The organism is Microbacterium sp. Au-Mic1 (genome assembly GCF_021341785.1).
In the GTDB taxonomy this organism is placed as follows: domain Bacteria; phylum Actinomycetota; class Actinomycetes; order Actinomycetales; family Microbacteriaceae; genus Microbacterium.
The window spans coordinates 115,344-172,834 of record NZ_JAJTTF010000007.1 but is presented as its reverse complement, the minus strand read 5'-3'; the positions used below and the strand labels follow the sequence as shown (position 1 = coordinate 172,834).

The 57,491-nt window shown below is 71.3% G+C and carries 46 protein-coding genes (1 of these 46 only partly in view); 12 read left to right on the top strand and 34 right to left on the bottom strand.

Annotated elements, in window-relative coordinates; all coding sequences use genetic code 11:
* The first annotated feature begins 55 nt into the window (after positions 1-55).
* A complete protein-coding gene (locus LXM50_RS11370; RefSeq protein ID WP_233311435.1) occupies positions 56-511 on the top strand; it encodes a hypothetical protein in 456 nt (151 codons plus the stop codon).
* On the opposite strand, the gene LXM50_RS11365 is transcribed toward LXM50_RS11370, so the two are convergent.
* From LXM50_RS11365 to LXM50_RS11330, 8 genes are all read right to left on the bottom strand, one after another.
* Positions 396-2,924: an HAD-IC family P-type ATPase gene (locus LXM50_RS11365; RefSeq protein WP_233311434.1), complete on the bottom strand. Its 2,529-nt coding sequence runs from the start codon at positions 2,922-2,924 to the stop codon at positions 396-398. The genes LXM50_RS11370 and LXM50_RS11365 overlap by 116 nt on opposite strands.
* A gap of 112 nt (positions 2,925-3,036) precedes the next feature.
* The gene (locus tag LXM50_RS11360; protein ID WP_233311433.1) at positions 3,037-4,677 is read right to left on the bottom strand and encodes an MFS transporter; all 1,641 of its coding nucleotides are present in this window, start codon (positions 4,675-4,677) and stop codon (positions 3,037-3,039) included.
* Complete coding sequence (gene glsA, locus LXM50_RS11355; protein WP_233311432.1) at positions 4,674-5,720, bottom strand: glutaminase A; 1,047 nt, start codon at positions 5,718-5,720, stop codon at positions 4,674-4,676. The genes LXM50_RS11360 and glsA overlap by 4 nt, the downstream gene beginning before the upstream one ends.
* Before the next feature lie 117 nt (positions 5,721-5,837).
* Positions 5,838-6,359 carry an FHA domain-containing protein gene (locus LXM50_RS11350; RefSeq protein WP_233311431.1) on the bottom strand — a complete coding sequence of 174 codons (522 nt, stop codon included), beginning with the start codon at positions 6,357-6,359 and terminating at the stop codon, positions 5,838-5,840.
* Positions 6,360-6,728: 369 nt separating this feature from the next.
* Positions 6,729-8,753, bottom strand: coding sequence for a primary-amine oxidase (locus LXM50_RS11345; RefSeq protein WP_233311430.1), 2,025 nt, complete (start codon positions 8,751-8,753; stop codon positions 6,729-6,731).
* A 115-nt stretch (positions 8,754-8,868) separates the two neighbouring features.
* Entirely contained in the window at positions 8,869-9,756 is an 888-nt protein-coding gene (locus tag LXM50_RS11340) for a metallophosphoesterase (RefSeq protein ID WP_233311429.1), read from the bottom strand.
* Between the two features lie 59 nt (positions 9,757-9,815).
* On the bottom strand, positions 9,816-10,640 hold the full coding sequence (locus LXM50_RS11335; protein WP_233311428.1) for a tyrosine-protein phosphatase: 825 nt from the start codon (positions 10,638-10,640) through the stop codon (positions 9,816-9,818).
* Positions 10,637-12,052 (bottom strand): MFS transporter, encoded by a 1,416-nt coding sequence (locus LXM50_RS11330; protein ID WP_233311427.1) that lies wholly within the window; start codon positions 12,050-12,052, stop codon positions 10,637-10,639. Before LXM50_RS11330 ends, LXM50_RS11335 begins: the two co-directional genes overlap by 4 nt.
* Before the next feature lie 199 nt (positions 12,053-12,251).
* Between LXM50_RS11330 and LXM50_RS11325 the strand changes: the two genes are divergently transcribed.
* Positions 12,252-12,908, top strand: a complete 657-nt coding sequence (locus tag LXM50_RS11325; RefSeq protein ID WP_233311426.1) for a TetR/AcrR family transcriptional regulator — start codon at positions 12,252-12,254, stop codon at positions 12,906-12,908.
* 29 nt (positions 12,909-12,937) lie between these two features.
* Here LXM50_RS11325 and LXM50_RS11320 read toward each other — a convergent pair whose 3' ends face one another.
* On the bottom strand, positions 12,938-15,469 hold the full coding sequence (locus LXM50_RS11320) for a glycosyltransferase (protein WP_233311425.1): 2,532 nt from the start codon (positions 15,467-15,469) through the stop codon (positions 12,938-12,940).
* A gap of 127 nt (positions 15,470-15,596) precedes the next feature.
* On the opposite strand from LXM50_RS11320, the gene LXM50_RS11315 reads away from it, so the two are divergent.
* Complete coding sequence (locus LXM50_RS11315) at positions 15,597-17,228, top strand: glycosyltransferase family 39 protein (protein ID WP_233311424.1); 1,632 nt, start codon at positions 15,597-15,599, stop codon at positions 17,226-17,228.
* A gap of 200 nt (positions 17,229-17,428) precedes the next feature.
* Here the strand turns inward: LXM50_RS11315 and LXM50_RS11310 are convergent, their stop codons facing one another.
* Entirely contained in the window at positions 17,429-19,081 is a 1,653-nt protein-coding gene (locus LXM50_RS11310; RefSeq protein ID WP_233311423.1) for an amidohydrolase, read from the bottom strand.
* Positions 19,082-19,110: 29 nt separating this feature from the next.
* The gene (locus tag LXM50_RS11305; protein ID WP_233311422.1) at positions 19,111-20,559 is read right to left on the bottom strand and encodes a cytosine permease; all 1,449 of its coding nucleotides are present in this window, start codon (positions 20,557-20,559) and stop codon (positions 19,111-19,113) included.
* Positions 20,560-20,671: 112 nt separating this feature from the next.
* On the opposite strand from LXM50_RS11305, the gene LXM50_RS11300 reads away from it, so the two are divergent.
* Positions 20,672-21,682 carry a LacI family DNA-binding transcriptional regulator gene (locus LXM50_RS11300; protein WP_233311421.1) on the top strand — a complete coding sequence of 337 codons (1,011 nt, stop codon included), beginning with the start codon at positions 20,672-20,674 and terminating at the stop codon, positions 21,680-21,682.
* A 64-nt stretch (positions 21,683-21,746) separates the two neighbouring features.
* Here the strand turns inward: LXM50_RS11300 and LXM50_RS11295 are convergent, their stop codons facing one another.
* Positions 21,747-23,525, bottom strand: coding sequence for a 2-isopropylmalate synthase (locus tag LXM50_RS11295; RefSeq protein WP_233311420.1), 1,779 nt, complete (start codon positions 23,523-23,525; stop codon positions 21,747-21,749).
* 197 nt (positions 23,526-23,722) lie between these two features.
* Here LXM50_RS11295 and LXM50_RS11290 point away from each other — a divergent pair, with 197 nt between their 5' ends.
* Entirely contained in the window at positions 23,723-24,367 is a 645-nt protein-coding gene (locus tag LXM50_RS11290) for a FadR/GntR family transcriptional regulator (protein ID WP_233311419.1), read from the top strand.
* On the top strand, positions 24,364-25,173 hold the full coding sequence (locus LXM50_RS11285) for an ABC transporter ATP-binding protein (RefSeq protein WP_233311418.1): 810 nt from the start codon (positions 24,364-24,366) through the stop codon (positions 25,171-25,173). The genes LXM50_RS11290 and LXM50_RS11285 overlap by 4 nt, the downstream gene beginning before the upstream one ends.
* 9 nt (positions 25,174-25,182) lie before the next feature.
* Here LXM50_RS11285 and ilvD read toward each other — a convergent pair whose 3' ends face one another.
* Positions 25,183-27,039, bottom strand: a complete 1,857-nt coding sequence (gene ilvD / locus LXM50_RS11280) for a dihydroxy-acid dehydratase (protein ID WP_233311417.1) — start codon at positions 27,037-27,039, stop codon at positions 25,183-25,185.
* Positions 27,040-27,192: 153 nt separating this feature from the next.
* On the opposite strand from ilvD, the gene LXM50_RS11275 reads away from it, so the two are divergent.
* Entirely contained in the window at positions 27,193-27,978 is a 786-nt protein-coding gene (locus tag LXM50_RS11275; protein WP_233311416.1) for a helix-turn-helix transcriptional regulator, read from the top strand.
* Between the two features lie 79 nt (positions 27,979-28,057).
* Here LXM50_RS11275 and LXM50_RS11270 read toward each other — a convergent pair whose 3' ends face one another.
* From LXM50_RS11270 to LXM50_RS11215, 12 genes are all read right to left on the bottom strand, one after another.
* The gene (locus LXM50_RS11270) at positions 28,058-29,527 is read right to left on the bottom strand and encodes a glycosyltransferase family 39 protein (protein WP_233311415.1); all 1,470 of its coding nucleotides are present in this window, start codon (positions 29,525-29,527) and stop codon (positions 28,058-28,060) included.
* A gap of 57 nt (positions 29,528-29,584) precedes the next feature.
* Complete coding sequence (locus tag LXM50_RS11265) at positions 29,585-30,562, bottom strand: sensor histidine kinase KdpD (protein ID WP_233311414.1); 978 nt, start codon at positions 30,560-30,562, stop codon at positions 29,585-29,587.
* A complete protein-coding gene (locus LXM50_RS11260) occupies positions 30,559-31,278 on the bottom strand; it encodes a response regulator transcription factor (RefSeq protein WP_233311413.1) in 720 nt (239 codons plus the stop codon). The genes LXM50_RS11265 and LXM50_RS11260 overlap by 4 nt, the downstream gene beginning before the upstream one ends.
* A 1-nt stretch (position 31,279) precedes the next feature.
* Positions 31,280-31,795 (bottom strand): DUF3060 domain-containing protein, encoded by a 516-nt coding sequence (locus LXM50_RS11255; RefSeq protein WP_233311412.1) that lies wholly within the window; start codon positions 31,793-31,795, stop codon positions 31,280-31,282.
* A 45-nt stretch (positions 31,796-31,840) separates the two neighbouring features.
* Positions 31,841-33,058 (bottom strand): OmpA family protein, encoded by a 1,218-nt coding sequence (locus tag LXM50_RS11250; protein ID WP_233311411.1) that lies wholly within the window; start codon positions 33,056-33,058, stop codon positions 31,841-31,843.
* Positions 33,059-33,181: 123 nt separating this feature from the next.
* Complete coding sequence (locus LXM50_RS11245; RefSeq protein WP_233311561.1) at positions 33,182-33,937, bottom strand: IclR family transcriptional regulator; 756 nt, start codon at positions 33,935-33,937, stop codon at positions 33,182-33,184.
* A 68-nt stretch (positions 33,938-34,005) separates the two neighbouring features.
* Positions 34,006-35,568, bottom strand: coding sequence for a CdaR family transcriptional regulator (locus tag LXM50_RS11240; protein ID WP_233311410.1), 1,563 nt, complete (start codon positions 35,566-35,568; stop codon positions 34,006-34,008).
* Entirely contained in the window at positions 35,565-36,599 is a 1,035-nt protein-coding gene (locus LXM50_RS11235) for a DUF917 domain-containing protein (RefSeq protein WP_233311409.1), read from the bottom strand. Before LXM50_RS11235 ends, LXM50_RS11240 begins: the two co-directional genes overlap by 4 nt.
* A gap of 76 nt (positions 36,600-36,675) precedes the next feature.
* On the bottom strand, positions 36,676-37,770 hold the full coding sequence (locus tag LXM50_RS11230) for a DUF917 domain-containing protein (RefSeq protein WP_233311408.1): 1,095 nt from the start codon (positions 37,768-37,770) through the stop codon (positions 36,676-36,678).
* A complete protein-coding gene (locus LXM50_RS11225) occupies positions 37,767-38,870 on the bottom strand; it encodes a DUF917 domain-containing protein (RefSeq protein ID WP_233311407.1) in 1,104 nt (367 codons plus the stop codon). Before LXM50_RS11225 ends, LXM50_RS11230 begins: the two co-directional genes overlap by 4 nt.
* A gap of 1 nt (position 38,871) precedes the next feature.
* Positions 38,872-40,419, bottom strand: coding sequence for a hydantoinase/oxoprolinase family protein (locus LXM50_RS11220; protein WP_233311406.1), 1,548 nt, complete (start codon positions 40,417-40,419; stop codon positions 38,872-38,874).
* 86 nt (positions 40,420-40,505) lie between these two features.
* Positions 40,506-41,840 (bottom strand): cytosine permease, encoded by a 1,335-nt coding sequence (locus LXM50_RS11215; protein WP_233311405.1) that lies wholly within the window; start codon positions 41,838-41,840, stop codon positions 40,506-40,508.
* Positions 41,841-42,130: 290 nt separating this feature from the next.
* On the opposite strand from LXM50_RS11215, the gene hutH reads away from it, so the two are divergent.
* The 3 genes from hutH (at position 42,131) to hutI (ending at position 46,700) form a co-directional block, all read left to right on the top strand.
* Positions 42,131-43,672 carry a histidine ammonia-lyase gene (gene hutH / locus LXM50_RS11210; protein WP_233311404.1) on the top strand — a complete coding sequence of 514 codons (1,542 nt, stop codon included), beginning with the start codon at positions 42,131-42,133 and terminating at the stop codon, positions 43,670-43,672.
* Entirely contained in the window at positions 43,665-45,353 is a 1,689-nt protein-coding gene (hutU, locus tag LXM50_RS11205; RefSeq protein WP_233311403.1) for a urocanate hydratase, read from the top strand. Before hutH ends, hutU begins: the two co-directional genes overlap by 8 nt.
* Positions 45,354-45,536: 183 nt before the next feature.
* On the top strand, positions 45,537-46,700 hold the full coding sequence (gene hutI, locus LXM50_RS11200; protein WP_233311402.1) for an imidazolonepropionase: 1,164 nt from the start codon (positions 45,537-45,539) through the stop codon (positions 46,698-46,700).
* A 6-nt stretch (positions 46,701-46,706) separates the two neighbouring features.
* Here the strand turns inward: hutI and LXM50_RS11195 are convergent, their stop codons facing one another.
* The 7 genes from LXM50_RS11195 to LXM50_RS11165 all read right to left on the bottom strand — a co-directional run bounded on the left by LXM50_RS11195 (position 46,707) and on the right by LXM50_RS11165 (position 55,069).
* Positions 46,707-48,275: an urea amidolyase family protein gene (locus tag LXM50_RS11195; protein WP_233311401.1), complete on the bottom strand. Its 1,569-nt coding sequence runs from the start codon at positions 48,273-48,275 to the stop codon at positions 46,707-46,709.
* A gap of 7 nt (positions 48,276-48,282) precedes the next feature.
* On the bottom strand, positions 48,283-48,993 hold the full coding sequence (locus LXM50_RS11190; RefSeq protein ID WP_233311560.1) for a 5-oxoprolinase subunit PxpA: 711 nt from the start codon (positions 48,991-48,993) through the stop codon (positions 48,283-48,285).
* Between the two features lie 137 nt (positions 48,994-49,130).
* A complete protein-coding gene (locus tag LXM50_RS11185; protein WP_233311400.1) occupies positions 49,131-50,993 on the bottom strand; it encodes a glycogen debranching N-terminal domain-containing protein in 1,863 nt (620 codons plus the stop codon).
* A 62-nt stretch (positions 50,994-51,055) separates the two neighbouring features.
* Complete coding sequence (locus LXM50_RS11180; RefSeq protein ID WP_233311399.1) at positions 51,056-51,790, bottom strand: peptidase E; 735 nt, start codon at positions 51,788-51,790, stop codon at positions 51,056-51,058.
* Positions 51,787-52,665 (bottom strand): carbohydrate ABC transporter permease, encoded by an 879-nt coding sequence (locus LXM50_RS11175; RefSeq protein WP_233311398.1) that lies wholly within the window; start codon positions 52,663-52,665, stop codon positions 51,787-51,789. Before LXM50_RS11175 ends, LXM50_RS11180 begins: the two co-directional genes overlap by 4 nt.
* A complete protein-coding gene (locus tag LXM50_RS11170; protein WP_233311397.1) occupies positions 52,662-53,801 on the bottom strand; it encodes a carbohydrate ABC transporter permease in 1,140 nt (379 codons plus the stop codon). The genes LXM50_RS11175 and LXM50_RS11170 overlap by 4 nt, the downstream gene beginning before the upstream one ends.
* 2 nt (positions 53,802-53,803) lie before the next feature.
* Complete coding sequence (locus tag LXM50_RS11165) at positions 53,804-55,069, bottom strand: ABC transporter substrate-binding protein (RefSeq protein ID WP_233311396.1); 1,266 nt, start codon at positions 55,067-55,069, stop codon at positions 53,804-53,806.
* Positions 55,070-55,246: 177 nt separating this feature from the next.
* Here LXM50_RS11165 and LXM50_RS11160 point away from each other — a divergent pair, with 177 nt between their 5' ends.
* Together LXM50_RS11160 and LXM50_RS11155 are read left to right on the top strand one after the other, a co-directional pair.
* Positions 55,247-56,242 carry a LacI family DNA-binding transcriptional regulator gene (locus LXM50_RS11160; protein ID WP_233311395.1) on the top strand — a complete coding sequence of 332 codons (996 nt, stop codon included), beginning with the start codon at positions 55,247-55,249 and terminating at the stop codon, positions 56,240-56,242.
* A 164-nt stretch (positions 56,243-56,406) separates the two neighbouring features.
* The gene (locus LXM50_RS11155; protein WP_233311394.1) at positions 56,407-57,054 is read left to right on the top strand and encodes an NAD(P)H-binding protein; all 648 of its coding nucleotides are present in this window, start codon (positions 56,407-56,409) and stop codon (positions 57,052-57,054) included.
* Positions 57,055-57,107: 53 nt separating this feature from the next.
* On the opposite strand, the gene LXM50_RS11150 is transcribed toward LXM50_RS11155, so the two are convergent.
* The gene (locus LXM50_RS11150; RefSeq protein ID WP_233311393.1) at positions 57,108-57,482 is read right to left on the bottom strand and encodes a DUF2568 domain-containing protein; all 375 of its coding nucleotides are present in this window, start codon (positions 57,480-57,482) and stop codon (positions 57,108-57,110) included.
* A 7-nt stretch (positions 57,483-57,489) separates the two neighbouring features.
* Positions 57,490-57,491, bottom strand: a 2-nt sliver of a protein-coding gene (locus LXM50_RS11145) for an agmatinase family protein (protein ID WP_233311392.1). 901 nt of this gene lie beyond the right edge of the window; only 2 of the gene's 903 nt are visible here; its start codon lies off the right edge, out of view — the gene reads right to left on this strand; the stop codon is cut by the window's right edge — 2 of its three bases fall inside, at positions 57,490-57,491.

Below are 57,491 nucleotides of genomic sequence, written 5' to 3'. Positions count from 1 at the left end.
CGGGCATGCTTCCGGGCGATCGGCAACCCGGATCGTCGCCCGCTACAGTGAGCCCATGACCGCCCCTCCGATGACCCGGCGTCCGCTGGTCGTCACGCTCGTCGTCGTGCTCACCGCGCTGAACGGCATCGGCAGCGCACTGGTCGGCACCCTGATCCTGCTGAGCCGATACGACGTCCCCGCGGGGGACGTGCTCGCCGTGTCGTTGATCGGGGCGGGCGTGATCCTGTTCGGGCTGCTGACCCTCGCCGTGGCGGGCGCGATCGGCCGCGGTAGCCGCCTCGCGCGGCTCCTGGCCACGATCTACCTGGGCGTGCAGCTGCTGCTCGCGGCGCTCTCGTTCCTGCTCACCGACTGGGACGCCTGGAGCATCGTCAGCGTCGCGATCGACCTGCTCACGCTGTTGGCGCTGTGGCTTCCTCCGGGGGCGCGCTATTTCGCGCGTCAGCCGCAGCCGCAGCCGCAGCCGCAGCCAGAGCACCGGTCGCAGCCGCATCCCGCCCAGGGGTGAGCGCGCGCAGTACGAACCGGGTGTGCACGAACCGCACCACCTCGATGCCGCAGATCGTGAGGATCGTGATCGCGGCGACGAGGTAGGCCGCGTCGCGTCCCGGATCCGCGAGCGCGAAGAACGTGGTGGCCAGCGGCACCGTGAACACCACGACGAGCGCGAGGAACATCGCCCCGATCACCAGCACCTTGAGGCGCGTGACCGGACGCGACAGCACCGTGAGCACCCAGATCCCCACGATGGCGAGGATCAGGGTCGCTCCCGTGCGCAGCTGTTCCGCAGGTACGCCGAGATCGGTCGCGAGGCGTGCGTACAGCGTCAGCGCGAGTGCGATGAGCACTCCGGCGGGGATCGCGAAGCTCAGCGAGCGGCGCAGGAACCCCGGCACGTACCGCTGGGCGTTCGGCATCAGGGCGAGGAAGAACGCGGGGATCCCGATGGTCAGTCCGTCGGTGATGGACAGCTGACGCGGCAGGAACGGGAACTCCATCACCAGGCAGCCGAACAGGATCGCGAGCCCCGTCGCATAGGTGGTCTTGGTGAGGAACAGCATCGACACGCGCTCGATGTTCGCGATCACCTGCCGACCCTGCGCGACCACATCGGGCAGATGCGAGAACTGGCCGTCCAGCAGCACCAGGCGTGCGACGGCCTTGGTGGCGGGGGAGCCGGAGTTCATCGCGATGCCGATGTCGGCGGTCTTGATCGCCAGTGCGTCGTTCACGCCGTCGCCGGTCATCGCCACGACGTGCCCGCGCGACTGCAGTGCCACGACCATGCGCTTCTTCTGCTCGGGCGTGACACGGCCGAACACGAGGTGCTCCTCGAGCACCTGCGCGAGCTCGGTGTCGTCGTCCGGCAGGCTCCTCGCATCGAATCCGTCTGCGGCATCGAGCCCGACTTCGCGGGCGATCGCCGCGACCGTGCGCGGGTTGTCGCCGGAGATGATCCGGATCCCCACACCCTGCTCGCGGAAGTACGCGAGCGTCGAGGCGGCATCCGGTCGCACCTGCTCCCGGAAGGTGAGCACCACGACGGGCACGAGGTCGTCCGGCAGCGTCTCGGCCGCGATCTGCGCATCGGAGAGCGCGACTCCTGCCCTGGCGAGCACGAGAGTGCGTCGGCCGGTGTCGGAGAGGGTCGTCACCAGCGCGCCGAGTTCGCCGGAGGCATCGGTCGCGGCGTCGCCGAACACCATCTCGGGAGCGCCGAACACCCAGCTCTCCGCGGATTCTCCGAACGAGACCGCGCTCCACTTGCGCGCTGAGGAGAACGGGATCGTGGCAGGGTCCGTTCCGCCCGCTGCCGGGGCGGGGAAGGAGCCGCGCAGGGCACGCGCCGTCGCGTTGGCCTCGGGCGCCGCGGCATACCAGCCGAGCACGCGCTGCCAGCCGTGGACGGCCTCGCCCGCGCCGGCCACGGGGTGCGCCTCGTCGAAGGCGATCTCGCCCACGGTGAGCGTCCCGGTCTTGTCCAGGCACACCACGTCGACGCGGGCGAGACCCTCGACCGCGGGCAGCTCGTTCACGAGCACCTTCTGGGCGGCCAGCCGAGCAGCGCCCACGGCGAAGGCGATACTCGTCATCAGCACGAGGCCGAGCGGGATCATCGCGGTGAGCGACGCGATCGTGTTCACCACCGCCTGCACCCACGCGCCGGTGCGGAAGGCCTTCTCGTAGCCGCCCACGACCATGACCTGTGCGTTGAACACGAGAAGCCCGATCGGTCCGATGAGCCAGCTCATCCAGCGCAGCACGCGGTCGACCGAGGTGCGCAGCTCACTGGAGACGAGGGAGAAGCGCTTGGCCTCACCCGCGAAGCGGTTCGCGTACGAGTCTGCGCCCACGCGTACGACCTGCGCCCGCGCCTCACCTGCGACGACGACGGATGCGGACAGCAGCTCGTCGCCCGGGAGCTTGTCGACCGGATCCGACTCGCCCGTCAGCATCGACTCGTCGACCTGCATGCCGCGCGTGGTCAGCACCTGCGCGTCGGCGGGGATCTGATCCCCGGCGCGCAGGACCAGCACGTCGTCGAGCACGACCTCTGCGGAGGCGACGTCGTGCTCCTCGCCCGCGCGCAGCACGGTCGCGTGCGGGGCGTTCAGCAGCGCGAGCTTGTCGAGCGCGGCCTTGGCGCGGAATTCCTGGATGCAGCCGATGATGGCGTTGCCGAACGCGGCGAAGCCGAACAGCGCGTCCTGCCAGCGCCCCACGAGGAAGAGCACGAAGAAGCACGCGAACACGATCCCGTTGAACAGTGTGAACACGTTGGCACGCACGATGTTCCAGGCGCTGCGGCTGGTGTCCGCCTGATAGGCGTTGCTGCGGCCGTCCGCGAGGCGGGCGGCGACCGCGGCGTCATCCAGGCCGGTCGCGGAGTTCGTCGCAGCGGTGTGCGTCTGTGCGGTCACGAATCGGCCCCCTCGGTCGTCGCGTCGCCACCGGCGCCGCTGGTGTCATGTCTATCGGTCCGGCTGCGGCCCGTCGAGTCCGATCGGCCCCGCGAGCGCACGTGCTCGGGTATCAGGACTTCTCGGGCAGGTTCTCCGGCGCCGGGATCTCCTCGGGGCGATAGCGCGGCAGTCGCGAAGCCGGAAGGGCGGCGATGGCGCTGATGCCGGCCAGCACCAGGAAGCCGAACTTGAGCGTGCGCAGCCTCTGCTCCTCGTTGATCGCGACCGCCGCATCGATCTGCGCGGGTGTCGCATCGGTCTCCTCGAACTTCGCCTTCAGAGCGTCGTTGCTGAGGAAGTTCACCTGGTCGAGGTCGACCTGGGTCATGATCTCCGGTGGCAGATCCTCGTGCGCGGCGACGGCCTGCGTGAAGCCCATGCTGAGCAGGGTCACCAGGAGTGCGCCCATCACCGCGGTGCCGACGGCGCTCGCGAGGTTCTGCGTCGTGCCGCGGATGGATCCGACGTCGCCCGCGAGCGTCTTCGGCGCCGCTGTGACGAGCACGTTGAACACGAGCGTGACGAGCGATCCCTGTCCGATCCCGAACACGACGAGCCCGAGGATCGTGGGGAAGGTCTCCCAGTTGTTCGTGACGACGAGCGACAGCCAGATCAGGGCGACGGTGGTCAAGGTGAACGAGAACAGCGCGATCGTGCGCGGGGCGAAGCTCTTGTAGAAGCGCACGATGAGCGTCGCCGTCACGAAGACGGTGAGATTGAACGGCATCATCGCGAGCGAAGTGTCGAACGGAGTCCGCCCCTGGACGACCTGGATGTACGTCGGCACGGTGAAGTTCACCGCGGCTTCCATCGCCACGATGATGAACATCGCGTACACCGCGGCACGCTCGGAGCGCTTGCCGAGCACGCTCAGGTCCACCAGCGGCACCCGGCCCAGACGCATGCGTCGCCGAGTCCAGAGGAAGAACGCCTGGCCGAAGACCACGCCCACCACGACGAACAACGGGGCGGGGGAGAGCCCGAGCACGGTGAAGGGCGCACCGGGCTCGGCGAGCAGGATCCCCCAGGCGTTGAGGTTGTTGAATCCCAGCGTGAGCAGCACCACCGCGGCGCCGATCAGCACCGATGCGACGAGGTCGATTCGGATGGCGGGGTTGCCGCGGTCGCCGCGCAGGCCGAAGCTCAGCGCGAACACGGCCACCGCGAGGGCGAGCGTGATGAAGAACACCGGCCGCCACCCGACGAGCGTGCCCAAGGTGCCTCCGATGAGAAACGCGCTGATGCCGGAGAACGCGCGGGCGGAGCCCAGAGAGCCGACCGCGGTCGCCTGCTGCGCGCCGCGGTAGTTCTCCGCGATGAGCGCGACGAGCGCGGGCACGATGATCGCCGCGGAGGCGCCCGCGAGGACCTGGCCGCCGATGGCCCAGCCGATCGACGACGCCGTGATCATCATCACGCTGCTCAGCGCGAACACGACCACCACGATGCGGAAGATCAGCACCCAGCCGACTCTCTGCCCGAGCTTGGCGCCGGTCATCACGAGCGCCGCGACGGCCAGGCCGTAGACGACGATCGTCGAACTGGTCGTGGTCGGCGGCACGCCGAAGTCCTCGACCATGCCGCCGAGCGAGATCGGCAGGGCCGCGACGTTGAAGGACATCAGCACCTGGGCGAGGAAGAGTCCGATCATCGGAGCCCAGGAACGGCGCTCCTCGGCGGCGGTGCCGGTAGGGGTGGTGAGGTCGGTCATCGTGACTCCTTCACAGCGAGGGGATCCGTTCCGGCGCCGGGGCCGAAGGCATCGCGGGGTGCAGAGGCGAAGAGGTTGAGCCCGAGCGCCCGCGAGAGGAAGGCACAGGCCCGTTGCCCGCGCACGCTGTTGCCCGCTTCATCGAGACGAGGGGAGAACGCCCCGATGGCGCCCTTCCCCGGAGCGATCGCGACGATGCCGCCGGAGACGCCCGACTTCGCCGGCAGGCCGATCTCGAAGAGCCACTCGCCGCTGCGCTCGTACATGCCGCACGAGGCGAGCAGGGAGAGCGTGTCGCGCGCGGTCTCCGCGGAGACGACCCGCTCACCCGTGAGCGGGTTCACGCCGCCGTCGGCGAGGGTCGCGCCCATCGCGGCGAGGTCGTCGGCCGTGACGGCGAGCGAGCACTGCCGGGTGTAGATGTCGACGGCCTCATCCGGGGAGATCGCGAGACGGTCGTAACTCTGCAGCAGGCGCGCGAGTGCGTGGTTGCGGTGGTTCGTGAACGATTCCGACCGGTACACCTCGCCGTCGAGGGCGAGCGGGCGGCCGGCGAAGCGGCTCAGCCCCTCGCGGATCCGCTGCCATCGCTCGTCGGCGTGGGCGCCGGGGACGAGCGCCGTCGTGGCGATCGCGCCGGCGTTCACCATCGGGTTCATCGGGCTGCCGTCGTTGAGCTCGACCGCTACGACGGAATTGAACGCGAGCCCCGTGTTGTTCACGCCGACGGCCTCACGGATCGTTCCGTGCCCGAGTTCATCCGCCGCAAGGGCGAACACGAAGGCCTTCGAGATCGACTGGATCGAGAAGGCGATGCCGACATCGCCCACCGCGTGCGTGCCGCCCGCGACATCCGTGACGGACAGGCCGAACCATGCCGGATCCGCTTCTGCCAACAGGGGGATGTAGTCGGCCACGATCCCGTCGTCGTGCGCTGCGTATCGAGTATGAGCCTCGGCGACGAGCTGGTCGATACGGGCAGCGTGCGGCAGCGCGCCGGTGGAGCTGAGCTGCGGGACATCGTCGACATCGGCCTGGAACACGTCGTCTCCTCTGACGGCACCAGTATTCCGCAGAGCCCTCTTCCGCGACAGGGCGACCCTCAGGTCGGCGCGCCCGGATCGCCTCACGGCGTCGGAGGAGGCAGTCCGCGGGGCGGGTCAGTCGGCGACGTCCGGGTCGCCTTCCTGCGCGATCGGAGGCGGTGACGGCGGCGCCGGGATCGCGCCGGTATGCCCCTCGGCCTCGTAGTCCGGACGCGGCGGCTGCCGGCGCTGGTGCGCCCCCTCGCCCCCGAGCCGTCCGCCGTAGGGTCTGCCGTGGTCGGCGAACTCGTCGCGCACGAACACGAACCGCCAGCCACCGGCGGTGAAGCGCGCGCCAGTGTGCAGGGTCTCGACCGGGCGGCCCTCCTCCTCGGCGGCCTTCGCGATGTTCGCGCTGGTCTGTCCCGGGCCGATCATCTCCAGGTCGTAGTCGTCGTGACCGTCGTGACGGATGATCGCGTGCACCGCCGCGATGCCCTCGAGCCGGATCTGGCAGTCCGCGCCGGATCCGATCCGCGTCTCGTCCTCGGTGATCTCATGCACCAGATGCGTGTCGTCGAAGGTGATCAGCAGGTGAGGATGCCCCGCGCCCCAGTCGGCGTGCGTGGTGGTGCCGCGCTGCTCCTGCGTGTTCATGTCGGACCTCCTTCGCGGAGTCCGGGCGGCGTGGATCATCTCTCCAAGACGCTCAGCGGGGTGTCGCCACGGGCTCTCGCCTATCGCGATCGTAGCCCCGTCCGGGGCCTCCGGCGCCGGTTCCGGGAAACCGTTCGGATACTCCACGGATGGGGTCGTTGAACGTCACCTCGACGCGCTGCGCTCGCTCAACACGAGTCTTCGTGAGACGAAACGCGGCGCCCTACGTGAGCACCGCGTTTCGTCTCGGTCGCCTGCAGCGTCCTCGCTCAACCACCCCGGGTGGGGGCCTGCGGCGTCCTCGCTCAACCACCCCGGGTGGGGGCCTGCAGCGTCTTCGCTCAACGGCCCCGACGAGGAGAACGCCCCTCAGCCGTGGTGGTCGTGCTGATGGCCTTCAACGTGCGCGTGGCCGCCGTCGGAGCCGTGGCCCGCGCCGTGGTCGTGTCCGCACCGGCACTCGCCGTCGCCGCACGCGCAGGCCGCGCCCTTGACCGAGCGCGGAGCGTCGAGCGACGGGTTGCGGTCGAAGAACCCGAACGGCTTGAGCCAGAACGAGATCGTGTCGGCCGGCATGATCGGCCAGTCCTCAGTCCGCGTGATGTGGTGGATCCCGAAGTTGTACCAGAGCACCACGTCCTCGTCGACGAGGTTCTCGTCATCCGCGATCCACGCCGTCATGCCGTTGCCGAGGTCGTCGACGGCCTGCGTCGGATAGTCGCCCGCGGGCCAGAACTGGTCGTCGTGGTGCCGCGTCACCCAGACGGTCTTGCCGATGACCGGGTTGCGCTTCAGGATCGGCGAGGACTCGTCGAACATCGCGGGGAACGATGCGGACGGCACGAGCTTGTACGCGACGGGTGCTCCCCACGCATTGAGCTTGTTCGGGTTCTGCACCTTCCAGCCGCGCTGACGCTCCCAGTCGAAGCTGCGACCCGCCTCCGCCTCGGAGCGGATGACCGTGGCCTGCGTATGCAGGTCGAGGCCGAACGGGTTCGACTCGGAGATCGGCGCGGGCATCGAGTCGGACTCCACGACGGTGTTGCCGTCCCCGTCGATGTCCAGGTCGAGGCGAGCGATGAGGAAGTGCTGGTGGAACGGCGCGTAGGTGCGGGTGTCGATCGTCGTCCCCGTGGCCTTTCCGTCCTGCCCCTCCGCCATGGGCGTCGTCACCATGATGCCGGTGGCGCGCACCTCGCACTCGATGTTGCCGTCCTGATAGAAGCGCCAGTAGACGAGGTACTCGTAGTTGGCGACGGTGGCGTGCACGGACACGACGAACCGGCGCTGGCGGCGCACCTCGGTGCCGGAGTCGGGGTCGACGTGCTTCCACAGCACGGCGTTGTCCTCCTCGTGCAGGCAGATCGCGTTCGTGATCGTCCAGGGCTGACCGGCGGTGTCCGGCAGGACCGCATCCAGGTAGGTGATCTCGCCGAGGCAGTCGCAGCCGAGCTCGAGCGAGGTGCACATGTATCCGAGGCCCCACTCGCCGATGTCGAAGGCGGTGCGCCGGTAGTGGTCGAAGCTGGAGTCGCGGTAGGGCACGATCATCTCGGCGAACGACATGCGGTACGCGACCTCGCGCCGGGTGCCCGCATCGTCGAAGCCGACCTGGTAGATCACCGGCCCCTCGCGGTAGTTGAACCCGAGCCGGAAGTCCCAGTTCTGCCAGCGGATCCGGGATCCGTCCACCTCGAAGGAGACCCCCTCGGGCTGCACGATCTGCAGCGGCGTGAGGTCTTCCCGCGGCGTGATGCCCGCCAGCTCCGGCACGTACTCGCCGTGCACCTCGGGGAAGCCGTAGTCGTGGTGGTCCTCGATCTCGAGCACCTCGAGGGTGTTCATGTCGACGATGATCTTCAGCCCGCTCACGGGGTGGGCGTAGGGGTTGCCGTCCGGCGTCGCGCGCATCCACAGATCCACCCAGCCGAGGCGCCGATCGCGCCACTTGTCCGGGATCACGGCGCCGCCATACGTCCAGACGTCGAACAGCACGAGGTCGACGTCGTCGATCCCGCGACCTGCCAACGCGGCGCGCACCTCGGGGTTCGCCTTCATGGCGTGATCGCAATCGTGGTACTCGTCGATCGTGAAGTTGGGGGTCACGCCCGGCACATGCGTCCACGACTCCACGACGTCGGCGGTGAGGTTCACGACAGCCTCGTAGACCTCGTTGGTCTGCTTGCGCCACAGCACCGCGAGCGAGCGCCGCACGATCGGATCCCCGTCGCGCCAGGCCTTGACCTCGGTCTTCGGCGGCTCCTTGAGGATGATCGAGGCGTACCGCCAGCCGGCGTCGATGCCGTGCTCACGGGCGAGCACGGCGGCGGTGGCGGAGAACTCCGCCCCGGTGAGCGAGTCCAAGGGGTGCGATGGCGTGGGCTGCTGCGACATAGAGGTCCCGATCGTTCGATCTTCGGGGCGCGCACCGATGCGCGCCGGGTGCCTCCGAGTCTGCCATCGACGCCCGTCGCGGCGACAGGGCCGATCTGCGCTCGCCCGGTTCGGATCAACGGCTCTCCGCGAGCTCGCGCTGCTGCTCCGGCGAGAGCGACATGAAGTACCGCAACTGCTCGGCGCTGACCTGGTAGATGGTCGGATGCGCGCCCACCGGGATGGTGGAATGCAGGATCCGGTCGGCGTACACGTGCACGAGGTCGAAGCCCTGGCCGCCGTCGACGCCGCGCATGTCGCCGCCTTCGGCGACGATGTCGGCCGTGTAGCAGGTCGCGGGCGCGGCGGTGACCGGGATCCCCGCGAACGTGCTGTGCGAGGCGTAGTGCAGGTGTCCGGCGATGACGGCGCGCACATCGGTACCTGCGAGCACTTCGGCGAACGGATCCTGATCGCGCAGCTCGGTCATCGCGAGGAAGCCGAGCGGCATCGGCAGCGGCGGGTGGTGCATCGCGATGACGGTGCCGCGCGGCGCGGGAACCGCGAGCACCTCGCGCAGCCACGCGAGCTGGTCGGTGCCGATCTCGCCGTGGTGGTGGCCGGGTACGGTGGAGTCGAGCACGATCAGGCGCAGGCCGTCGAGGTCATGGACCTCGTCGACGGGAGCGGTGGATCTTTCCTCATCGCGCAGCCCGGCCCGGAACGCCGCGCGCTCGTCGTGGTTGCCCATGACCCACACGAGGCGGGCGCCGAGGTCGGCGGCGACGGGCTCGAGCAGGTCGCGGACGCGACGATAGGCGCCCTCGTCGCCCGTGTCGGCGATGTCGCCGGTGACGACGATCGCGTCCACGTCGATGCCGCTCGTCGGCAGACGTCGCAGGGCGGCCGCGAGGTTCGCGTCGGCGTCGACCGCGCCGTGCAGGGGCACGGCATCGGCGGTGAGGTGCGTGTCGCTGAGGTGGACGATGGTGGACTCGGGCACGGGGTGCTGGCCGATTTGCATGATGGTCTCCTGGACGGTCGGGGGCGTGGAAAGGGTCAGTGGGGGAGGCTGCGGGAAGGTCAGTGGGCGGAGGTGGGGGCGGACTCGGCACTCACCGCGTCTGGGGCGTCGTCGGCGCGCAGAACTGCGCGGAGCCGGGCGCGCACGTCCGCGTCCACACCGATGCCATCGAGGTAGGCGTCGGCGGATCCGTTCACGAGCACGACCTCCTGCACCGCACCGCGCAAAGCGGGGGCGGGGCTGCTGGCGACGAGTTCGCGCAGATCTCCGTCCAGGGCGACGCCGTAGCGCGCGACGCGGGCCGCCATCCGCTCGACCCAGGCCCCGGCGAGATTCTCCTCGGTGCGGGCGTAGTCGGCGACGACGGTCTCGAGGTCGACGCCGACCGCCAGCAGTGCAAGGGCGATCGCGAGTCCGGTGCGGTCCTTGCCCGCGGTGCAGTGCACCACCGTGGCGCCGCCCTCGGCGATCAGGGTCAACGCCCGGCCGAAGGCGCTGCCGCCGTCGCGCAGCATCATCGCGTACAGGCTGCGCAGATCGGGGACGGCGCCACCGGCCAGCTGCGCCATCGCGTCGCGGACGGATCCGGCCATGATCGACACCCGGTGCACCGCGATGCCGGTGTCAGCGACATCGTCCGGGGCCTCGGCGGCCTCTTCGTCGGAGCGCAGGTCGATCAGTCGCGCGATGCCGAGCGAGACCAGGGCGTCGCGCCCTTCGTCGCCGAGGTGCGCGGGAGCGTCCCCGCGGAACAGCACGCCGGGCCGCAGGCCCGGTGCGCCGGGGGCGGCGGCACGGAAGTTCGCAGTACCGGGGATCGGCAGCGGGCCGGGGAGGCGAGCGGCGTCGAGGAGGTCGGCAGGGGCGAGGGGCTGAGCGGTCATCGAGCGGCTCCATTCGTGAGGGTCGGGGACGGTCGGCGGCTTTCGCCGGGCGCGGCGGCCGGGTGCGGGGCGGTGCCGGCGGGGGCGTCGACGGCCGCGAAGGTCTCTGCCTGGGCGACGGGGCGGCGGAGCGCCGTGGTCCACGCCAGCGGCAGGAGGGACAGCAACGCGAACACCCCGGCGATGGTGAACAGCGCGGCATAGTTGTTCTCGCCGCCGTGGATCGGATCCTTCCCGCCGATGAGCAGGAATGCAGGTGCCAGGGCAGGGGCGAGAGACTGCGGCAGCGTCTTGGCGATGTTGAACACACCCAGGAAGCGGGCGTTCTCGTCGGCGGGGATCGTGCGCAGCACCAGCGCCATGTCGACCGCGTAGAAGCAGCCCAGCGCGAAGCCGCTGAGGCCGCTGCCCACCCAGAACCAGCCGAGGTCGCCGGTGAAGGCCTTCAGGAAGCAGGCGACGGCGACACCGGCGATCGCGACGATCACGAACGGCGTGTAGTCGCGCCGCTTCGCCGCGATGAAGCCGAAGGCGAACGCGGCGATCATGCTGAGCACACCGGTGAGCAGGCTCGCCATCGACGTGGTGGTCGTGGCGCCGCCGGCGTCCATCGCCATGCGCTCCATCAGGTAGTAGAGGCCGAACGTGCCGAAGAGCATGTATCCGAACTGGATGAGGAAGCGCTGCAGCCACACCAGCGCGAACTGACGGTGCTTCGCGGGGTTGAACAACAGCGAGGCGAACACGCCGATGAGCCTCGCCGGAGCGAGTGCCGCGTGCGCCGTCGACGCGTCAGGGATGAAGCGGGCGATGAGGAGGGTGGCGACGGCCGCCACGACCGGCATCACCATGAATGCGAGCACGAGATCGTTCTTGAATGCGGCGGCGATCACGAGCGCGGGAACGAGGCCCGCGATGTTGCCGGCGCCGAAGATGCCGGAGGCCTTCGCGCGCTGGTGGTCGGGTACGAGGTCGGCGATCCAGCCGAACAGCGCGGCCAGGCTCATGCTCGCCGCGATCGTGACCAGCGCCCAGCCCGCCATCAACGTGAACACGTCGCCGGCGAAGGCCATCACGGCGCTGGTGGGCACGAGCAGCGCGGCCCCGGCGATCACCCACGGCCGACGCCGTCCGAAACGCGAACGAGTGCGGTCCGACCAGTAGCCGAACATCGGGGTCACCACCAGGGCGGCGAGGGCGCCCACGGCGGTCACCGTGGCCAGGGCTCCCTCTTTGGTCAGCCCGGCGGGGAGAACGGGCTGCAGCTGCAGCACCTTGAGCGACAGCGAGATGACGAGCGGCGCGATGACGACCGCATCGACGAGCAGCTCGATCAGGGCGATCAGGTAGATGAAGCGCATCGGCAGGGACGGGCGTTCGAGCGCGGCGGCCGGGGCGGTCGGGGCGGACATGGCTTCCTCTTTCGGGTCGGGCGGAGCCGGGGCGGGCCGGCCGGTGGGGCCGGCGCGGGCGATCGGCGAGTGCCGACGGGGAGAGTCAAAGCCACGCTCATGAACCTCGCCGATAAACCTGGTGAACACTCAGTAAATTGTGTGCGGGGTCGGATCCGCACCCTCCGCCGTGTCGATCAGGACGGGCACAATGGTGGGGATGAGCGAGAACATGAGCGCTGCCCGCACACCGCGAACCGGGGGAGAGGCGACGGCCCTTCCGCGCCGCGCCACGCAGCGCCGCCGCAACAGGGCCGGCGAGGAACGACGTGAGGCGGTGCTGGCGGCGGCCATCGACCAGTTCGGTCGCTTCGGATACGCCGGCACGTCGATCGCGTCGATCGCCCGCGCGGCCGGCATCACCGACTCCGGGGTGCTGCATCATTTCCCCAGCAAGATCGCGCTGTATCGGGCCATTGTGCTCGGTCGAGGGGCCCGATTCGTCGCGGCGTTCGGGGACCCGACGACGCTCGACGAGCTGTTCGACGCGCTCGCCGCCGGAGTGGCGGCGTCCCTCGCGGATCCGGCGCTCGTGCGACTGCAGGCGATGCTCACCGGGGAGATGCTCATCGAGGGGCATCCGCTGCGCGACGAATACCTGGAGAGTCAGCGCAGCGGGCTGGACGGGCTCTCGGCGAAGCTGAGAGCCGTGGCTGTGGCGGACGGGCACGGCGAGATCGACGCCGAGCGTCTCGCGCTGCGCGTGCTGGCGATGCTCAAAGGACTGCGCGCCGAGTGGGCGGCTCTCCCGGACCACCTCGACCTGGCCGAGGCGTCCGCCGAAGCACTCGCCGTCCTGCGCGCCGCGCTGCGCTGAACCGGTCGGCGCCGTTCCCGCGACCCGTCTCAGTCGGTCAGCAGCGCCTCGAACTCGGCCTTGACGTCGGCACGGTAGGCGTCCGTATCGAGCATCGCGGGGGGCACCTCGCCCTCGAGGAACGCGGTCATCCCGGCCGTGAGCGCGTCATCGTCCTGCGTCACGATCCGGATGGCCCCCTCCGGCAGAGCGCCGTACACGGAGCCGAAGGACGTCGACACGATCGGCAGACCGCAGATGGCGGCCTCGATGAGCACCATCGGCTGCCCCTCGTAGAGGCTGGACAGGACGAAGCAGTCGGCGGCGGCGAGAAGAGCGTACGGATTGCGCTGCGCGCCGGTGAGGAACGCCACGTCGGAGAGCCCCGCCTCGTCGATCTGCTCCTGCAGGTCGGCGGCCAGCGGACCCGCACCCACGATGAGCAGACGTGCCTCGGGGTGCGCCCGATGCACGGCGAGGAATGAGCGGATCAGGCGGGCGTGGTTCTTCTCCGGACTCAGACGACCCACCGTGATGAACCAGCGCAGGTCGCCTTCGTCGGCCTGGAGCGCCTCGTACCAGGCCGGTCGCGGCGGGATCTCCCGGTCTGCGGCCTCGTGCTGCGCGTCGGACTCGGAGAAGAACTCGCTGAGGGGGCGCCGCGCGCCCAGGGTGACGTGCTCGACATCGGGGAAGTTGCGCACCGTGCGGAAGTGCTCTCCGGAGGCATACTCGGCGAGCTCGATGCGATTCAGCTCGGTGAGCTGGTGCGACACCGACACGAGCTGGTCGTATTCGGAGTACATGGCGAACACGGCGCCGAGGCCGCGCTTCATGCTGGCCCTGCCGTTCACCGTGCGTTCGCGGTCGGATGCCATCTCGTTGTGCATCCAGATCGCGCGGACCGGATCCGGCCCGCCGTCATCCACCGCGGGTGCGTGCAGCAGAAGGCTGGTCCACAGCGGGCCGTAGCCGCTGAAGTCGGCGACCCAGTCGAAGCGGGCGTGACCGAACACGCGCATCCACTCCGCGTTCCACAGCTCCTCGTGCCAGGGCTCCGCGCCCGGGGACCGAGGGGCTCCGCGCCAGTCGTCGACGCGGCGGCGCAGATGCACGACCTTGGACCCGTTCATCCCTCCGATGCGGAACACCTGCCGCACCTCGGCGGGGATGCGGGCCTGCGTCAGCGGATCCGTGCTGAGCCGGCGCTTGGGCAGCAGCGCGGTCACGTCATACCGGGTGTGATCGATCGCGCCGAGGAGGTTGAGCGCGCTCGTGGTGATGCCGTTCGGCTTCATCCCGCCGAGGTACACGAGCAGCCGCTTGCGACCGTCGTGGGCGGTGGGGCGGGCGCGGTAGCCCTCGCGGGCGCCGCCGAACACGATGTCGACGACGCGTGCCGTCGCGCCGCCGTCTTCGAACGGTGCGAAGCGCAGGGCCCAGGAGGCGTACTGCGGATGCGGGTCGGAACCCTCGAGGAGAGCTCGCAGCGCGCGGCCGGTCTCGGCGGCGTCGTCGGCGACGGGGCCCGGCAGGGTGTCCAGCGGCATGTAGGTGCCGCGTCCCGAGGAGTACAGGTCGGCATCCGGAGTGAAGAACGCGATGGGGCGACCCGTCGCCAGGTAGTCGAAGAAGATCGACGAATAGTCGGTGACGAGGCCGGCCGAAGCCCCCAGCAGCACGTTGGAGGGGATCGAGTTGGGGGCGAGCGACCGCGCTAGCTCCGGACGGGCCGAGGCGTGCGCGTGCACGATCTGATGCGTCTTCAGCACGACGACGTGGTCGTCGCCGACACCGGCCTGCAGGGCGGCGAGCTGGGCGGCGAGCTCGTCGATGTTGTCCTCGGGGTCGTCGAAGGAGCTCCCGCGCCAGGTGGGCGCGAACAGCACGATCGGCTTTCCGCCGAGCAGGACGCCGCTGCCCTCGAGCTCCGCGCGCACGGCCGCCTCGGCCGCATTGTCGAGTCGCTGCCGGTCGATGCGGGGGTAGCCCTCCTCGATGAGGGTGCCGGGGTAGACGTTGGTGAGCCGGTAGGCGCCTTCGTACATGGTCTCGGCCATGAACGGATTCGCCGCGAGCAGGTAGTCCGACATGAGGAAGTTGCGCAGGGTGTTCGCCGACTGCACGGCTCCGGACGGCATGTCGAAGCCCATGAGCTTCAGGGGTGTGCCGTGCCAGGTGTTCAGATAGACCTGGCCCTCCCTCTTGCCGAACCAGGTCGGGAAGGTGGCGTTGTTGATCAGCCAGCCGCTCGCCGCGAGCGCCTGACGATAGGAGGCGGATCCGCGACGCACGAACGAGACCCGGCGGTCCGCGGAGAACTCGTTCTGGAAGCGGGCGATCGCGTCCTCGTCGGCGAGCGCCCAGACGTGCGTCAGGTGGGCGTAGTCGGGATCTGCCAGCAGGTGGCGGAAGATCGCCTCCGGATTGCAGAGCATGCCGTTGCCGGCGAACGACTCGTACAGCACCTGATCGGGGCGCACCGGACGGGAGCGCCAGAACGCGATGCGCTCGGCCTCGACCGCCCGCTTCAGACGTCGGGCAGCGGACTTCAGACGCCGCACGGGGGAGGAGAGTGACACGGAACAAGGATATTGGGCGCATGCCGAGCGAACGCTCGGAGAACGTCGGGTGGACGGACGGTGACGCAACACCGTGCTGACAGCCATCTCGGAGCAGCGGCAAAGCAGAGGCCGCTACCCTCGGGGCGTGACCTCCTCCGCTGTCGGCACCGCCTCGGAGCGGTCCCTCCCCGCCTCGGCGCGGGTGACGGCCGATCCGCGGCGCCTGGGGCTGTGGGCCGGGCTCATCGGGCTGTTCGCGGTCGCGGCCAGCGCGGCAGGATCCTGGATCCCGTCGCTCTGGGGCGACGAGGCGGCGAGCCTCATGTCGGCGACGCGTCCGCTGCCCTCGCTCTGGCACATGCTGAGTTACGTCGACGCCGTGCACGGGCTGTACTACCTCGGACTGCACGCCTGGATCGACCTGTTCGGGCCGAGCGCGTTCTCGATCCGATTCCCGTCGGCGCTCGCGATCGGCGTCTGCACCGCCGCCGTGGTGTGGCTGTGCGGACGGTTCGAGCGGATCTGGTTCGCCGTCGTCGCCGGCGTGTTCACCGCACTCCAGCCCCGCCTGATCTTCGCGGGGGAGGAGGCGCGCTCCTATGCGATCGGGGCGGCGTTCGCGGCCGTGCTGCTCGTGCTGCTCATCGAGATCGCCCGCCGTCCCGGACGTGCGACCTGGTGGTGGGTCGGCTACGCGGCGGTGCTCACGGTCGCGATCTGGACGTTCCTCTACTTCGCGCTCATGGTGTTCGCGACGCTCGCGATCGTGCTGCTGTCGCCCGAGCTGCGCCGACGATGGCGGGCCTGGGCGCTCAGCACCGGGATCGCCCTCGCGCTGTGCACGCCCCTGGCCTGGTTCGGCTTCCTGCAGCGCCGCCAGATCGCCTTCCTCGCGGTGCGCGAGTCGGTCACCGCCGAGGTGGTGCTGAAGAACATGTGGTTCCAGGAGTGGTGGTTCACCGCGATCGCCTGGATCCTCATCCTCCTCGCCGTGGTCGTGTTCGCCCGCGAGATCGTGCGAATCCGGCGGGGCGGCGGGCGGCTGTGGCGCACACCCGGAGTCCGCCTCGAGGTGGTGGCGCTGAGCTGGATGATCGTGCCGATGGGTCTGCTGCTCGCGGTCACCCCGTTCGTGGCGGTGTACACCGCCCGGTACGGCACGTTCTCGGCGCCCGGAGTGGCGATCGTGATGGCACTCGGCGTGCGCGCGCTGGCCCGGATCGGGGATCGATCCGGCGATGTCCCTGGGGGCGTTGCGGCGGACGGGCGCCGCCGGGAGGGGCCGCGTCGGGAGGGCTCGCGTCGCGGGTCGTGGCTCGCGGGGATCGCGATCGCCGCCGTCGTGATCGCCGCCGTGCCGGTCGCGGTGCTGCAGCGTGGGCCCTATGCGAAGAACCAGTCGGACTGGAACGACATCTCCGCCTTCATCAGCGCGAACGCCGAGCCGGGCGACGGCATCGTGTTCGACGACGGAGCCCGACCGTCCCAGCGCACCCGGCTGGCGAAGGCCACGGATCCTGCGGCCTTCCGCAACACCACCGATCTGCTGCTGAAGACGCCGTATCAGAAGTCCTACACCTGGTACGACCAGACCTACGGGATCCCTCGGGCGGCCGGAATGGGCCGGTTCGACGGGGTCGATCGGATCTGGGTGGTCGAACTGCGCTTCGACGGGGTCGTGGACTCCTGGGGCCTCAGCGACCTGCGCGAGCTCGGCTACCACGAGACCGCGCGCCACGACGGAGCCGGCAGCGTGATCCTGCTCTACGAGCGCTGAGGACCGGATCCCACGGGGCTCGGGGCCGTTGAGCGCGCATGGCCGGAGGCCGCGCGAGACGAGACGCGGTGCTCTTGAGAGCTGGCGGCGTTTCGTCTCGGTCGCCTGCGGCGTCCTCGCTCAACGACCCCGGAGGGGTGGTGTCGTGCGGCGTCCTCGCTCAACGACCCCGGACGGGTGGTGTCGTGCTGTGCGCTCGTTCAGCGACCTGCCGAGCCTGCGGCGACCGCGGCGGCGTGCGCGCGTCCGCGGACGAACGTGGCGCGCACCCGTGCGGTGAGGAACGCCTCGGGGCCGTCGCGGAACGGATCCGCGTCGAGTACCGCGAAGTCCGCGGATGCGCCCGCGCGGAGCACGCCCAGGTCGCCCTCCCAGCGCGAGGCGTACGCGGCGTCGCGGGTGGCGCGACGCACGGCGTCGGCGATCGCCATCGCGTTGCCGGGGACGTTCGCCGGCAGGGCCGGGTCGAACGCCGAGCGCCGAGTGGTCGCGATGAACAGGTTCGGCAGCGGGTCGAACGGCGCGGTCGGCGCATCGGTGCCGAGCGCAAGCGTTGCTCCCGCCTCGGCGAACTCTGCCCAGGGGTAGCCGCGCTCGACGCGATCGTCGCCGAGCATCGCACGCCAGTTGTCCTGGATCGCGGGGTCGCAGTGCACGGGCTGCATCGAGGCGATGATGCCGAGGCGCGCCAGCCGCAACGGGGTCGCGTGATCCACGGTCTCCAGGTGCTCGATCCGGTGGCGGCGGTCGGCGCGCGGGCCGTTCGTCGCGACCGCGGCTTCGAGGGCGTCGAGGGCGAGTGCCGACGCGGCATCGCCGATCGCATGCATCGCGATCTGCAGGCCCGCGGCGTCGGCGCGAGTGACGACCGCCGTCAGTGACGGGAGGTCCCAGAGCGCGTCCGGCTGCGAGCCGTCGGCGAACGGCGAGCGCATCGCTGCGGTGCAGCTGTCGATCACGCCGTCGACGAACAGCTTGATGCCGGCGATCCGCAGACCCTGGCCGGAGTGCTCCCGGTGCAGGGCGATCGCCCGGTCGACCGCGGCGGCGTCGCCCTCCGCGGTCGCGGTGCGGTACACGGCCCAGTGCGCGGCGACGTGCATCGGAAGGACACCGTCGTACCGATCCTGCACGGCGAGCATCGCGCGCAGGTCGGGCTCGCCCAGCGCCATGTCGACCGCGGCGGTGACGCCGGCGTCGAGGTAGGTGCGCAGCGCCGCCTCGAACTGCGCTTCGCGGTCGGCGTCGCTCGTGAGGGCGTCCAGCCGCTCGCGGAGGAACGCGAACACCGCATTCTCCAGCAGCATGCCGGTGGCGCGGCCCTCGGCGTCGCGCTGGATCGTGCCTCCGAGCGGATCCGGGGTCGCGTCGTCGATGCCCAGTTCCGCGAGCGCCGCCGTGTTCAGCCAGGCGGAGTGGTTGTCGTTCGCGTTCAGATAGACGGGGCGGTCGGCGACCACTGCGTCGATCATGTCGCGGTGCGGCGCCCGGCCGTCCAGGCTGGAGAACAGCCAGCTGCGGCCGAGGATCCGCGGTGCATCCGGGTCGGCGGCGGCCGCCGTGGCGATGCGCGTCTGGATCTCGGCGAGGTCGGGAGCGTCGTGCAGATCCACCTGCTCGAGCGACTCGCCCAGCCCGATGAGGTGGGTGTGCGCGTCGACGATGCCGGGGATCACGAGCGCCCCGTCGAGCTCGACGACGTCGTCCGCGGCGAAGGCATCGGCGGCGTCGGTGTCTCCGACGAAGAGGACGCGGCCGTCCTCGACGATGAGCGACTGCGCCCACGGCGGGGTGTCGGAGGTGAAGATCGCACCACCGCGGTAGTGCGTCGTACGGGTCTCGTTCGAAGTCATCGGTGTCGGATCCTTGTCGGTGCGGATGGTCAGAGCGAGGCCTGGGAGCGGGGCGAGCGACGCACCAGCACCAGGTAGAGGATGAACGGGACGAGCAGCCCGACCGGTACCGAGAGATCGATGCCGCCGAGCGCCGCGGCGATCGGACCGGTGAAGACCAGGGTCGCGCTGCACATCAGCGAGGCGCCGATGCCGACGAGCACCGCGACCGCGCCGGGGACGTGCACGCCGCCGGTGAACCAGAACCGGCTGCCACGGCTGTCGTCGGCGAGAGCCGCTCCGTCGTAGCGGTTGCGTCGCCACAGCATGTCGGCGAGGTACACGCCCATCACCGGTGCCAGCACCGTCACCGCGAGCTGCAGGGCGCTCGACACGCTGTCGAGGAAGTTCCACACGAGCAGTGCGAACAGGGTCATCAGCACGCCGACCGTGCCGTCCAGCAGCACGGTGCGAGAGCGGGGCAGGCGGATGCCGACGGCCTGCAGGGCGAGGCCGGAGCTGTAGGCGGTCATCGCATTGTTGGCGATGGTGCCGACGATCACGGAGATGAGGAAGATCGGCGCGAACCAGCCGGGCAGGAACTTCTCCAGCCCCGCCTCCGGATCCGACATGTCCACGGAACTCGCGGCGAGCACGCCGACGAAGGTCGCGAGCACTCCGGGGATCACCATTCCCAGCGTGGTCCACAGTGCGACGTCGCGCACGCGCGTGGCTGCGGGCAGGTAGCGGGCGAAGTCGGCGCTGTTCGTGTACGACAGCGGGCCGGACGCGACCAGCGCGACGCCGGCGGCCATCATCGCGACCAGTTCCAGCCCGTGCAGCGGGTGCGCGGGCGCGTAGCCCCACTTCGCGCCGCCGACGACGAACACGGCCATGCCCGCGAAGATCACGGCGAGCAGGATCGCGAGCGGCTGGTACAGCCGCATGATCAGGCCGTGGCCGTACACGCTGATGACCATGGTCGCGGCGGCGATCACGACGGCGCTGATCGCAATGGTCCAGGGCGATGATGCGATCCCGAGTCGGCCGAGCAGCCCGACCGCGACGGTCGTGGCGGCTGCCCAGTTGATCGCGAGGTAGCAGACGCTGATCAGCCAGCCGGCGATCGCGACGTTGAACCGGTTGCCGGTGATGCCGTACATCGCGCGGGTGATGATCTCGCTCGGGGTGCCGGCGGCGGGTCCGGATCCGGCGACGATGCCGGTGATGATGGAGAATAGGTTGCCGATCACGATGACCAGCAGCGCCTGCCACAGGTTCAGACCGAGCAGCACGAGGGTCACGCCGATCACGACGGCGAGGAAGTTGACGTTCGGGGCCGCCCACACCGCGAACAGGTCGCGGGCGCGGCCGTGCCGCTCGGCGTTCGGGATGTAGTCGATGCCGTGCGTCTCGACCCGCGTGGCGCTGTCGGTGGGGACGGGGTGCGTGAGGGCGGGGGACGGGTCCGCGGTCTCGGGGGGTGTCGTCTGCGACATGGGTCCTCCAGGGCGAAAGGTCGGGTGCGCGACGTCCTTGTTCGCGCTCGACACGCAACGCTAAAGATCCAAAACGATTTGGACAAGCGGATTCCGCGATTATCATCGCGGCATGCGCAGACAGCGATCGACGATCCGCGACGTGGCCCGTCGTGCGGGAGTTTCGGTGACCACGGTGTCGCACACGTTCTCGGGCAACGGCGTCGTGAACGAGCGCACTCAGGCGCGCGTGCGCGCGGCGGCGACGGCGCTGGGGTATCACCCGGACGTCGTGGCGAGCGGGTTGCGTCGCAGCAGGCTCGGGGTGATCGGGCTGGTGCTGCGGCCCGCCGTCGGCGTCGAGCCGCAGCAGATCCAGGACGTCGACTACTTCCCGCGGTTCGCCGGGGCGGCCGCGCTCACGACGCTCGCGCACGGCTACGCGCTGATGCTGGTCGCCGATCCGACGGTGCCGCAGGCGCCGAGCACGGCGTGGGCGTGCGACGGCATCATCGTGACCGACCCCGTCGAGGACGACCCGCTCATCGCTGCGCTGCGCGCGGGCGGCATGCCCTACACGCTGGTTGGGGCCGACACCGCGGACCCCGGGGATCCCCACGTCGTCGACATCGCCACCGCCCTGATCACGGACCGCGTGCTCGAGCATCTCGCCGCGCACGGGGCCCGCCGGATCGCCCTGGTCGTCGGCACCGATCCGATCGAGTGGAACTCCGCGACCGAGCAGCGCTACCGGGAGCGGTTGCCCGGGCACGCACAACTGGTGCGGCACGTGCCGGAGCTGGCCGAGCAGGAGGAGCTGGTCGCAGTCGCGGACGAGCTGCTCGCCCTGTCCGAGCCGCCGGACGGCATCTACTGCATGACCAGTGATCACGCCCGCGCGCTCGTGGACCGGCTCGTGGCTCGCGGCGTCCGGGTGCCGGAGGACGTGCGCGTGGTGTGCGGGTCGGACGCGGAGCGCCTGCGCGGCGCGATCCCGGAGATCACCGCGGTCGACCTGCAGCCGCAGGCGCTGGGGCGGCAGGCGGCGGCCGAACTGCTGGGGCAACTCGAACCGGAGCTCCTGGTCGACGTGCCCGCCCCCGACCACGGCGCACTCATCGTGCGTGCGTCGACCGCGGGCTGAGCCGGTTCGGGCGCCGAGCCCCGCGGATCCGCCGTCCTGATGAGGGCGGATCCGCGAAGCCCGGTCAACGCGTCGACGCGTTCCCGGCGGCGATGACGGCGTTCAGCGTCGCGGTCAGCACCGATCCGTCCCGTCCTGCGGCCCACGCCGTGCCGTGCGCCCCGCGGTACTCGATCAGCGTCAGCGCCTCGCCGTCGCTGCCGGGGCCGAGGCTCGTCTGCTGCAGGTCGAGGATCTCGATCGGCGCCCCGTGCATCGCGAGGGCCGCCGTGAGCGCCTCCACCGGACCGACCCCCGGGTGCTCCGAGGCGTGCTCGGATCCATCCACGCGCAGCCGGAAGGTCGTGCGCGGCTCCACGGCGGATGTGTCGGTGCGCACCTGCGTCAGCGCGATCCGCGGCTCCTCACCACGTGCGAGATACGCCTCGTCGAAGATGCGCCAGAGCCCGTGCGCGTCGAGTTCGAGGCCGCTCTCGTCGGCGTGCCGCTGCACGTGCCCTGCGAGGTCGATCTCCAGCCGGCGAGGGAGCCGGATCCCGAACGCCGTCTCGAGCAGGTAGGCGATCCCGCCCTTGCCCGACTGCGAGTTGACCCGGATCACCGCATCGTAGGAACGGCCGAGGTCGGCCGGATCGACCGGGAGGTACGGCACGCGCCAGGCGATCTCGCGCTCGGACCGGCCCTCGCGCGCGGCACGCGCGCGGTGCTCGGCGAAGCCCTTGCGGATCGCGTCCTGGTGGGTGCCGCTGAACGCCGTGTGCACGAGGTCTCCGACGTAGGGATGCCGCGGGTGCACCTCGATCCGGTTGCTGTGCTCGACCGTGCGGCGGATCTCGTCGATGTCGGAGAAGTCGATCATCGGATCGATGCCCTGGGCATGCAGGTTGAGGGCGAGCGTGACGAGGTCGACGTTGCCGGTGCGCTCCCCGTTGCCGAACAGGCAGCCTTCCACCCGCTGCGCGCCGGCGAGCACGGCCAGCTCCGCGCAGGCGATCCCGGTGCCGCGATCGTTGTGCGGGTGGACCGACAGGATGACGCTCCCGCGCCGGTCGAGGTGGCGGTGCATGTACTCGATCTGGTCGGCGTAGACGTTGGGCGTGGCGATCTCGACCGTCGCCGGCAGGTTGAGGATCACCGGGCGTTCCGGCGCCGCGTCCCACAGGGCGGTCATCGCGTTGCAGACCTCGAGCGCATAGTCGGGCTCGGTCAGCATGAACACCTCGGGGGAGAACTCGAACCGCACATGCGGCAGCGCGCCGCCCAGCTCGAGCACGTCCCGTCCGGCGCCGAGGATGAGGGTGCGCAGCTCGTCCCGATCTCGTCCGAGCACGGTCTCCCGCCAGATCGGCGCCGTCGCGGTGTAGAGGTGGATGACGACGGGGTTGCGGATGTCGCGGATCGCGTCGACCGTCCGCGCGATGAGATCGCGCCGCGCGGCGGTGAACACGACGATCGTCACGTCCTCCGGCGCGATGTCGTGCTCGGCGATCAGACGCACGAAGTCGAAGTCGGTCTGCGATGCGGACGGATAGCCGACCTCGATCTCCTTGTAGCCCATCGCGACCATGAGGTCGAAGAAACGTCGCTTGCGCGCAGGATCCATGGGCTCCGCGAGTGCCTGGTTGCCGTCGCGGAGATCGACGGGGACCCACAGCGGTGCGGCGGTGAGGCGCCGGGTCGGCCAGGTGCGCTCGTCCGCGGAGAGGGGGATCGAGACGCGGTCGTAGGGATCGGCATAGCGATGCGACGGCATCTGCGAACGCCTCTGCCGGTTCCAGGCCGGCGCGTCGGCGGGGACGGGGCCGGCGGGCGTGGAAATTCCGGGGAAGGGGGTGCGGGTCATGCTCTTCTGCTCTCTGCGAGGGTTTCGGCGGGCCGGCGCGGCGCATCAGCCACGACGGGGTGCCGGACCGGTCAGTCCCCGCCGTGGCGGTGAAGAAGGAGGATCGCGCTCGTGAGCATGCAGGCAGTGTAGCGTTAACTCCGCAGACAAGTTGAGGAGTTACCGTGGTCATGAGTCCGAGTGTGCGACGTTCTTCGATGGCGGATCAGACCGCGGACGTGCTCCTGGAGAGGATCAGGGACGAGGAGTGGGCGCTGGGCGCCCGACTCCCCGGCGAGACGACCCTCGCCGCCCAGCTGGGGGTGGGGCGGTCCACCGTGCGCGAGGCGATCCGTCAGCTGGCGGGCCGAGGCGTGCTGTCGGCGCGCCAGGGCGCGGGGGTCTTCGTGACCGCGCTCGACGTGCGGGAGGACTGGGATGCCGTGCTGCAGCGCGCCGACATCGTGAGCGTGATCGAGGCGAGGGCGGCGATCGAGGGCGATGCCGCGGCGCTCGCCGCGGAGCGCCGATCGGCGGATGATCTCCGTGCGATCCGTCGCGCCCTCCGCAACAGGTCGGAGCACCGCTCCGATCTCGAGGAGCATGTCGACGCGGATCTCGCGTTCCATCGCGCGATCGTCGTCGCCGCCGCCAACCCGATCCTCACCGAGCTGTTCGACGGGTTCACTCCGCGCCTGCGGCAGACGATGATCGCGATGCTGCGTATCCGCGCCTCTTTCGGCGACGACGAGGACCATGAGGCGCACGTGCGCCTGGTCGATGCGATCCGTTCCCGCGACGCCGCGGCCGCCTCCCGCCTCAGCCGGTCGCACCTGGCGTCGCTCAAGGACGGCCTGCGGTGAGCGCCGAGGTCGTCCGGCTGGACCGGGTGTCGCTACGGCGCGACGGGCGCGACATCCTGCACGAGATCGGCCTGACGGTGCACGCGGGGGAGCACTGGGCGCTGCTGGGGCCGAACGGCGCGGGCAAGAGCACGATCCTCGGCATCTGCGGCGCCCGTACGCATCCGTCGAGCGGGACCGCCGAGGTGCTGGGGCACAGGATCGGCCGCGTCGACCTTCAGGAGCTGCGACACCGCATCGGCCACGTGGATCCGCGGCATCCGCTGCGCTCGCCGCTGACCGTGACCGAGGTCGTGCTGACCGGGCTCACCGGGACGATCGAGACGCCGATGCGCTGGGGGCCGACGCCCGCGCAGACCGCCCTCGCGCAGCAGCTCATCGTCGACGTCGGGCTCTCGCACCGACGCGACGCCCTGTGGCCGACGCTCTCGCAAGGGGAGCGCGGCCGGGCGCTCATCGCGCGGGCGCTCGCGTGCCGGCCGCGGCTGCTCCTGCTCGACGAACCGATGACCGGGCTCGATGTGGCCGCCCGGGAGCAGCTCCTGGAGACGATCGACGCCCTTGCACACCGGGATCCGCGGCTCGCATCGATCCTCGTCACGCATCACCTGGAGGACCTGCCGGAGACCACGAGTCATGCCCTCGTCATCGAGGGAGGGGCGATCGCCGCGATCGGCGCGATCGAGGCCGCCGTGACGACCGAGACGATCTCGCGCGCGTTCGCCCACCCGATCGAGGTGACCCGCACCGGCGGGCGGTGGGCGGCGCGCACGCGTCGCGACCGCAGGGCGGCCGTGCCGGCGTGACGCCGAGTCTCAGAGCTCCGGGACGATGCGGATCGCGCCCTTGTCCGCCGACTGGGCGAAGTGGGCGTAGGCGCGCAGCGCCGGGCTGACCTCGCGCACGCGGCTGCGCGGCCGGTATCCGCCGTTGGCCTCGAGGTGCTCGCGGCGGCGCTCCAGCTCCTCCCACGGCACGTCGAGTTCGAGCTTGCGGGTCGGGATGTCGATCGAGACGATGTCGCCGTCCTCGACGAGCGCGATCACGCCGCCGGCGGCCGCCTCGGGCGAGACGTGCCCGATGGACAGGCCCGAGGTGCCGCCGGAGAAGCGGCCGTCCGTGATCAGCGCGCACGCCTTGCCGAGTCCGCGACCCTTCAGGAACGAGGTCGGGTAGAGCATCTCCTGCATGCCGGGCCCGCCCTTCGGTCCCTCGTAGCGGATGACGACGACGTCGCCCTCCTTGACCTGCTTGTTCAGGATCTTCTCGACGGCCTCGTCCTGCGACTCGCAGACGACGGCAGGGCCGGAGAAGGTCCAGATCGACTCGTCCACGCCTGCGGTCTTCACGACCGCGCCGTTCGCCGCGATGTTGCCGTGCAGCACGCCGAGGCCGCCGTCCTTCGAGTACGCGTGCGCGATGTCGCGGATGCAGCCGCCCTCGGCGTCGGTGTCGAGCGAGGCCCAGCGCTCCGACTGCGAGAACGCGGTGGACGAGCGGCGACCGCCGGGCGCCGCGTGCCACAGGTCCTGCGACACCTCGGAGGCCGATCCGCCGCGGATGTCCCATTCGTCGAGCCACTCGCCGAGCGTCGCGGCGTGCACCGTGTGCACGGTGTCGTCGAGCAGTCCGCCGCGGCGCAGTTCGCCCAGCAGGGCGGGGATGCCGCCGGCGCGGTGCACGTCCTCCATGTAGTAGGTCTTGCCGCCCGCCGAGTTCGGGGCCACCTTGGCCAGGCACGGCACGCGCCGGGAGATCGCGTCGATCTCGGCGAGGCCGAACTCCACGCCGGCCTCGTGCGCGGCGGCGAGCAGGTGCAGGATCGTGTTCGTGGATCCGCCCATCGCGATGTCGAGGGCCATCGCGTTGCCGAACGCGGCCTCGGTGGCGATGCTCTTCGGCAGCACGCTCTCGTCGTCGCCCTCGTAGTAGCGCTGGGCGATGTCGACGACCAGGGAGCCGGCCTTCTCGTACAGGGCGCGGCGCGCCGTGTGCGTCGCGAGCACCGACCCGTTGCCGGGCAGGGAGAGGCCGATCGCCTCGGTGAGGCAGTTCATCGAGTTCGCGGTGAACATGCCGGAGCAGGATCCGCAGGTCGGGCAGGCCGACTCCTCGATGCGCAGGATGTCGGCGTCCGAGATCTTCTCGTTCACGGCGTCGCTGATCGCGTCCACGAGGTCGAGGGAGCGCACGGTGCCGTCGACGAGCGTCGCCCGCCCGGCCTCCATCGGGCCGCCCGAGACGAACACGGTCGGGATGTTCAGGCGCAGCGCTGCCAGCAGCATGCCCGGGGTGATCTTGTCGCAGTTCGAGATGCACACGAGCGCATCGGCGCAGTGCGCGTTGACCATGTACTCGACGGAGTCCGCGATGAGGTCGCGCGACGGCAGCGAGTAGAGCATGCCGCCGTGGCCCATCGCGATGCCGTCGTCGACGGCGATGGTGTTGAACTCGCGGGGGATGCCGCCGGCCTCGCTGATCGCGTCCGACACGATGCGCCCGACGGGGGCGAGGTGCGTGTGCCCCGGCACGAACTCGGTGAAGGAGTTCGCGACGGCGATGATGGGCTTGCGTCCGAGATCCTTGCCGTCGACGCCGGCGGCGCGGAAGAGGGCGCGAGCACCGGCCATGTTGCGTCCGTGGGTGACCGTGCGAGAGCGATAAGCGACCATGGTGACCATTGTGGACCTCACCGGTGGTTCTGCCGAGCCCGGTCGCGAGGAGGCTTTGTACTAGTACTCGGAGTACTGTTTCGCCATGAGCTCCATTCACCGCGGAACCGCGCCCTCGCCGCCGGGCGGGACCGACCGAGCGGGACGACGGGCATGATCCGCCCGCGCACGCCCCGTCGCGAGCAGCTGGGGGACTTCCTCGCCTCCCGGCGCCGTGCTGCGCGACGTTCCGCACTCGGGCTGCCGCAGGCCGCGCGGCGCGGCGACATCGGTCTCAGCCGCGAGGAGGTGGCGGCCCTCGCCGGGGTGAGCGCGAGCTGGTTCACCTGGCTCGAGCAGGGGCGCGACATCGGCGTCTCCCGCCAGGTGCTCGGCGCCGTGGCACGCGTGCTGCAGCTCAGCCCGGCCGAGATCGACTACGTGGTGCGACTCGCGGGGCCCGAGGAGGACGCCGCTGCCGAGGAGGCCGAGCGGATCCCGGATCACCTTCAGCGGCTCGTCGACGCACTCGCCTTTCCGGCGTTCGTCGTGGCGAGCGATTGGGCGATCGTGGGCTGGAACGTCCCGTACGCGCGTCTCTACGAGCCGATCGTCACCGTCGATGCCGGTGATCGCAACCTGCTCTGGCTGATCTACACGGATCCGCAGCTGCGCCGCATGCTGCCGGACTGGGATCAGGAGAGCAGGCGCTTTCTGGCCGAGTTCCGGGCGGAGTCGGGCGTGCGTCTGAGCTCGGACCGGCATCGGGCGCTGATCGAGCGGCTGCTCGAGGAAAGCTCCGACTTCCGGATCCAGTGGGCCGAGCACGCGGTCGAGCGCTTCGCCTCCCGTCAGCGGGTGTTCCAGCATCCGAAGGACGGCCGGCTCGAGTTCGAGCACCACAGCCTCGTGCCCTCCGACGCTCCGGGCCTCTCGGTCGTGATGTACGTGCCGGTCTGAATCCGGTTCGAGGAGCGATGTCAGCTCCATCTGGCGCAGGAGGCGAGCGCACATCGCTCCCCGAAGACGAAAGAGGCGGTCAGCGCTCCAGGCGCAGCACCGTCGTGACGTTGAGACGGTGCGATGAGATCACCCGATAGCCGAGCGCCTGCAGGTGCTGCACGTCGGGGGAGCGCTCAGCGTCAGGACCGCGTTCGATCGCCCAGACGCCGGGCGTGAGGTCGCCGGCGGTGAGCCGGTCGTTCGGAACGGTGCGATCCCAGAGGCCGGGCTGGGCGCGGAACGAGGAGAGCAGGGCGGGATCGCGGAGTCCGGCGAGGTCGTCCGGATAGACCGCGGCGATCAGCCGCGGCTCCTCCGAGTTCTTGGGGCGGTCGTCGTAGACGACGGCATCGCCGGTCCGGGCGTGCGTGCGCAGGTAGGCGGCGGCCTCGCGCCAGTCGCTGCCGTCCTTCGCGTAGGGTCCGCGCAGGACGATGAGATTCGGGACGAACGCCGCCAGCACGACGGCGAGGAGGATCCCCGTCGCCGTCGTCGTGCGCAGCGGCGTGCGCCCGGCGAGCCACCGCGCAGTGGTCCGCACGCCGAGAGCGACCAGGATCGCCGCGGCGGGGACGCAGAACGACAGATACCGCACGGTGTACATCGGGGCGATCAGCACGCTCCCGATCAGGACCGCCGCGGTCGGCAGCGCCAGCCAGAGCAGCGCGAGCACGCCGAGACGGAGGCCGCGCGCATCCTGACGACGGCGGCGGAGCACGCCCGCCAACCCGATCACGATGAGCGCGCCGCACGGCCACGCAGTCACCGGGTCGAACCACTGCAGCGCCAGCACGCCCTGCGGCGTGATGTAGTCCCGGTGCGCGAGGAAGCCGATCTGGTTCTGCTCGGCGGCCGCGAGCCGGACGATCGGCACCGCCAGCAGGATGGCGACCGCGGCCCAGATCGCCCACCGCCAGAGCGACCGGCGGTGGAAGAGCAGTACGAAGACGCCGTGCACCACGAGCAACAGGGCCAGGTAGAGGAAGACGTAGATCGACACCGCGGCACCGACGGCGTAGACCGCCCACCCCCACCACGCGCGCCGCCCCTCCAGCTGGGCGAGCAGCAGCACGGTCAGCCACACCGCGATCGCCGAGCCGATCGCGTACGAGCGGGCCTCCGCGGCCATGAGCACGGTGCGCGGCAGGAGCGCGACGATGAGCCCTGCCGCGAGGGCGAGACGCGATCCGCCGAGCCGGCCCGCGAGCACGGCGGTGCCCGCGGCGAGGAGTCCTGCGGCGATCGCGCTGGGCAGGCGCACGGCGAACTCGCTCGCGCCGAACAGATCGATCCACACATGCAGGAACGCGTAGTAGGCGCCGTGCACCCCGTCGACCGACTGCAGCATCCGCCACAGCTCGGGCCAGGTGCGCGAGGCCGACATGACGCTCGCGGCCTCATCGCCCCAGAACGAGGGGATCCAGGATCCGAGGACGCCGACCAGCGTGCCGACGATGCCCGCGATCAGGGCGATGCGCGGCAGGCGCGCGTCGGCAGGCGTGGACACAGGACGAGACTGGCTGATCCGCCTGTGAACCAGCCCGGTCGCGGACGTCGGCAACGATCAGGCCAGCGGCAGCCTCAGTGTCACCACCGTGCCGGAGTCCTCCGCGGATCGCAGGGCGACGGCGCCGCCGTGGCGGCGCAGGATCGCTGCGACCAGGCTCAGCCCGATCCCGGATCCGGCGACGTCGCGGGCGTTCTGAGCCCGGGCGAGCTCGTCGAACACCTGCGGGAGGTCGGACTCCGGGATGCCGCGGCCGGTGTCGGCCACGTCGATCACGGCCTGTCCCGCCTCCTCGCGCAGCCGCACCTCGATCGGGCCGCTCTCGGAGTACTTCGCGGCGTTGCCGAGCACGTTGTCGACCGCGAGCGAGAGGAGATCCAGATCGGCGGAGATCGGGGGCACCGGCCAGGGTACGCGGGTGACCGTCAGGGCCATGCGCGCGCCGGAAGCCGGATCCTGCTGTGCGAGTGCGGCGATCGCCTCGACCAGAAGCTGTTCGAGATCCACGGGTTCGCGCTCGAGCGGACGCGACTCCAGATCGGCGAGCTTGCGCAGGTCGCGCACCAGGGCGCCGAGCTTGGCCGCCTGCGCATCCACGATCGGCCAGGATTCGGCGCCGCCCACATTGTTCTGCGCGGCCGCCGAGGTCGCCAGGATCGCGGTGAGCGGGTTCTTCAGCTCGTGGTCGAGCCGCGCGAGGAAGCGCGCATGGTGCTGCCGTTCCTGAGCCGCACCTCGTGCCATGGCCGCGTCGAGCGCGATCTGCGCGCGGACCCGGCGTCGGGTGCGCACGGCGATCACCGCGAGGACCCCGAGCGCGATCACGCTGAGCAGGATCCCCGCGCCCGCGGCCACGGCGGGCAGTGCGATCCTGACCTGCACCTGGCGCAGGTCCCCGGCCGCCGCCAGCACCGCCGCGATCGCCGCTCCGAGCACCGCGGGCGCAGCAGCGAGGAACCACCACAGGGGCCGTGAGGCGCGCCCACCACGACCTCCGACCGCGCTCGCCGCACGACCCGGCCCACCCGCGTTCACGCCGCCCCCACAGGAGCGGCGAACCGGTATCCGAAGCTCTGCACCGTCTCCACGAATCGCGGGGCCGCAGCATCGTCGCCGAGCACGCGGCGCAGTTCGGAGACGCGATGGTCGACCGCTCGGCTCGACGTGGCGAAGTCGAAGCCCCACAGCGTCGACAGCAGGCGCTCCCGGCTGTGCACCTCATCGGCGTGCAGCATGAGGTACTCCAGCAGCGTCATCGCCTTGGGGGTGAGCGTGAGCTCGACGTCGGCGAGCCAGGCGCGTCGTGCGGTGCGGTCGAGCACGAGGTCGTGGGCGCGCAGCCGCCCGGCGGTGGCGAGGGAGGGGCCTCCGGCCGCGGTGCGACGCAGCACGGCGCGGATCCGCGAGATGAGCTCGTGCGGGTCGAAAGGCTTGTTGAGGTAGTCGTCCGCACCCTCGTCCAGGGCCGCGCTGCGCTCCCACGACTCGCCCACCTGGGTGAGCAGGATGATCGGCAGCCACAGGCTGCGGGCGCGCATGCGCCGCACGAACTCCCGGCCGTCGAGGTGCGGCATGAGCACGTCGCACACGACGAGGTCCGGGGCGCGGCGCTCCACCGCGGCGAGGCCCCGCGCGCCGTCGCCGGCGATCTCCACGTCGAAGCCGCTGCGTTCCAGGAAGGGTCCGAGGGCGCCCGTGATGGCCTCATCGTCGTCGACGAGCAGGATCCGGGGGCGCGGGGCTTCGCCCATGTCAGCCCGCCTTCAGGGTGTTGGCGGTGCCGATGTCGGAGATCGCGGGTGTGGAGCCGGTCCAGTTCACGATGTTCCCGTCGCCGTTGACCACGAGCTCGCGCACGGACGCCGCGAGCACGACGTTGGCGGATCCGATCACCGACAGGGAGGTGACGTCGTCCGCCACCACCTGCGCGCCCTGGGCGTTAACGATGAGCCGGTCGCAGGGCCCCTCCACATGCACCGCGACCGCGTCCTGCATGAGGGTGAGCTCGCCGTCGCAGCGCTGCGTCGTGGTGGCGGCGGCGATCAGCCCGGCGCGGGAGACCGCGTCCGGCATGGTGACAGGCGCATCGGTCTGCGGCACCGGCTTCGGCGGGCCGGACGGGCGCTCGCCCTTCACGTCGACGGACGCGTCGGGGGATGGACTGCGCGACGGGTGCGCCGTGTCGACGACGCTGATCGAACAGCCGGTGAGGCCCGCCGCCAGAGCGAGGGCGGTGATGAGGAGTGCGGGGATGCGGCTGCCGTGCATGGTCTTCTCCGGTCGTTCCGAGGCGGGCGTTTCCGAGGCGGCGGATCAGTGGCCGGCCGGGATGAAGATCTCGACCCGCCGGTTCAACTGCCGCCCGGCGGGGTCGTCCTGGCCGTCGATCTCGTTCGGTGCGACGGGGCGCGTCTCGCCGTAGCCGACCGCCTCCATCGCCGTGGCGGCGCCGGCCTTCCGGAGCGCGTCCACGACCGACTGCGCGCGACGCTCGCTGAGGTCCTGGTTGTCGGCGTCGTCTCCGATCGCATCGGTGTGACCTGAGATCTCCGCATTCGCGACGTTCTTCGAGACCAGCACCTGCGCGACGGACGCGATCGTCTTCGCGGCGTCGGCGCGGATATCGCTGCGGTCGAAGTCGAACAGGACCCCGTCCTGGAACGTGATCGTGGTACCGCACGACGAGATCGGGGCGAGGGCGGCGATCGGCGGGAAGCTGCCGAGCTTCGCCACGGCGGGAAGCCTCTCCGCCTTCACCGTCTTCCCGTTGACCTTCGCGGTGCCGTCGCCGTAGTTCTGGATAGAGATGCCCGGGCCGGCGTAGTCACCGGATCCGTCGCCGAAGTTCTGGATGCGCACCGATCCCGCCGTGTAGTCGCCGGATCCGTCGCCGAAGTTCTGGATCGCCATGCCGGGCGCGGCGTAATTGCCGGACCCGTCGCCGAACACCTGGACGGTGATGCGACCGTCGCTGTAGTTGCCGGATCCGTCGCCGAAGTTCTGGATGCGCACGGAGCCGGCCGTGTAATTGCCGGATCCGTCTCCGAAGTTCTCGATCGTGACGCCGTTGATCGTGGAGACACCGGATCCGTCTCCGAAGTTCTGCACCGAACCGTCCGGTCCCGTGTAGTTGCCCGACCCGTCGCCGTAGAGCATCGCGGATCCTGCTCCCGACACCACCTTCCCGCCGGCGTCGCAGCGGGCCGGGGAGACGGTGACGCCCGGAACGCCGTCGAAGGCGGTGCTCACCTCGATCGCGAAGGCGTCAGCGGATCCGGAGAGAAGGCCGAGGTCGGGCAGCCGGAACAGGGGGACCGGCGGGAACTGACCGACGTCGTAGCCGGGGACGGTCGCGGCGGCGGGCTTCGCGGCGGCGCTCGAGGAGGGGCCGTGCGAGGGCTTCGCGGTCCCGTCGCCCGACACCGGCGCGGCGGAGGAGCATCCGGCGAGGACGGCGATGGTCGTGGCGGTCGCGGTGACGAGGGCGGCACGCCGGGTGGGGTGAGGCGCGCGGTGCTGCGTGGTGCTCATGACTCGAGGCTATCGACCCGGTGTCGCCGTCCCGTCGCGGCCGTGTCTCGATCCTGCGACACGCTCCGGTGGCCTGCGGCAGGGGCGCGGCGCACGCCGTCCGCCGCGGAGCGATCTCGGGGATCAGCCGCTGCGTCCGCCGTAGCCCAGCCGGCGCTGCAGCTGCCGGGCGGTCTCGGCTACGGCGTCGGCGACAGCCTTCTCGTCGACCGAGCCCTCCTCGGACCAGGTGACGGCGACGGCCGCCACCGGCCAGTCCACGTGGTCGCGCACGGCGATGCCGACCGAGCGGAACCCCGGGGTCACCTCGCCGTCCTCGCGGGCGATGCCGTCGCGACGCACCTCGCGCAGCAGCTCGTTCAGCTCGCGCGGGCGTGCGGGCCCGCCGCCGGTGCGCTGCGCGAAAGATGCGGCATCGGGGTACAGCGCACGCACCTGCTCGCGGGGGAGCGCGGCGAGCATGGCCCGGCCGGTCGCGGTGAGGTGAGCCGGGAGCCGCACCCCCACGTCGGTGATGAGGGCGGGGCGCCGGAGCGCGCGCTCCTCGACGATGTAGAGCACGTCGCGCCCGGTCATCACGGCGAGATGCGCGCTCTCGCCGAGGCGGTCGGCGAGCCCGGCCAGCAGTGGACGGCCGAGCCGCGCCAGCGGCTCCTGCCGCGCGTAGCCGCCGGCCAGCTCGAAGGCGCTCGTGCCGAGGCCCCAGCGGCGCTCCTGCGGCAGGTGCACGACGAACCCGTGCGCTTCGAGGGTCGCGAGCAGGTGGTAGACGGTGGAGCGGGGGATGTCGAGCTCGCGGGCCAGCGCGGATGCCGCGACCGGCCCCGCGCGGCGGGCCAGGAACCGCAGGATCCGCAGCGTGTGCTCGGCCGCGGGCACCTGCGGGCGGTCGTCGCGGGCGCTCGTCGGCGAGCCCGCCCCGGCGCCGTGGTCGGTGCGATCGGCGTTCACGGTCCCAGGATGCCATGCTCGCGGCGCGCCGGGCCGTCGCCCGCGGCGGGGGCCAGGACGGCGCGGCACGCGAGGTGCATCGCGAGGCGGGTCTCGGGATCCGTGAGGTCGACGCCGAGGAGCTCCTGCACCCGCCGGATCCGCACTGCGACGGTGTTGCGATGCAGGTTCAGCGACGCGGCCGTTGCGACCAGGCTCGATTCCTGGTCGAGATAGACGGAGAGCGTACGCAGCAGATCTCCGCTCGCGCCCTGCAACGGTGCGAGGAGCGACGCCGCCGCGGGCACGAACGTGTCGTTGCCGGTCCAGGCCAGCAGCAGCTGCTCGAGTCCGAGGCTGTCTACGCGGACGAACCAGCCCGTCGCCGAGCGCGACGCCGCGATCCTGGCCGCATCCGCGGCCTCGTCCAGCGTCGCGGCGAGCCCCGCGGGCCCGCGCTGCAGCGATCCCACGCCCGTGGCGATCGCGAACGAGCGCCCCACCTCGCGGTGCAGGGCGCGCAGACCGCGCGCGAGCCGTTCGACGGTCACGGGGTCCGGAGCCTCGGAGAACGCGAGCCATCCGCTCAGCCCGCGGCCGGCCGTGGTGACGTGCGCCTCTGCGGCGATCCCGCCGAGTGCGGCACGCACCGCGCGCAGCAGCGGCAGCGGATCCAGCCGGCCCCGTCCGACCATCCGGAAGCCGAGATGATGTCCGGACGTGCGCCAGCCGCGCTCGCCCATGCGGCGCTCGATGTCGTCGTCCGCGAGGCCCCTCGCATCGACGAAATCGCGGAGCAGGGCGGACGAGGCCGAGACGTCGTTCACCTCGGCGACCTCGTCGATGAGGATCCGCGCCGCGACGGCCGGCATCGCGACCTCGGCCGCGACCGAGAGCGCGGCGAGCTGGCTCTCGCTCAGCCCCGCACCGAAGACGACCAGACGCAGACCCGGCCTGCTCGGGCTGTCCACGCGCACCGAGGCCGCGGCGGCGTCGCCGGCACGGGCGATGTCGACCCAGGGGCGGAAGTCGATCGCCGCGTGCAGTGCCGGATCGAGGTCGCCGCCCGAGGAGTGCAGCACGTCGGTGCCGTCGACGAGTGCGAGCGGATGGCCGAGATTCGCGGACACCTGGCGCAGCAGATCCGACAGATCCCGGGCCGGGTACTCGAACGAGCGTGCGACCTTGCGCACGTGCGAGAGGGTGAGGGCGTCCAGCGCCTGCACGAGCATCCAGCACGCCTGGGCGAGCACGATGGGCCGCTGCACGTCGAGGAGGCAGATCCCCAGCCGCTCCGCGAGCCGCTGCGTGCCGGGATCGAACGCGCCGGCTCCCGGCATCGCGACGCCGCCGAAGCCGCGCTCGCGGATCCGGCGCAGCATCGCGTCCTGCTGCCAGGGCGTCCTCGGCGCGGCGTCGAGCAGCACTGCGAGGCCGCCGTCGAGGACCGCGGGCAGGTCGGCCTCGGCCGATTCCACGGCGACCGCGTCCCATGCGGCGTCTTTGGGCCCGGCGATCCGGCGCAGGCCGCCGTTCTCGGGGTGTGCGCGGAGGCCCGCGAGCGACAGTCGCGCGGTCATGCGGCGTCCAGCTCGGCGAGTCCGTACGTCGACGGCAGCACGCGGCGCAGGCGCTCGGGACGCTCCAGCCACCAGTCGGGCGCCGGCAGCGAGAGCACGACCACGCGCCGTCCCGGAACGAGGTCGGTGACCTGCAGGATCTCGCGCGACGCGGCGTCGAGGACGACGATGATCGCCGGTGCGGAGGCGAGCAGTTCTCCGTCGCTGAGCACCGCCAGGGACTCCGAGCGGGTCACGACGCGATCCACCGCGCCGCCGGGGCCCGCGATCTCGACCGACTGCACATGCGGATCGGCGTGGTGCGCTGAGATCCGGTCGATCCGGCCCTCGGTCAGCAGCCTCGCTCCGAGCCGCGCGGCGAGCTCCGCCGGGGGCGCGAAGCGGGCGGCGAGGAAGGCGCGACCCAGCGCGAGCGCGCGCCGCTGGTGTCCGGGCATCGCGTGCTCGCGGAGATCCCCGACCGTGAACCCGGCGAGCACGGCCGCGCCGCTCCCTCCCGCCTGGATGATGGCGGAGCGGACGATGCGCTCCGCGTCCACGGCGCGATCCGTCTCGACCAACGCCACGCCGCCGGCGCCGCTCTCGCAGGTGAACACGAGGCCCGGCACCCGGTCGACGAAGAGCGACATCTGGTCGAGCTCCGGCACGGCGCGGCCGGTGCAGTCGGCATCGACGATCGTGCGCTCGCCGGCGAACAGGAACGGGACGAGGCTGTTCAGGCCGCCGCCCTCGATCGAGCAGACGGCGGGGATCCGCGTGCCCAGCCAGCGCTCCGCCGCGGCCACCAGGCGTCCGAACGGCGCGAGGCCCGGCATGCGCTCGCCGAGCAGGATCGTGGAGCCCACGAACGCGGCGCCGAAGCAGGGAGTCGAGGGATCCAGCTCGTCCACGTCCACGAGCGGACGCGGACCGGAGTCATCGCCGGCGAGCATGAGCTCGAGCATGGTGGTCGTGCCGCCGCCGCCCGAGCCGAGCAGCGCGCAGCCCCGTGCGAGCGCGGTCACGTCCTCGGGTCGCAGTCGCCACGCCATCGTCCCAGACTAGAGGTCTCGCAACGGATCGGGATCGGCTCCCGGGGCCGGTTCGGGTCCGGCCCAGGGAGCCGGCTCAGGCGCCGAGCCGCTCGACCGGGAGGAACGGCTCGGCGAGGCCGAAGGCCGAGGGGCCGAACGCGGCGAGGGCGCCCTCGGTGCGCATCATGTCCGGCGTCGAGATGCCGAGCACGCGCACGCGCTGGCCGTAGCGCAGCCCCTCGGTCGTGATCGGCTCGGCTGTCTCGTGATCCACGACGCAGATGAGATCCGGCACGATCGCGACGACCTCGCCGTCTCGCCGCGCGATGAGGTTCTCGTTCTGGAACAGGATCTCGAAGGATCCGTCGCCCTCGAGCGGTGCGATCACGGCGCGTCCCTTCGCGAACCCCTCGGTGGTACGACGTTCGACGTCGAGCACCTTGCCCACGGCGAGTTCGCGCACGTGGGTGTACAGCGTGCGGGAGAGCGTCTCGGCGATCGCGTCGAAGGGGGAGCGGTGCTGCTCGCGGGCCTCGCGGATCGCGCGGCCGAGGGCGAGCGCCATCGAGATCGTGCGGGGAACCGCGGTCCGGCGCACGTCCGCGCCGGACATCGCGTACTCCGCGATGTGCCCGACTCCGCCGAGCCGGATGGTGATCGCGCGGGCGAGCCACTCCATCTGGCGGTCGTCGTCGCCGGTGTCGATGATCACGGTCTCGCCGCGCTCGCCGGCGAGGGCGAGGGGCGAGCCGTGCACGCCGTACACCGCGAACGTCTCCATGGATAGCTCGGGGAAGGCGCGCCCCATGCCGTCCGCATCGACCACGGGCATCCCGGTCTCGGCGGCGACGACGAGCGGGATCATCGAGTTGATCCCGCCGCACTCGATCGGCATGGTGGCGTCGGCTGTCCGCCCCAGGTGCCCCTCGAGGGCGCGCAGCGCGAGCGTCGGCTCTGTACCCGCCGGGATCTTCTCGACCATCACGGTCGGTGCGCCCATCTGCGCCGTCGGGATCACGAAGAGGTCGTCCGGAAGGTCCTCCGGATCCAGGATCGTGATCGCGCCGTCGCCGAGGACCCGCTCGACGAGCTTGCTGCCGATGTAGGGGTCCCCGCCGCCGCCCGTGCCCAGCAGCGTCGCGCCGCGGGCGAGGTCGGGGAGGTCCGCGGCGGTGAGCTGCCAGCTCATGCCGCGCCCGCCGTCGCGAGGGAATCTCCGGCGGAGACGGTGCCGTCGTAGCGGTGCGCCGGCATGTCGTAGCCGAAGTAGCCGGGACCGACCATCGCGAGCGCCTCGGCGGTGTGCCAGCGCTCGTCGGCGGGGGCTGCCAGCACGCGCACGCGCTGCCCGTAGCGGAGGGCCTCGGTCGTGATCGGCTCCCCGGACTCTCCCTCGACGACCATGATGAGATCCGGCGTGGTCGCGAGGATCCGCCCGTCGGCCTCGGCGACGAGGTGCTCGTTCTGGAACTGCAGGGTGAGCGCGGTGCCGCCCTCGCCCTCGATTCGCGCGCGGCCGCGCGCGAATCCGGTCGTCGTGGCGCGCTGCACGTCGACGACCTTCCCGTCGAAGAGCTCGCGCCCGGAGAGCTCGCGGACCGCGGCCGCGACCGGATCCGTCTTCGCCGCACGGGCGTCGGCGATCGCGCGCCCTACTGTGATGCACCGTGACAGCGAGCCGCCGACGAGGCCGGTTCTGGCCTGCGCGCCGGTCATCGAGAAGCCGGCGATCATCGTGGAGCAGCCCATCTCGACGGTCGCGACGCGTGCGATCCGCTCCGTCCAGGTGTTGTCGATCGTCTGCAGGACTGCGACGTTGCCCTTCTCGTCGCTGAGCGCGAGGGGCGAGGCGGTGACGCCGATGAGCGTGGGCAGCACCATCTGCAGCTCCGGGAACGCGCGGCCCATGCCGTCGGCGTCCACGAGTGGCAGTCCGAGCGCTGCGGCGGCCGCGACGGGGATCGTCGAGTTCACCCCGCCCACCTCCGCGCACGCGATGTGGGTGACGGGGCGGCCCAGATGCGAGCCGAGGGCGCGCACGGGCTCGACGACCTCGTCCAGGCTCGGGAGCTTCTCCACCATGACGGTCGGTGCGCCCATCATCGCGACGAACAGCACGTGCGCATCGTCGGGGACCTCGGCGAGGCCGAGGACCGGGACGGGTCCGTCCGACAGCGCCTGCCGGGCGAGGAGGGATCCGATGTAGGGATCGCCGCCGCCGCCGGTGCCGAACACGGCGGCGCCGCGGGCGAGATCCTCGATCTGCGCGGTGTCGATCTGCCAGCCCATCTCAGGCCCCCATGTCCAGGTCGCCGACGGCCTTGGCGCGAATGCGCGTGGCGTTGCCGGGCAGGTACGGGATCGGGACCTCGTCGAAGTCGATGATCGCGACCGTGGACGGCTTCGCGCCGGCGGCGATCGCCTTGTCGACGGCCTCGGCGCGCACGGCCGCGATGGTCTCGTCGCGCGCGCCGGGGGCGATCGCGTAGACCTTGTCGATCTCGCCGCCGACCTGGGCGATCGAGGCGCCGATCGCGTTCGCGACCGCGTAGTTCTCCGGGCGGTGCACGGGGCCGAAAGGCTCCAGCACGTCCGGCAGCAGGATGGATCCGCCGCCGACCGCCACGACCGCGATCGGGTCGGGGGAGGTGCGCATCCTGTCCACGGCCTCCGCGACGCGCTCAGCGATACGCGCGAGCACGCGCGCCACGAACTCCGGATCGAGGTGCGCGACCTTCGCGGGGTCGCCGACCTCGGCGCGCCCTGCCGCGACCGCGATGTCGGTCGCGGTGAGGGTCGAGCCGCCGAAGACGAGCGCTTCGGTGCCGAGGCGGTAGCCGACCGAGGCGGGGCCGACCTCGGCGGTCTCCTCGTCCACGATGCTCCCGCCGCCGATGCCGAGGGAGAGCACGTCGGGCATGCGGAAGTTCGTGCGGATGCCGGCGACCTTCACCTCGTTCGCGGTCTCGCGGGGGAAGCCGTTCACGAGCAGGCCGATGTCCGCCGTAGTGCCGCCCACATCGATCACGGCGCAGTCCTGCAGGCCGCTCGTGGCCGCGGCCCCGCGCATCGAGTTGGTCGGGCCGGAGGCGAAGGTCGCGACCGGATAGCGGCGCACGTACTCGTCGTCCATCAGTGTGCCGTCGTTCTGGCTGAGGAAGATCGGCGCCTCGATGCCGTGCGCCCGGACGGCGGCGGTGAGGCCGTCGACGATCTCGGAGGCGAGCTCGCGCAGGGCGGCGTTGATGATCGTCGCGTTCTCACGCTCGAGGATGCCGATCCGGCCGATCTCGTGCGAGAGGGAGATCGCCACGTCGTCGCCGAGGACCTCGCCGAGGATCTCCGCGGCGCGCACCTCGAGGTCGTGGTTGACCGGGCTGAACACGGCCGAGATCGCGACCGAGCGGATCCCATGCGCCTTCATGTCCGCGGCGATCCCGCGCAGCTCCTCGGGATCGAGCGGGGAGATCGGGCGACCGTCGAACTCGTAGCCGCCGTGCGCGAGGTAGCTGCGCGCCCGGGCGGCCTCGAGCAGTTCGCCCGGCCAGTCCACGAGCGGGGGGAGGGCTCGGGTCGCGGGCAGTCCGAGCCGGAGGGCGGCGGTGGGGGCGAGGCGACTGGCCTGCACGAGCGCGTTGATGAAGTGCGTCGTGCCGATCATGACGGCCTCGATGTCGGATCCCTCGAACGGATGGTGCGCGCGCAGATCCTCGATCGCCTGCACGATCCCGTCGGTCACGTCGGGGGTGGTGGAGTGCTTCACCCCGGCGAGGGTGTGGGCGCCGTCCATGAGGACGGCATCCGTGTTGGTGCCGCCGACGTCGATGCCGATGTGCATGGTTCTCGCTTTCTCGGTGTTTCCGGGACTTGTGGTCCCGTCGCGGGGAGTCGGAAGGCGCCGCGCCCCGCGACGGAGTCTGGGGGTCAGACGGCCGCGCTCTCCGCGGGATCGGCCTGACGGGTGGGGACGGCGCCGACGCCGCGGACGAGGCCCAGCTTGCCCGCCGCGATGTACAGGATCATCGAGAGGAACAGGCTGAGGAGGGACGGGATGCCCCAGGTCACGAAGTAGCCGACGAGCGACGAGACCAGCCAGACCACGATCGTGGCGGGCACGATGCGCGGGGCGGAGGCGGGCAGCACGCCCTCCTCGCGGCTGGCGTCGAGCTCGCCGCGCCAGCGGCGCACGATGAAGTACTCGGCGACCATGATGCCCGCGATCGGCGGGAACGCGACGCTCAGCACGATGAGGAACTGGGTGAACTGCCCGAGGATCCCGGCGGCGGCGAGGACGGATCCGACCACGCCGAGCACGATCGTCGTCGTCACGCGGTGCAGGTTCTTGCCGAAGGTCGTGGAGACGAAGTTCACCAGACCCAGGGCCGAGGAGTAGAGGTTCCAGTCGTTGATCTTGAGCGTGCCCGTGATGACGATGATGAGGCCGACGAGGCCGACCGAGCTCGTCACGATCGCGACGATGTCGCCCGACTTCGCGGCGTGCGCGAGGAGCACGCCGGCCAGGCCGATGACGAACTCGCCGAGCGTGACGCCCACGACGGTCTGCTTGACCACATCGGCGCGGGAGCGGTTGAAGCGCGTCATGTCGCCGGTGATGATCGCACCCACGATGAGGCCGCCGGCGACGATGCCGGTGCCGGCCCAGACGCTGATGTGCGGGCCCGGCGCGGGGCTCGTGAGCAGCGTGCCGAGGTCGTGACGGCTGAGCTCGGAGATGACCGACCAGCCCACGAGGATGAGGAACAGCGGCACGGTGATGTTCGCGAGCCACTGCATCCCGAGGAAGCCGAACGCGACGATGGCGGTGACGGCGAGGCCGAACAGCAGGCTCCACAGCCAGGTCGGCAGCACACCGGGCATGAGCGCATCGAGCGACTGCGCGGAGATCGCGGACTGGATGCCGAACCAGCCGATGAGGCTGATGCCGATCGCGAGGCCCACGAGCGCCGCGCCGATCTCTCCGAAGCCGGTCCAGCGGGCGAGGAGGGCCGTGTTCAGGCCCTCGCGCTGCCCGATGAACCCGACGATGCACATGATGACCTCGAGGATGACGGATCCGAGCAGGAACGCGAGCGCGGCCTCCCCGAAGCTCATCCCGTATCCCAGCGTCGCGCCGAGGAGGAACTGCGACAGGGCGGAGACCTGGCCGAAGCGCTGCACGGCGATGCCGAACCAGGGCTTTCGTGCTTCGGGAGTCACGCGGGAGAGGGCGAAGTCGTCGTGCGGCGCGATGCGGGCCATGGTGGGTTTCCTTCGGGCGGAAGAGGATGGTGCCGCTCACGCTAGTGACGAGCCGTCCGCCCCACCATGTGCGATCTGCACTGATCTCATCGTTCGATCGACAGAGCGCACATCTCCTCCGTCGCGGCGGCGGTCATCCGAGGATCTGTGATCGCTCGAACCCGATCCCTCCCGGGTCCCACGGGACCGGTCCGAGCGGTGCGCAGCCTTTCCTCCACTTGTCTGTGATCCCAGACAGGACGTCCTCCTGGGCCCTGTCCGAGCGACAGACGAGGGTGTGAAATCGTCTCATGGCCCACACTTCCCCCGTCACCATCGGCGCGGCGCCTCTGCGCCCCGAGGACGTCGTCTCCGTCGCCCGCTACCTCGCACCCGTCGTCATCGACGCCGGTGCGCTCGACCGCGTCGCCGCCTCCCGCGGCGTCATCGAAGGCATGGCCGCCGACCCCACGCCGCACTACGGCGTCTCGACCGGCTTCGGGGCTCTGGCCACCACCTTCATCGCCCCCGAGCGCCGCCGCCAGTTGCAGCTCAGCCTGATCCGCTCCCACGCGGCGGGCACCGGCCCGGAGGTCGAGACCGAGGTCGTCCGCGGGCTGCAGCTGCTGCGCCTGCAGACGCTCGCCTCGGGCCACACCGGTGTCCGTCCCGTGGTCGTCGAGACCTACGCCGCGATGCTCAACGCCGGGATCACCCCGATCGTCCGCGAATACGGTTCGCTGGGCTGCTCGGGCGATCTCGCCCCGCTCGCCCACGTGGCGCTCGCCAGCATGGGCGAGGGCGACGTGCGCAACGCCGCCGGCGACCTCGTCCCCGCGGCCGACGCGCTCGCCATGGCCGGCATCGCGCCGCTCGAGCTGCAGGAGAAGGAGGGCCTCGCCCTCATCAACGGCACCGACGGCATGCTCGGCATGCTGTCGCTCGCGCTGCACGACCTGGACAACCTCTTCCTCACCGCCGACATCTCGGCCGCGATGTCGATCGAGTCGCAGCTCGGCACGGACGCGGTCTTCGCCGCCGACCTCATGGCGCTGCGCCCGCAGGTCGGCCAGGCCGTCTCCGCGGCGCACCTGCGCGCGTTCCTGGGCTCCTCGCCGATGGTCGCCAGCCACAAGGGCCCGGAGGACGGCCGCGTGCAGGACGCCTACTCGCTGCGCTGCTCGCCGCAGGTGCACGGCGCCGCCCGCGACACCGCCGCATACGCCACCACGATCGCCGAGCGCGAGCTGGCGAGCGTCGTCGACAACCCCGTGGTCACCAGCGACGGCCGGATCGAGTCCAACGGCAACTTCCACGGCGCCCCGGTCGCCGCCGTGCTCGACTTCCTGGCGATCTCCGTCGCCGATGTCGCCTCGGTGGCCGAGCGCCGCACCGACCGCGCGCTCGACCCCGCCCGCAGCCATGGCCTGCCCCCGTTCCTCGCGGACGAGGTCGGCGTCGACTCCGGCCTGATGATCGCGCAGTACGCGGCCGCCGGCATCGTCTCCGAGCTCAAGCGGCTCGCGGTCCCGGCCTCCGTCGACTCGATCCCGTCCTCCGCGATGCAGGAGGACCACGTCTCGATGGGCTGGGCCGCCGCCCGCAAGCTCCGCCGCGCGATCGACGGCCTCGGCCGCGTGCTCGCGATCGAGATCCTCACCGGCGCCCGCGCGCTCGACCTGCGCGCGCCGCTCGAGGCCGGACCCGCCACCGGCGCGGTCCGCGACCTCGTCCGCACCGTGGCCGGCGGCCCCGGCCCGGACCGATTCCTCAGCCCTGACATGGAGGCCGTGACTGCGCTCGTGCAGTCCGGCCAGATCGCTGCGATTGCGAAGGAGCACGCGAATGACTGACACCACCACCACTGCCGGCCCGACCCTGTCGGACCCGACCCGTTCGATCCGCGCTCCCCGCGGCAACGAGCGCACCGCGAAGAGCTGGGGCGCCGAGGCCGCCAAGCGCATGCTCATGAACAACCTCGACCCCGAGGTCGCCGAGCACCCCGAGGACCTCGTGGTCTACGGCGGCACCGGCCGTGCCGCGCGCAGCTGGGAGGCGTACGACGCGATCGTGCGCACCCTGGACGAGCTCGAGCCCGACGAGACCCTGCTCGTGCAGTCCGGCAAGCCGGTCGGCGTGTTCCGCACGCACGAGTGGGCGCCGCGCGTGCTCATCGCGAACTCCAACCTCGTCGGAGACTGGGCCACCTGGCCCGAATTCCGCAAGCTCGAGGCCGAGGGCCTGATGATGTACGGCCAGATGACGGCCGGATCCTGGATCTACATCGGATCCCAGGGCATCCTGCAGGGCACCTACGAGACGTTCGCCGCCGTGGCCCGCTCGCTCGGCAAGGACTCGCTCAAGGGCACCCTGTCGCTCACCGGCGGTGCCGGCGGCATGGGCGGCGCGCAGCCGCTCGCCGTGACCCTGAACGACGGCGCCTGCCTCATCGTGGACGTCGACGAGTCGCGTCTCGCGCGCCGCGTCGACCACGGCTACCTCGACGTGTACTACACCGACCTCGACGAGGCGATCGCCCGTGCCGTCAAGGCCAAGGAGGACGGCGAGGCGCTCTCGGTCGGCATCGTCGGCAACGCCGCCGAGGTCTTCCCCGAGCTGTTCCGCCGTGGCGTGCCGATCGACATCGTCACCGACCAGACCAGCGCGCACGACCCGCTCGCGTACCTGCCCATCGGCATCTCGGTCGCCGACTGGAAGGCCGAGGCCGAGCGCGACCCCGAGGAGTTCACCCGTCGCTCGCGCGAGGCCATGGCCGCGCACGTCCGGGCGATGGTCGCGTTCCAGGACGCCGGTGCCGCGGTGTTCGACTACGGCAACTCGATCCGTGCCGAGGCCGTTCTCGGCGGCTTCGACCGCGCGTTCGAGTTCCCCGGCTTCGTGCCGGCGTACATCCGCCCCCAGTTCGAAGAGGGCCGCGGCCCGTTCCGCTGGGCCGCGCTCTCGGGCGACCCGGAGGACATCTACAAGACCGACCGTGCCATCGCGGAGCTCTTCCCCGAGGATGCCGCCCTGCACCGCTGGCTGGAGAAGGCCGGCGAGAAGGTGCACTTCGAGGGACTGCCCGCCCGCATCTGCTGGCTGGGCTACAAGGAGCGCCACCTGGCGGGCCTGAAGTTCAACGAGATGGTCGCCTCGGGCGAGCTGTCCGCTCCGATCGTCATCGGCCGCGACCACCTCGACTCCGGTTCCGTCGCCAGCCCGTACCGCGAGACCGAGGCCATGAAGGACGGCTCCGACGCGATCGCCGACTGGCCTCTCCTGAACGCGCTGCTGAACACCGCCTCTGGCGCGAGCTGGGTCTCGCTGCACCACGGCGGCGGTGTCGGCATCGGCCGGTCCATCCACGCCGGTCAGGTGACCGTCGCGGACGGATCCGCGCTCGCCGCGGAGAAGCTCGAGCGCGTGCTCACCAACGACCCGGGTACCGGCGTCATGCGGCACGTCGACGCGGGCTACGACCACGCGAAGGACATCGCACGCGAGCGCGGTCTCAAGGTCCCGATGGGGCTCTGAACAGAGCTCGGACATCGATCAGGGGTCGTTGAGCGAGGACGCGCGTAGCGCTCAAACCGAGCGTCGCGCTGAGCGAGCGAAGCGAGACGAAGAGACGAGACGTGGTTCCCACAAGGGCTCGGCGTTTCGCCTCGTTCACTCGCTCAACGGCTCCGGATGACACTTTTGCGAAAGGCTGAGGACATGCGGATCCTGATCACGAACATCGGCGAACTCACGACGAACGTCGCCGAGGGCGACGACGTCTGCGGCACGCTGCACGACGTCGCCGTGCTCGTCGAGGGCGAGCGGGTCGCCTGGGTCGGCCCGGCGGCCGACGCACCGGATGCCGATGAGATCGTCGACGCGGCGGGTCGCGCGGTGATCCCCGGCTTCGTGGACAGCCACAGCCACCTCGTCTTCGGCGGCGACCGCGCCGCGGAGTTCGAGGCCCGCATGCAGGGCCAGAAGTACGCGGCGGGCGGGATCCGTTCCACGGTCGCCGCGACTCGCGCCGCGACCGATGACGAGCTGCGCGCGCGCCTGCGCGGTTTCCTCGACGAGATGCTCGCCCAGGGCACGACGACGGTCGAGATCAAGAGCGGCTACGGCCTCGACGTCGCGACCGAGGAGCGCCTGGTGCGCCTCGCCGCCGAGGTCACCCCCGAGGTCACGTTCCTCGGCGCGCACGTGGTGCCGGCCGAGTACGCCGACCGCGGCGACGAGTACGTCGACCTCGTGACGGGGGAGATGCTCGACGCCTGCGCCCCGCACGCCAAGTGGATCGACGTGTTCTGCGAGACCGGCGCCTTCACGGTGCCGCAGTCCCGCCGCGTGCTCGAGGCCGGCATCGCCCGCGGGCTGCAGCCGCGCGTGCACGCGAGCCAGCTCGGCCCCGGGGAGGGGGTGCAGCTGGCCGTCGAGCTCGGCGCCGCCTCGATCGACCACGGCACCTACCTCACCGACGACGACGTGACCGCGCTCGCCGCATCGGACACCGTCCTCACCCTCCTGCCCGGCGTGGAGTTCTCCACCCGGCAGCCCTACCCGGATGCCCGTCGGCTCATCGACGCCGGCGTGACGGTGGCGATCGCCTGCGACACGAACCCGGGATCCAGCTTCACCTCATCGATGCCGTTCTGCATCGCGGTCGCCGTGCGCGACATGCGCATGACCGTCGCCGAGGCGATCCACGCCGCGACCGCCGGCGGAGCAGCGGCCCTGCGCCGCGACGACATCGGCCGCATCGCCCCCGGCATGCGCGCCGACCTCGTGCTGCTGAAGAGTCCGAGCCGCGTGCACCTCGCGTACCGTCCAGGAGTGCCGCTCGTCGAGACGGTCTGGAAGGACGGCGTGCGGTTCGCCTGATCGGCGTCAGCCGAGCACGAAGCGTATCCGGGATCCGGGTGGCAGCTGGCCGGCGAGATCGAGGTCCGCATCCACGACCGCGCCGATGACGGGGTACCCGCCGGTGAGCGGATGGTCGGGCAGGAACAGCACGGGCTGACCGTCGGCAGGGACCTGGAGCGAACCCGTCACCGCGCCCTCGCTGGGCAGCTCGGAGAGTACCGCCCGCGAGAGGGGGACATCTCCGTGCAGGCGCAGCCCGATGCGATCCGAGTGCGGCGTCACCTCCCACTCCTGGCCGAGGAGCGTCTCGACGGCGCTCGGTGCGAACCAGTCCTCGCGCGGGCCGATCGTGATCCGCAGCGCCACGACCTCGCCCGGCGCGGGCAGCGCCCGTGCGCGCGGGAGCGGCTGCACCGCGGCGCGGACCGCGCGCGGATCGCCGATCCCGAGCGCCGCGCCGGTCCGCAGAGGCGAAGGGCCGAGACCCGCGAGCGTGTCGGTCGAGGCGCTGCCGAGCGTGCGGCGCACCGCGAACGCGCCGCGCACGGCCAGGACGCGGCGGAGCCCCCGCGTCGGGAAGCCCACCTCCAGCACGTCGCCGGGGGAGAGCGGGAACGGCGCACCCCTCTGGATCGCGTGCTCCGCGCCATCGGCGCCGGTGAGCAGGAGCGGACCGTCGGCGCCGGTCACCACGGCGACGTCGCCTCCGCGCAGACCTTCGAACCGGAGCCGTGCGCCGCCCAGCAGCTCCAGCACCGGGGCTCCGGCCGGGTTGCCGACGGCGTCGTTCGCGTCGCGCAGGGCGATGCGGTCCGCCGCGCCCGAACCCGAGACGCCGAGGGCGGCGCGACCCGGTCGTCCGCGGTCCTGGACGAGGATGGGGAAGGCCGTCTCCGCGACGACGACGCGCGGGCCGGCTTCGTCCACGTCAGGGCCGCTCCTGCGCGTCGTCGGCGCCGGTGTCGCATCGGAGAGGACGATCCGGGGACGTGAGGCCAGCGTGAACCGCACCCCCGTGCCCGGCGCGAGCAGCGCCGGAGGATCCCTGTCGGCGTCCCAGACCACTGCCTCGGTGCGGCCGATGAGCTGCCAGCCGCCCGGGCTCTCCCGCGGATACACGCCCGTGAAGGCGCCGGCCAGACCGACGGATCCCGCGGGGACCCTGGTGCGGGGCGTGGCGCGGCGGGGCACGTCGAAGAGCGGATCGGATCCGACGAGATACCCGAACCCCGGCGCGAAGCCCGAGAAGGCGACCCGCCACCGCGCCGCCCGATGCCGGGCGGCGAGCTCGGCGGCGGACACGCCCAGGAGCTCGGCCACCGCCGGGAGATCCTCACCGTCGTACCGCACAGGGATCCGGATCTCGCCGTGCGCGGTCGCCGGCTGTTCCGGCGCGGGCCACGAGCGCAGCCGCGCGCTCAGCGCCGCCGCCGACGTGCGCGCAGGGTCGTACCGGACCAGGACGGTGCGCGCCGCCGGCACCAGCTCGACGATGCCGGGGACCTCACCCCAGGCGAGGTGCCGCCGGATCGCGTCGTCGAGATCGTCGACCTCGACGAGCAGCGCGTGATCGGAGGCGGTGAGGATGCGCATCGTCGGATCAGGAGACGCCGGGAGGGGCGACCTCGACGCCGGCGCGGTCGAGGGCGGTGCGCACGGCGCGCGCGATCGCGACGGCACCCGGCGTGTCGCCGTGCACGCACACGCTGTCGGCCTGGATCGCGACGCTCTCCCCGGTGATGGCGGTCATCGTTGCCGTGGTCGCCAGCTCGACGACGCGTGCGGCGATCGCCTCCGGGTCATGCAGCACGGCGCCCGGCTCGGAGCGGGGGACCAGCGTGCCGTCCGCGCGGTAGGCACGGTCGGCGAACGCCTCCCGGAGCACCCGCAGCCCGCGATCTGCGGCCAGCCGCAGCACACGGGATCCGGGCAGGCCCATCACGGCGAGGTCGTCGCCGGCCGCGAGGATGCCGTCGATCACGGCGGACGCCTGCACCTCGTCGTGCACGATGCGGTTGTAGAGCGCCCCGTGCGGCTTCACGTACGAGACGCGCGCACCCTCGGCGGCAGCGAGGGCGCGCAGTGCGCCGATCTGATACAGCGTCTCGTCGGCCAGCGTTTCGGCATCCACGTCCAGGTCCCGGCGGCCGAACCCCGCGAGATCGCGGTAGCCGACGTGCGCGCCGATCGCGACGCCGTTCCGGGCGGCGAGACGGGCTGTGCGACGTGCGGTCACCGCATCGCCGGCGTGGAAGCCGCACGCGATGTTCGCACTCGTCACGACCTGCAGCATCGCCTCGTCGTCGCCCATCGGCCAGGCGGCGAAGGACTCGCCCAGATCGCTGTTCAGATCGAGAGTCACCGTCGGCTCCGCTTCTCGTGGTCCCGATCGCCAGCGTAGAGCAGATCCCGATGCCTGCGGATCCGCCCGCGCAGGAGCCGCGGGGCTCAGCCCAGCGCCTCCGCGCACACCACGGCCGCCGCCGCGGACCACGCCTGCGGGCGGCACGACGCGGGATACGGCACCGGGGCGACCCCGGGGGTGCGGCTGTCGCCGGCATGCAGCTCGGGCATCCGGTAGTCGAAGCCCTCGGCCGCGTCCACGAGCTGCCGGGCGACCGATGCCGCCTCGGCGCGGAGACCGGCGCGGAGCAGGCCGTGCACGGCGACCGCGGTGTCGTGCGCCCAGACACTGCCGCCGTGATAGCTGAGCGGCCAGAAGCCCGCCGCGCCGGACGACATCGTGCGGATCCCGAAGCCGCTGGACATCGAGTCCCGGAGCAGCAGCTCCGCGCACGCGCGCTCCTCATCCGGATCCAGCAGACCGGTGCCGATCAGATGGCCGATGTTGCTGGTGAGGGTGTCGACGGCGGCGCCGTGCGCATCGAGCGCGATCGCGGGATAGTGGCCCTCGGACGTCGTCACCCAGTAGGCGGTGCGGAATCGCGTGCGCAGATCCGCGGCCCAGCTGCGCAGTGCGTCGCCGCCGTCCTCGCCCAGGGCGTCGAGCAGCTCCGCACCCCTCACCGCGGCCTCGTAGGCGTAGGCCTGCACCTCGCTCAGAGCGATCGGGCCCTCGGCGAGCCGGCCGTTGCGCCACTGGATCGAGTCGCCGGAGTCCTTCCAGCCCTGGTTCGCGAGGCCGTGCCCGGTCTCGTCGACATAGTCGATGAAGCCGGATCCGCTGGCGTCGCCATGATCGGTCATCCAGCCCAGCGCCGCGCGCAGGCTGGGCAGCAGCTCGCGCACCTCGTCCTCGGGCATGCCCGCGTCGCGCGCATCGGCGAGCAGGCAGACCCAGAGCGGGGTGGCGTCGACCGTGCCGTAGTACAGCGGTGGCAGGTGCACGCCCTCGTTCGGCAGCGACAGTGCGCCGCTGCGGAGCTCGTGCGGGATCTTGCCCGGCGCCTCGGCGGTCGCCGGGTCCTTCTTCGTGCCCTGCAGGCGCGCGAGCACCCGCAGGGTCGAGGCGGCGATCGACGGGTCCTGCGACAGGGCAAGGCGTGCCGCCCAGATCGAGTCGCGGCCGAACAGCGTGAAGAACCAGGGCGCGCCGGCGGCGTAGAACGCGTCGTCCGGGTGCGCGGGAAGCGCGAGGCGCAGGGCGGAGAGGTCGCCGGCGGCGCGGTCCAGCCAGCGGCGCAGGCGCGGATCGGTGGTGGCGGGCACGGTGGCGTCGGCCGGCATCGAGGGCTCGGTCACGACCAGCGTGGAGTCCTCGAGGGTCAGCTCGAACGAGAACTCCTCCGTCGAGCGCGGCTCCAGCACGGTCGTCCAGCGCACCGCGAGGAAGGCCTCCTCGACCGCGATCGCAGCCCCCGGGGCCGACAGTGCGAACGAGGCCGCACCTGAGGAGGCGCGCTCGCCGTCCCAGCCCCACGCCCCGCGATCGGCCATCCCGGCCTTGACGTGCTGCAGCGGCTCGAAGTCGGGTGCGATCCGCACCGTGAGGGAGACCGGTACCGGGACATCGCGATGCGAGGAGACGCGGATCCGCTCCTCGACGGCGCCGGCGCGCACCGTGCGGGTGCGGTCGAGGCGCACCTTGGGGTCCGGCTGATCGTCGTCGATGCCGCGCAGCACCGCGGCGAACACGACGCCCTGGGGTGCGGGGGAGGAGCAGGCGATCGTCTCGACGGCCGTGCCCTCGACGGCGACGGTCAGTGCCCGCACATGCCGCACGTCGCCGTGGTACACCCCGTGGATCGGCGCGGATCCCATGTCTCCGGTCTCGTCCGACCACACCTGGGTCGGAGCCTGGAGGACGATGACGGCGTCGTTCAGGAGGGGCTGCAGCGGGGTGTCGGTCATGGGGCTCCTTCGTGAGGGGCGGTGTGCGGGCGCGGGGCCCGCCGGATGGGGATGAGGACGGGTCAGGACAGGGGGCTGGAGGGGAGGACGCGGGCGTCGAGGCGCAGCTCGGAGCCGTCGGCGGAGACGGCCCAGGCGTACGCATCCGGTCGCTCAGCCACGACCTCGACGAGCTCGGTGCCGCGGTAGAGCAGGCCGACGCCCTCGTCGACGCCGCAGCCGGGAGGGATCCGCCCCGACGCGACCGCATCGCGGAAGACCGGGCGCCGGGACGGCTGGGAGTCGTGGTGCGGGCTGAAGGAGCCGGGGAGCAGGCCGAGACCGTCGGCGACGACCTGCGCCTCCGGGCCGAACGACGTCGTGGTCCCGCCGCGATGCCAGCACAGGCCGCCGGCGGATCCGCCGGCGAGCACGACGCCCGCCTCCCACGCCTGCCGAAGCAGGTCGTCCAGACCGTGCGCCCGCCACAGGGCGAGCAGGTTCACGACGCTGCCCCCGCTCACCCAGATCACGTCGCGGCTGAGCACGTGCTCGGCGAGGCGTTCGTGGTTCGGGTGCGGGAACACTCGGATGTGGCTGCCCTCGACGCCGGCCGCGCGGGCGGCCTCGAGCTCCGCGCCCTCGACGACGCGGGGATCACCGCCGGCGGTGTTCACGTGCGCGACGCGGGGAGCGCGCCCGGTCACGCCGGCGAGCTCGATGGCGAAGTGCAGCAGGGGGCCGTAGGCGGCGTCCTGCCAGCCGCCGTCGACCATGCCGCCGCAGGTGGCGAGGATCGTGGGCGCGTCGGCGGTCATTCCTTCACTGCCCCGTCGCTCGAGTTCATGATGCGCTTCTGGAAGAGGAAGAACATCACGGCCACCGGGATGGTCATGATGATCGCCGCGGCGAGCTTGAGCGGATACTGGCGGCCCTGGCTGAGCTGTCCGTTCGCGAGCTGCGCGACGCCCTTCGTGAGCGTCGTGAGCTCGGGCGACTGGGTGGACACGATGAAGTGCGCGAGCTCGTTCCAGGACCCCTGGAAGGACAGGATCACGATCGTGATCAGGGCGGGGCGCGCCATCGGCAGCACGACGGACCAGAACACCCGGAAGGTGCCGGCGCCGTCGATCCGCGCCTGCTCCTCGACCGAGACCGGGATCGACTCGAAGAAGTTCTTCATGATGAACACCCCGGCCGCATCCACGAGGAGCGGCAGGATCATCCCCGCATAGGAGTCGTACATGCCGAGTGTGTTGATCACGAGGAACTTCGGGATCAGCAGCACCACCGCAGGAACACTCATGACGGCGATGAGACCGGCGAAAACCACGGTGCGCCCGCGGAAGCGGAGCCGCGCGAGCGCGTAGCCCGCGAGCGAGTTGAAGAACACCCGGCCCGCGGTGACCACGATCGTCACGATCACCGAGTTCTTGAACCAGGTCGGGAAGTCACTGCGCAGGAACAGCTGCGTGTACGCCTCGGTCGTGAAGGTGTGCGGCACGAGCGCGAGCGGGTTCCCCGCCGCGTCCGGATCCGTCTTGAAGCTCGTCGCGACCTGGATGAGGAAGGGGTAGATGTAGACCAGCGCGAGAGCGATGAGCAGCGCGTACAGGACCGACGTGGAGGCGATCCGCACGGTGCCCCGGCGCTTGCGCCGGGCGACGAACGGGGCGGGAGCGGTGGTGGTCATCGCGGGGCTCCTTCGCTCGGGGCGGGCGCTCGGTCGACGGCTGCGGCGTGTGCGGCGGCGCGCTCGGCGGCCTCCACATAGGGGCGGTTGCGGCGTCGCGAGACGGGGCGCTCACGCAGCACCCAGCGCTGCACGAGCGTGAAGCCGATGATGATCACGAACAGGATGAACGCGATCGCCGCGCCCTGCCCCCATTCCTGGTTGAGGAACGACGACTGGTACGACTGGTACGCGGGCGTGATGGTGGTCTTGGCGGGCTGGCCCCTCGTGCCGGTGTAGATCTGGTCGAAGATCTGCCAGCAGCCGATGAGGCCGAGCGTGAGCACGGTGAACAGGGTCGGCCGCAGCTGCGGCAGGGTGATCCGCCAGAACCTCTGCCAGCCGTTCGCCCCGTCCATCATCGCCGCCTCCTGCACCTCGCCCGAGACGTTCTGCAGCGCGGCGAGGAAGAGCAGCATGAACGTGCCGCTCGTCGTGAAGATGGCCATGATGATGTACACGCACATCGCGACGCTGGGCCCGCCGATCCAGTCCCAGAACGACACCCCGAGGAAGCTGTTCTGGGTGAGCGCCGCGGGTCCGCCGGTCGCGCCGAAGTGCAGGATTCCGGACGGGTCGTTGAGCCAGTTCGGCCCGTTGATCCCGAGCCAGCCGAGCGCGGCGTTGACCGCGCCCGTGGTGGAGAACAGGAACAGGAACAGGACGGTGATCGCGACGGAGCTGGTCACCGAGGGGAAGTAGAAGGCCGTGCGGAAGAAGCCGCGGCCCTTGAGGATCTGGCGGTTCACGAGCACCGCGAGGAACAGGCTCAGGGCGGTCTGGCAGGGGACCACGAGGATCACGTACCAGGCGTTGTTCTTGAGGCTCATGCCGAAGTCCGCCTCGGCGAGCCCGCCGCCGAGCAGCAGTGCGGCGTAGTTCTTCAGGCCGACGAACGAGACGCCGCCGGAGAAGGGCGAGCCCCGTCCGCCCCAGTCGCTCACGCTCACCCAGAGCGCCATCAGGACCGGGACGACCAGGAACAGGCCGAGCAGGATCAGCATCGGGGCGGTGAAGAGCCACCCCGAAGCGGTCTCACCGCGCCGCAGGCCCTGATGGCCTGCGGGACGGTGAGACCGCACGGTGGAGGAGGCCATGATTACTTGGTCAGGGCTTCCAGGTTCTTCTGGGTGGCGTCGAGGATCGCCTTCGGGTCGCCGGTCGCGAGCGAGCCGAGCTTGCCGTTGAAGTCGGTCACGACGTCGTTGGCGCCCTTCGCGGTGGGCACGCCCTGGGCGTAGTCCGCGCCGTTCAGGAACGGCACGAGCGCGGCGTTGTCCTTCTTCCACGTGTCGGCGGCCGACTTGATCGACGGCATCGGGCCGAATGCCTTAGAGAAGGCGAGCTGGCTGTCGGCGCTGGTGAGGTGCTCGACGAGGTCGAGGGCGGCCTTCTGGTTCTTGCTGTCGGCGGAGATGCCCCAGCAGTTCGTGAACTGCAGGGTGCCCTTCTTGCCGTCGGGGCCCGCGGGCAGCTCGACCGCCTTGTACTTCACGGCCGGGTAGTCGTTGGTCATGGCACCGGTGATCCAGTTGCCTTCGACGACCATCGCGGCCTTCTGGGTGCCGAACGCCTCGCCGCCCCAGCCGGATCCGAGATCGGCGGCGAACTTCATCGAGCCGTCGTTCAGCAGTCCCTTGACGTAGTCGAGAGCCTTCACGTTGCCCGCTGCATCCGCGGTGGCCTTGGTCGAGTCGGCGTTCATGAGACCGCCGCCGGCGGCGACCATGAAGGCGCCGACGCGGGCGTACTCGCCGCTCATGGACAGGCCCACGTGGCCGTCGGCGGTGAGCTTCTTGGAGACGGCGGCGAGCTCGTCCCAGGTCTTCGGGACGTCGGCGTCGGTGAGTCCGGCCTTCGCCCACATGTCGGTGTTGATCACGAGCTGCAGCGTGGAGAAGTCCTTCGGGGCGCAGTACAGCTTGCCGTCGTAGGTGAACGACTTCAGCAGGCTGGGGTAGAAGTCGTCCTTGTTCTTGAGCAGATCGCCGTAGGCGAGCAGAGACCCGTTCGAGGCGTATCCGGCCAGGGCGTCGGTGGACTGGTAGAACACGTCGGCGGGGGAGCCGGATGCGAAGCCCTGCGAGAGCTGCTGGTTCAGGTCGCTCGCCGCGGTCACGGTGGCCTTGATGCCCGACGTCTTCGACCACGCGGACACGGCGTCGTTGACGGCCTTGGTCTCCGCGTCGCCGGACGAGCCGATGAGGATGTTCAGCGGCTTGTCGGACGATGTGAGCTTCGTCGATCCGGTGCTGCTGCCGGCGTCTCCGCCGGAGAACCCTGAACCGCAGCCGGTGAGCGCGATCGCGCCGGCGAGGACGAGGGCTCCCGCCCCGAGCGCGGCGCGAGTGCTGTGCCGTGTCATGTCTCTTCTCCCTTGATGAGCATCCGTGATGATGTGTGCTTCTCGGTGGCGACGGGACGCCGTCGCAAGAATTTGAACGATCAAACTCTGTGTCGAATACGCTAGGCGGCGAGAGCACGGAGTGTCAAGGTGGGAAGGTGGTCCCGGATGCCGAGCCGGATCCGGGGAGGGAGAGACATGGCGAGAACGCCGACCGTCGAGGACGTCGCGGAGCGCGCCGGCGTGTCGCGGCAGACGGTGTCGAACGTGCTGAACACCCCGGCGATCGTGAAGCCGGCCACGCGCGAACGCGTGCAGCAGGCGATCGTCGAGCTGGGCTATCGCCGTCACGCGGCGGCCCGCCAGCTGCGCACCCGCCGCAGCTCGACGATCGGCATCCACCTCGATCCCTATGTCGGCGGCGTCTCCGGCGTCGTGCTGGACCGCTTCGTGCACGCCCTCACCGAGCGCGCGAGCGAGCGCGGCATGCGCATGCTCGTCTACGCCGCGCGTACGGCCGGCGATGAGATCGCACGGCTCGCAGAGCTCTGGGAGGGCTCCGAGATCGATGCCGCGATCATCACCGGCACCTTCCACGGCGACCCGCGCACGCGCTGGCTGGGCGAGGCCCGGCTGCCGTTCGTCGCGTTCGGACGCCCCTGGGGCGAGGACGACCTCGCCGCCCCCGAGCACCTCTGGGTCGATGTCGACGGCGCCGCCGGCACCAGGGCCGCCACCGAGCACGCGCTGGGCTTCGGCCCGAGGGTCGCGTTCCTCGGCTGGCCGACGGGGTCGGGAACCGGCGACGACCGGGAACGCGGCTGGCGCGAGGCGATGGCCGCCGGCGGCACGGCCGGGCCGCGCTGGACCAGCGAGGAGGACGTCGCACGGGCGCGGGCCGTCGTGGCACGCGCCGAGGCGGACGTGGATGCCGTCGTGTGCGCGAGCGACTCCCTCGCGATCGGCGCCCTGCTGGCGCAGACGGGGGGATCCGCGCGGGTACCCGTGATCGGGTTCGACAACACGCCGACCGCGGAGGCGCTCGGCTTCTCCAGCGTGGAGCAACGTCCTGAGGACGTCGCCGCGGCGACCCTGGAGCTGCTCATGGGGCCGACCGGCGAGGCGGTCACCCCGCGGGACGTGCGAGCGGGCACCGCGCACGCGCTGATCGAACCGCGCCTCGTCGTGCGCTAACGGGTCGCTCGAGCGGGCGCGGCCGTTCGTCCGCCGATGGCCCCCGCGTCGTGCGTCGGCCGAGCCGGGTCCCGTCGTGCGTCGGCCGAGCCGGGTCCCGTCGTGGGGTGAGTGGATCCAGCTCCATCCGCCCGCGACCGCGGGATCGGGCATAGCGTGGTGGCATGGCACGGATCCTCGTCTTCGGCGGCCACGGCAAGGTGGCCCTTCTGCTCGAACCCCTCCTCACGGCCCGTGGCGACCAGGTGACCGCGGTGATCCGCGACGCCGGCCAGATCGAGGACGTGCGCGCGACAGGTGCGGATCCCGTCGTCTTCGACGTCGAGTCGGCGTCGCGGGAAGCCATGGCCGCGCTGATCGCCGGGCACGACGCGGTCGTGTGGTCGGCAGGTGCGGGAGGCGGCTCGGCGGAGCGCACCCGGGCGGTCGACCTCGACGCCGCGGTCCGGTCCATGGCGGCGGCGGCCGATGCCGGAGTCGACCGGTACGTGATGGTGTCGTACTTCGGATCCTCGCCGGAGCACGGGATCCCCGCGTCCGACTCGTTCTTCGCCTACGCCGAAGCGAAGGCGGCGGCCGATGAGGCGCTGCGGGCCACCGGACTCGAGTGGACCGTGCTCGCGCCGAGCCGGCTGACGCTGGAGGAGCCGGCGGGGCGGATCGACGCCACGTCGGAGGTCTCGGGCAGCGTCTCACGAGCCGACGTCGCCCATGTGATCGCGCAGGCGCTCGTGGAGCCGGCGACCGTCCGACGCACGATCCGGTTCAACGCGGGAGAGGTTCCCGTCGACGAAGCGCTGCACGCCGTCTGATCCGATGGGCCAGCTGGTGCTGGTGCTGGACCGTCGGTCTTCCCGCCCCGGGGTCAGCGCCGGTTGAGCGCGGCCAGCGCGATCCTGTCCAGAGCCCACACGGCGAAGAGCGCGATCCCGGCGACGCCGAGTCCGCTCGCCCAGAGCGCCGCTGCCACCGCGGCGAAGAGCACGGTCTCGAGGAGCACCCGTCCTGCGGGGCGGATGTCGAAACGCGCCTTGGGCGACAAGAGCAGGCCCCAGACGACCGCCAGCACGATGACGGCCGCCACGGCGCCGATCCATCCCGGCCAGCCGGGGGCGAGCCGCACCGCGGCGGTGGCCGCGCCCGCCAGCAGTGCGAGCTCGATCAGGAACCGCAGTCCGAGGGCGATGCGCAGGCCAGGGCCGCCGTCGAGGAACGGATCGCGTGCCGGGCCGTCGCTCATCGGCGGATC

Excerpts from the sequence above, each read along its gene's own strand:
- LXM50_RS11370 (WP_233311435.1), top strand. The coding sequence starts at position 56 with ATGACCGCCCCTCCGATGACCCGGCGTCCGCTGGTCGTCACGCTCGTC.
- LXM50_RS11360 (WP_233311433.1), bottom strand. The coding sequence starts at position 4,677 with ATGACCGACCTCACCACCCCTACCGGCACCGCCGCCGAGGAGCGCCGT.
- LXM50_RS11350 (WP_233311431.1), bottom strand. The coding sequence starts at position 6,359 with ATGAACACGCAGGAGCAGCGCGGCACCACCACGCACGCCGACTGGGGC.
- LXM50_RS11345 (WP_233311430.1), bottom strand. The coding sequence starts at position 8,753 with ATGTCGCAGCAGCCCACGCCATCGCACCCCTTGGACTCGCTCACCGGG.
- LXM50_RS11340 (WP_233311429.1), bottom strand. The coding sequence starts at position 9,756 with ATGCAAATCGGCCAGCACCCCGTGCCCGAGTCCACCATCGTCCACCTC.
- LXM50_RS11335 (WP_233311428.1), bottom strand. The coding sequence starts at position 10,640 with ATGACCGCTCAGCCCCTCGCCCCTGCCGACCTCCTCGACGCCGCTCGC.
- LXM50_RS11330 (WP_233311427.1), bottom strand. The coding sequence starts at position 12,052 with ATGTCCGCCCCGACCGCCCCGGCCGCCGCGCTCGAACGCCCGTCCCTG.
- LXM50_RS11325 (WP_233311426.1), top strand. The coding sequence starts at position 12,252 with ATGAGCGAGAACATGAGCGCTGCCCGCACACCGCGAACCGGGGGAGAG.
- LXM50_RS11310 (WP_233311423.1), bottom strand. The coding sequence starts at position 19,081 with ATGACTTCGAACGAGACCCGTACGACGCACTACCGCGGTGGTGCGATC.
- LXM50_RS11305 (WP_233311422.1), bottom strand. The coding sequence starts at position 20,559 with ATGTCGCAGACGACACCCCCCGAGACCGCGGACCCGTCCCCCGCCCTC.
- LXM50_RS11300 (WP_233311421.1), top strand. The coding sequence starts at position 20,672 with ATGCGCAGACAGCGATCGACGATCCGCGACGTGGCCCGTCGTGCGGGA.
- LXM50_RS11295 (WP_233311420.1), bottom strand. The coding sequence starts at position 23,525 with ATGACCCGCACCCCCTTCCCCGGAATTTCCACGCCCGCCGGCCCCGTC.
- LXM50_RS11290 (WP_233311419.1), top strand. The coding sequence starts at position 23,723 with ATGGCGGATCAGACCGCGGACGTGCTCCTGGAGAGGATCAGGGACGAG.
- ilvD (WP_233311417.1), bottom strand. The coding sequence starts at position 27,039 with ATGGTCGCTTATCGCTCTCGCACGGTCACCCACGGACGCAACATGGCC.
- LXM50_RS11275 (WP_233311416.1), top strand. The coding sequence starts at position 27,193 with ATGATCCGCCCGCGCACGCCCCGTCGCGAGCAGCTGGGGGACTTCCTC.
- LXM50_RS11260 (WP_233311413.1), bottom strand. The coding sequence starts at position 31,278 with ATGGGCGAAGCCCCGCGCCCCCGGATCCTGCTCGTCGACGACGATGAG.
- LXM50_RS11255 (WP_233311412.1), bottom strand. The coding sequence starts at position 31,795 with ATGCACGGCAGCCGCATCCCCGCACTCCTCATCACCGCCCTCGCTCTG.
- LXM50_RS11250 (WP_233311411.1), bottom strand. The coding sequence starts at position 33,058 with ATGAGCACCACGCAGCACCGCGCGCCTCACCCCACCCGGCGTGCCGCC.
- LXM50_RS11240 (WP_233311410.1), bottom strand. The coding sequence starts at position 35,568 with ATGACCGCGCGACTGTCGCTCGCGGGCCTCCGCGCACACCCCGAGAAC.
- LXM50_RS11235 (WP_233311409.1), bottom strand. The coding sequence starts at position 36,599 with ATGGCGTGGCGACTGCGACCCGAGGACGTGACCGCGCTCGCACGGGGC.
- LXM50_RS11230 (WP_233311408.1), bottom strand. The coding sequence starts at position 37,770 with ATGAGCTGGCAGCTCACCGCCGCGGACCTCCCCGACCTCGCCCGCGGC.
- LXM50_RS11225 (WP_233311407.1), bottom strand. The coding sequence starts at position 38,870 with ATGGGCTGGCAGATCGACACCGCGCAGATCGAGGATCTCGCCCGCGGC.
- LXM50_RS11220 (WP_233311406.1), bottom strand. The coding sequence starts at position 40,419 with ATGCACATCGGCATCGACGTCGGCGGCACCAACACGGATGCCGTCCTC.
- LXM50_RS11215 (WP_233311405.1), bottom strand. The coding sequence starts at position 41,840 with ATGGCCCGCATCGCGCCGCACGACGACTTCGCCCTCTCCCGCGTGACT.
- hutH (WP_233311404.1), top strand. The coding sequence starts at position 42,131 with ATGGCCCACACTTCCCCCGTCACCATCGGCGCGGCGCCTCTGCGCCCC.
- hutU (WP_233311403.1), top strand. The coding sequence starts at position 43,665 with ATGACTGACACCACCACCACTGCCGGCCCGACCCTGTCGGACCCGACC.
- hutI (WP_233311402.1), top strand. The coding sequence starts at position 45,537 with ATGCGGATCCTGATCACGAACATCGGCGAACTCACGACGAACGTCGCC.
- LXM50_RS11195 (WP_233311401.1), bottom strand. The coding sequence starts at position 48,275 with ATGCGCATCCTCACCGCCTCCGATCACGCGCTGCTCGTCGAGGTCGAC.
- LXM50_RS11190 (WP_233311560.1), bottom strand. The coding sequence starts at position 48,993 with ATGGGCGACGACGAGGCGATGCTGCAGGTCGTGACGAGTGCGAACATC.
- LXM50_RS11185 (WP_233311400.1), bottom strand. The coding sequence starts at position 50,993 with ATGACCGACACCCCGCTGCAGCCCCTCCTGAACGACGCCGTCATCGTC.
- LXM50_RS11180 (WP_233311399.1), bottom strand. The coding sequence starts at position 51,790 with ATGACCGCCGACGCGCCCACGATCCTCGCCACCTGCGGCGGCATGGTC.
- LXM50_RS11175 (WP_233311398.1), bottom strand. The coding sequence starts at position 52,665 with ATGACCACCACCGCTCCCGCCCCGTTCGTCGCCCGGCGCAAGCGCCGG.
- LXM50_RS11170 (WP_233311397.1), bottom strand. The coding sequence starts at position 53,801 with ATGGCCTCCTCCACCGTGCGGTCTCACCGTCCCGCAGGCCATCAGGGC.
- LXM50_RS11165 (WP_233311396.1), bottom strand. The coding sequence starts at position 55,069 with ATGACACGGCACAGCACTCGCGCCGCGCTCGGGGCGGGAGCCCTCGTC.
- LXM50_RS11160 (WP_233311395.1), top strand. The coding sequence starts at position 55,247 with ATGGCGAGAACGCCGACCGTCGAGGACGTCGCGGAGCGCGCCGGCGTG.
- LXM50_RS11155 (WP_233311394.1), top strand. The coding sequence starts at position 56,407 with ATGGCACGGATCCTCGTCTTCGGCGGCCACGGCAAGGTGGCCCTTCTG.
- LXM50_RS11150 (WP_233311393.1), bottom strand. The coding sequence starts at position 57,482 with ATGAGCGACGGCCCGGCACGCGATCCGTTCCTCGACGGCGGCCCTGGC.